A 57,671-nucleotide genomic window follows, 5' to 3' on the forward strand; every position below is an offset into this window, starting at 1 on the left:
CGTATCCAGCAATTTTTGTCGTGAGACCTTTTTGTTCCAGGCAACAGAGTTATCAGTTAACCAAACACAGACCTGGAAAACGTTTTTGGCAAGATCAATGCCCACTACTTTGATTGTGTTCATGGAAGAACCCTCCGAAATACAGTGCACTCAGTATCAAGTTAAAGATGACACTGTCTGCAACTGGAAAAGGGGACGTCCATCACATCACTATAGTTTTTAGGAGACACCATATGTTTTGGAATGATCTTGATGGCACGATATTGCTTAATAAAGTATTTTCTAAGCCTGTAGAAATATCAGACATAGATATCTTTGATATAAAAATAGATCGTGAAGGACCAACAGTAATAATAGGTTTTGACTTAATCGGAAAATTACCAGAAAACCCACCTAAAAAGTGGGTAAAAGGATATAACAAATGTAGATGTGGTATAAACTGTGGCGGTGTTACATCTATTAATATTGAAGGTATTGCCGTTAACATGTTAGCAAAAATCGAGATAAAAAAAGAAAATGGTCATAATAAAGTAATAATCAATGGCTCTAATTTTCGGTTAAATCTGGAATGTATGCATATACAGTTTATGGGACCTTCTGTATATATCAGTAAATAAACAAAAAGCCGGAAAGATCCAAGCGTTCTTCCGGCCTCCTTGTGATCTATCTTGGCACATACCCACGGTAAGCCAGCGCCGATTGGAGCTTATCGATGGTATATTTATAAGAGAATGAACCCAATGGTTTAATTCCGTCTCAAAAAAATCCAGTTTATTGTCAAGGTTATATTTCTTAGAAAATGAAATTTTCTTTATCCATGATCAGGACAATATTATTGACATGATGCTTAATGATGCTTAATGATGCTTAATGATGCTTAATGATGCTTTTCATCCACATGAAGAAAATATGATTTTAAAAACAATAATCAGATGGATACGAAAAATAAAATATGGTCTGGTCAAGTGTCTACAACCAAATGTGGGAGAGTAAATTAATGAATTATTATGTATTAATGAGCGTTTATAATTCTTCACTCATGCCAAGATATCTTCATGCTATAGTAGATACCGAGAAGCAAATTAATGAAAAATGGGATTATGAAGGCTCCAGGCATAATATACCTGATTATCTCTTAGATACGGAATGCCCTAATACTTTGTATTTATTATGTAATAAAAATATTGGGAAATTGGGGTTTAATTATTATCAACACAATATGGCTCATATCCTATCTGATAGATTTCTCGATATTATCAATGAATTTAAATTAAGCGTTCATGTTTTAAAAAAATTAATTTCGACATCTATTAAATATGGAAGTTTAATTCCTCATAAATTATCTTTTCATAATGAATCATTAAATTATGATATTTTTCAATACGAACTACTTTATTAGCAGGATTTATCTTTATTTCAGAAAAAGTAGCTAACAAATTAAGTAAAAAAAACATCAAAGGAATAAAGCTAATTAAATTAGATGAAGTCTTGAATCACTATTGTGTAGATTTTAGGTACGACATTAAAGCTAATGTCAAAAAAGGGAAAATAAAATTACCCTAAGTTAATAGTAAAAAACCAGAAAGATCCCCGTGATCTTTCAGCTTTGTTATTTTTATATTTAAAACAAATAGCTTACGGGGTTAGACTTATATATTAGATATATAATTTAAATCAAAAAAATATAAAACAAATAAGAGGATAAAAAAATGAATAATACAGAAAAATATAATACTCATAGTAAATATATACATAAGCTATATTTTAGATATTTTATTCTGTTTTCTCTCTGAAACAGCAAAAAGCCGGCATCGCTTCCGGCTGGCTTCTTTCTTACCGAGGTGAATACCTATACCACGCCAACGCCGACGGGCGCGTATTTTCGTCCTCGGAGATCACCCAATAACGGCGTTTTTCAAGGTAATCATCACGGATATACTGATGCAATAAGCAATGCTCTGGATACAATAAATTAATACCATATCGAAACAAGTAACTCACATACAAAATATAGCTAAAAAGATACGGAGAATAGCAATATTATTAAACCCAAAAATAGGTATAACCCTCATATTCAGGGGAAAGACGTAAATTAAAAAGTAAGACAAAGCATCTTTGATCCCTGGAGTCAAACTTTAGGATAATTTAATATGGATGAGATAATAAGTTTTTATAGGGAACCTGTTGAATTTTTTAGACGTTAGGTTTTTTCATCCGGTTCTATTGAAGAGTTTAATGAATATGAAATTATTCATAATAAAGATATGGCATTAAAGCTTCTTTTCGATCAAGACATACCAGGCAACTATATGGTTTGGAGTGACTTTTTCTCTGATCGGATATCCGAGTTTTATCTTCATGAGGATTATAAAAAAGCAGAAAAAGATATCCTTGATAGAGTAAAAATATCTACCCATGATCAAGTTTAAAAAATATGAGAAAAAGAAAATAATATCTTATAAGAAAGAAACAAGGAGTACAGCGACAAATCACCGAACAGTACCTGGGGGACTACACCGCCACCTGGCGCGCGGCCATGAACAATCTGGATATTCGTGATTTTACCGACATTCCGCAGGCCATCAGGGCCATTGAACAGGTCATCAGCGGCGAACAGCCCATCAGCCGCGCCCTGCAAATCCTCAGCGACAACACCCGTCTGCCGGTGATTAACGAGACCCTGCCGGCCAAAGCACAGCAGCAGTTACGTGATGCCCCGGATTACCGCCTGCGGGTGCGTATTAACCGGGAATTCGCGCCGGAAACCGCGGTGCTGGTGGAATACGGCGACAAAAACAGCACCTTACAGGCGGTTTATCAGAAACTGGTGGCGCTGCACCGTTACCTGCTGGCCATTCAGAACGCGCCGGTACCGGGTGTTGTGGTCATTACTGGTTATGATCCTAAAACAGCTCCATCAATAGCTCTTCCTAGAGGAGAACGCAAACTCATTCCTACAATGAAAGGACCGTATACGGGATCGGCTAGAGATTTATTGACAAAAGATATTAGGGACTTGCGCAACTATACTAATGCCCCTCCTTCTGCAATAAAAGATTTGCTCAAATTGAATAAAGAAATGTATTCAAAAGCCTTCACTAAAATAAGGTAAAAAGATGAATTCTCAACTATTTGTAGATATATTAAAACTTGTAGTAAGAGATGCTGCTATCGAAGATACTATCTCAATACTTGAATCTCCCCCAGGTAGAAAACCACAAAGTGAATTAGTTGAACTATCTGATTTTTATCATGAAAAATCAGAGAAAGAGAAAGAACTAATCAATAAAATAATCAGAATAGTGGCTGATAATACATTATTCGGTATTCTTTGTGTTATTGATGGTGTACGTGCCATAGAAAATGATGAAAATAAAGGCGAATTAATATTGACTTATAAAAAGGAAAGTATAATTAACTTGAATAAAAATAGTAATCTACACGATATATATAATGCTAGTTAATTAGAAAAACCGGAAGATCACCCAAGATCTTCCGGCCTTTCTATGATCTACCGGGGCGCATACCCACGGTAAGAAAGAGCGGATTGAAGCTTAGAGATCGCATCCTTAATCTGATACGCTTCCTCGTCATTCACGGCACAGGCGCGTATCTCCATCCAATTCAGCCGCTTAACCAGTTGGGCCAAGGCCAGCGCTTCAATGTGGGTTAACTGAATGTCCTGTAAATGTTCAATCACCATTTTCATTTTATCCCCTCCCTTAGCCCGCGTTGTACTCAGCCAGCATCTCACCCATCCGCAGCTTAATCTCATTGAGCTATCTAAGCCACTGGCCCTTAAGATGTATCGCCGGTGTGGCCTTATTGACCCGGTTCCCGTTCGGCACGTATCCCACCATGTAATATAGTGTTTAACGATAACAGGCATCTCTCGTCTGAATTAAACTACTTTAATAATCCGCAATCAGCTCTTTCACTCCCAGCTTAAAGATAACTTTTAGTTAGATTCAAACTAGAAAAATAGCTTAACCAGTCCACTAGATAGCAATTTTAATTTATCCTAAATAACCAAAAGATGTTATTCACCACACTATTCAGATTGAATGATGAAGTTACAAATAAGAATTTCAATACAATCTCTTAAACTTAAATAACCGGGCTATATTAATTATAGAACCCGGTTCTCATTAAACTATCAGCTAACTGGTCATATAATGGAAGTAGTTTATTTTCCAATATTAACTATTTTTAGCAAAGCTTTCTCAATGCTGAGATCAATTTTTGGATTCCTAATTCAACTTTGCTACGGGGACATCCTACATTAAAACGGAGAAAACCCTCACCAACTTCACCATAAATTTTCCCTGGCATAATAGCGACTTTCTCTTCATGGATAAGTATCTGTTGTAATTTATCATCATCAATATTTAGATTACGCAGGTCTATCCAAGCTAAATAAGTTGCCTGTGGTGGTTGCCAGTTTAATTGTGGAAATGCAGCATTTAGTTCCTGTGCCACATAATTCAAGTTATCATTCAGGTAACTGCGCAATTCATCAAGCCAGATATGTCCTTCCCGGTAAGCCGCAATATAAGCTGATATCGCTAAAATGGCAGGAGAAGATAATCCATCATACTGTGTTAGTTGATGAGAATATGCCGAACGGCTATGATCATCATTAATAAAACCATAGGCACCAGTAAGCGCAGGAACATTAAATGACTTGGATGCAGAAGTCATTAACGCCCAATGCGTCGTGGCAACTTCACTCCAGGGAATATGTTTCGTTTCTCCCCAAGTGATATCCATATGAATTTCATCGCTGATAACGTTAACATTATAACGCTCACACAATGCAGACATTGTTTTAAGTTCAGAATGACTCCAGACTTTGCCCGTTGGATTGTGTGGGTTGCACAGCAATAATATTTTAGTTTCTGGTTTGGATAGTAAAGTTTCAAGTTGATTCATATCACACACCCAGTTATTACCTTGTTTTTCAAGCGGGCAAGGCAGCAACCGACGCCTATTCCCCTGAATAACTCTATAAAAACCATCATAAGCAGGGGTATGAACAACGATATTTTCATCAGGTTTAGACCAAATACGGATTAATTGCGAAACCATGTAAATCACAGAAGGGCCATAAACCGCCCAATTTGTATTAATTTCACAATTAAAACGTTGCTGGTACCAATGACGAATAGCACCAAGAAATTCTTCATGCTGCCAACGACTGTAACCAAACACACCATGATTCAGGCGGTTCTGCAATGCCTGAATAACACAGGGAGCAGTAGCAAAATCCATATCAGAGATGGTAAAAGGGAGAAGATCATCAGCACCAAAACGATCTCCAACATAGTCCCATTGGGTACACCAAGTACCACGGCGGTTAACCGGGGTGTCAAAGTCAAACATTGTTTTCTTCCTTAAATTAATACATCAAGTTCATCTTTTACTGATCGTACTTGCGGCCCGATAACAATTTGTAAGTTATGTTGATTAAGGTAAATAATCCTCAAAACTCGTAAGTTCTTTAATTTTTCATCATCAACTAAAGATATGTCTTTAATTGACAAACGAAGACGAGTAACACAGTTATTCAGTGAGATGATATTATCTTTGCCTCCGAAAGCGATAAGCATTGCTGGAATATTATAACCCGATTTATTTGTCACTGTGGAAGGTATCTTCACTTGGTGATTATTATCAATTTCACGCCTTGGTGTTTCGGCTCAGTCGTACCTCCAATCATATCCCTGAAATTAATAATCCTTTAATTTTGTGGCGATTTTCTGGTTTCGCACAAAGAACCGATTTTACTCATCCAGGCAAATAACAACCGAAAAGCCGTGTAATCTAATATCGGTAGTAACGTGATAACCTCTCAGCTACTGAGAAAGCTGCCAATTCCGAGCATAATTCCACAAAATGACAGTAATACCACAGGTAACATCAATGTTTTACCGAGGCTCTGGAAAAACTGCCATGGGGTAATTCTCTGTTTCTTCTGAGTAAGCAAAATGACTCCAGTGGATATTATTAGATACTATTTAATAAATAGCACTACGGATTATCTGGTGAAATGGTTCACTATTGATAAATATTTTAGCGGAGGATGGCGGGTTTGGTAGGAATACTTAAAGATACTCAAATAGTCATTACTATCCTTTAAGTCATTCATATATTAAGCAAAGAACAGGCAGAACCGTAGTATTACTATTCTGCCAAACGAGAAGTATATTTGGTTGAGACTGTTTTTATATTTTGAATAGATATCATTGTCATCTTATCAGGAAAATTTCTCCAACTCCTATTTACAACGATACCAATAAAGGTACGAAGGTAAAAAGTCAGTCTTTATTCAAACGCTCCTAATAATCCATTTGAGTAATAGTATTAATAATTCAGGTTAATTTATAAGATAAAAAATATAATCATCTGATAATTGCAAATTGATATCAATTATATATAGCCAAGTAACGCAGCTTTAGCTATTGCCTGGAATTTATTCTTACAATCCAGTTTCTTAACGATATTCATTAGGTGAAAATCAACTGTACTTTTAGTGACACAAATGGTCGATGCAATTTCACTTGATATCATCCCATCTGCGGTGTACCTTAATACTTCTAATTCTCTATGTGAAAATGAGGTATTATCGATATAGAACGATTGCAAATACTTTGTGTGTGATGTTAAGTATCTTATTATCCTAATATATATTCCTAGAATTTCTCCACTACATTTATACATGGTCTCGTTATCAATAGGCCCATCTTTTCCCGCAACAGAAAATATTCCATAAGTTCCTGAAAATGCAGGGAGCCCAAATGTGATCCCAGAGCGAAACCCATATTTCTGATTCACATACCAAAGCTCTTGCCCATTAGATTTGGAAAAAAAATCTAAATCCCATATTTTTGAAAAAGAAGGGGGCACAGGTCGGAAATTTAGAACGGGATCAATCATCCAATACTTTTTTTCTATATAAATGGCTCTCCAAGATTCATGATAATTATTAAAGAAATACACTTCTCGGTTAGATATAGGAAAGCGCGCCTTTAATAAAAGGGAGAACAAACTAAACCCCGAAATTTTGTTAATAAGTTCACAAATTTCAGCTACAAAATGGGCGTCTACCTCTAATTTATGAAAATTATAGGGTAAGGTATATGGTCGATAAATATTCATCCAATGTCCTCTTGAAAATTAAGAATATTGATAGTGAATCCTAATATTTATTATAGTAGCAGAATTCACACTTAATAAAGAAAATAATTATTTACTGTTATACGGTAAACAAGGTCTGATAAACCACAATGTATTATTGGTAAACAGGAGAAATTATATCAATAGGATTGAAATCCAAATAATCAAGGGAAATAATATATATAAAAATACATTATTCCATATGAAGCATATTAAACTATTTTTAAGGCAATATAAATGATTATTTAGTGTTTTAATCTAAAATTTTATGTTTTATTTTTCACAACAATAAATTAACTGAAATATTGAACGATATGAAGCAATACCTGATAAATATATGAGTAATTTTCCCATATAAACTATGATTTATACCAGTAGCTGTTTCAACTTTAATAGTTAATTATATAAAAAGAAAGTTATTAGAATAATAATAAGTAAGCAAAATAACCTTTCGATTCCTAATAAATAATTTAAATATGTAAATGAGGTGTTATGATGAGTGAAGTCATTCAGGGTAAAGATAATATTACAGCCAGAAACTCTGTCACTGCTGATGTGACCTTTGTTATTGATGTTGACTCAATAATTGAATATCTTCGCGCTAATAATCTTACAAGTTCTCTGGACCCTAAAGATCCAACAATTATCCGTCAGCATGTATATATAGCTAGTTACACTCCAGAGCTTGGACTGAAAGTAGCGAGTTCATCTGGTGCCCGTGTAACTGTTCCCATTAATGCAAATATTAGATGGAGGGCTACAACTGTATCTAATAATTTCGACTATACGATTATATTGTATAAATTCAAAAAGCTTAGTACAGGAGACGATGTCATTTCTGTCCCATCACAAATATGGTCACAGAATCCTATGGGCAAAAAAGTTCCAAAGGTCCCCTCAGGAGTTAATGCAAATGAGGATGAACCTAAGGTAGTTTTTGCTGAATCTCAAGACAATTATTTCCAAGCAATAGCTCATAAACCAGGCGTAGAACAATATACATGGTTCTTTGCTGCTTATGATGGCAAAAAGCTCCTAGGCTATTATCGATATGATCCCTATGTTGAAGTAACTAATAGCTAATCATTTGTATATCTTCATTTTCTACTGGAAAATTATTAAAATAGTTTTCCAGTATTTTCATTTTCTACTTTATTAATTTTACCTAAATATTTCTAACTAACACCAACTTATATAATAATGGAGCTTGGTTTCGCATAGTAAGTGCAACATCATTATTCTAAGAGCACATAGGTTCGTATTTCTTTAAATAATTCGTTGGACATTTTATCATATTGAGTTTTTCGTGAACATAATTTCCTATTTTTTCTGTGCGGACATAATGACTCCAGACGAGTGTTGTTATAGATCATATGACGAAGTTGCTCGCTTCCGATAAGCATTTTAGAACAGCATTTGACGTTTGCCCTTTATTGGATTTTGAATCTATACCAAAAATTAAGCAAAGAACAAGCAGAACTGTAATATTACAATTATGCCCAAAGAGAAGAGTGTTTGATTGAATGTGTTTTCCAGTTTTAAACAAATATTATTTCAATTTTGTCAGATAAAATCATTCCTGATCCCTATTCACAATTGTGACAATAAAACCAACAATGGTGAAATCTTCAAATATTTGTTCAAACTCACTCTTTAATCCATTCAAGTCGTTATCTATAACCACTATCGATATGATTGTAGTAATAATAATATATAGATTATTTTATAAAGTATAAAAATATAATAACCTGAAAATTTCTAATTGATACTATTCTATATAACCAAGTAATGCTGCTTTAGCGATTGCCTGGAATTTATTCCTACAACCAAGCTTCTTAACGATATTCATTAGATGAAAATCAACGGTACTTTTAGTTACGCAAATAGTTGAAGCAATCTCACTTGAAATCATGCCATCTGCGGTATACCGTAACACTTCTAATTCTCTATTCGAAAATGAAGTTTCATCTATATAGAACGTCTGCAAATACGTTGTATGTGATGTTAAATATCTTATTATCCTAATATATATTTTTAGAATATCCCCACTACACTTATACATTGTATCGTTATCAATCGGCCCATCTTTCCCCGAAACAGAGAATATTCCGTACGTTCCCGATAATGCCAAAAGCCCAAATGTGATCCCAGATCGAAACCCATGCTTCTGTATCATATACCACAGCTCTTGCCCATTAGATTCTGAGAAAAAATTCAAGTTCCATACTCTTGAAAAAGAAGGGGGCACAGGTCGGAAATGTAGAACAGGATCAATCATCCAATATCTTTTTTCCATATAAAGAATTCTCCAAGATTCGTGATAATTATCAAAAAAATACACTTCACGGCTAGATATCGGGAAACGGGTCTTTAAGACCAGCGAAAACAAACTAAATCCTGAAATTTTGTCAATAAGTTCACAAATTTCAGTTACAAAGTGAGCATCTACATCTAATTCATGAAATTTATAAGGTAAAACATATGGCCGATAAATACCCATTTAAGTCCCTCTTAAAAATTCAGAATATTGATAATGAACCTCAATATTTATCATAGTAGAAAAAATTTTATTTGATAAGTAAATTTTTTATTTATTGTGATAAAAAAGCGGAGAATTGGATAACCCATCATGTTTTATTCATTAACCAGAAGAACTATATCAATATGGTTGAAATTTTTATCATCGATCCAAACAATATATGCACACATCTCATAGCCATCTGAAAAGCATATTGTACTGCTCTTAAAGCAATTTAATCTATTATTTTAATATATTAATCTAAAATAAATATTTTTTATTTTTTAAATAATTAATCACCGGTACATTCCCAAATTTATTTCATGCACTAAGTCAGACTCTAAACCATATCAGTAATTTTTTTACATAAACTATGATTTATACCAGTGGTTATTTCAGCGTTAATAGTCAATTATTAGGTGATAACTAACTCTTCAAGCATCTTAGTTCAGTGACGGAGTATAGAAATGAATAATACTGTAGATATTCTTATTTGTGTAGATACCAGATCTATTATTGAAAAATATCCTTCTTTAAGCCAAAATCCTGAGAATCCTACTCTAATAAACGATGAGTTATTTTACTATATAGTTAGCATAGACAATCTTTACATTCCCGGAAATAATGCTACAGGGAAAATGGAAATAAAAGCTTATGTTGGTGATAATATTAGATGGAGAAGCGTATCCTTAACACAACAATTTGAATATACAACGATTTTATATGAGATGACAGGAACAGTTATTAATGAAACTATAACAATTCCAAAATTATATCAAAGTGAAATTAATTCTGGTTATATTTCAAACAACAGTGATAGATTAGATATAGAACACGAACTAATAAAGAGATATTATTTTCAATCAATAGCTATAAGATCAGGCGGTGGAAAATGTTCTTGGATAATAGCCATATATCAACAAAAAGAATTAAAGGGATATGTTCAACATACTCCGTTAGAAATAGGTATAAGAATATTCCCTATGTAATTATTAGGATAACATTATGAAGAATATATATAATGCAGACAATTTTAAAGCTCTTAAAGATAATAGTAACCAATCTATTAACATCATTGATATTCTTATAGCTGTTGATGTAGAACTTATCATACAAGATATCCAAACATCGGGATTAAGTTTTAGCCAAGACTACAAAGAACCAACCATAAGTGATGGTAGATATCTTTATTATATTACCAGCCAACAACAAATATATAACAATAACGGCCAATATAACAAACTTAAAATTACAGGAAACATACATGACATAGTTAGATGGCAAGCTTTGAGTTTATCTGCCCAATCTGAATACCAAGTATTTTTATATGACATGAAAGAAATAACCGGTGATAATAATATTTATTTGTCTGAAAAAATTATTAAAAATTCCCCTAACATTCCAATTCTACAAGAAAATAGAGGAATCCCCTCTATTACCTATCAAAAGGAGCATATTTCCTATCAGAAATGGACTTTACTCAACTCCGGCTTTTCCTACTGTACATTATATCTAGCCATTTATAATAGATCGAAGCTTATCGGTTATTATTCTCATGGTCCATCAAACAAGGAATCCCGACAAAGCATAAAAAGTCTACCACTTGATGTCACAGTTAACAAATCCAATGCCTGAATACTGTGATTGAATATAGTTAAAAGCAAGACTCAATTATATTTCAAAAAGACATTGGTAAATATATAAGCAGTTTTCTTTTATAAACTATTAATTATACTAGTAGCTTCTTCAGCACTAATGATTAATTATATAATAGATATTTATTGAATAACCTGATACTAACAACCTGACACTTTATAGTGAAGGAGAATAAAAATGAGCAGAACTAAGACTGTCGATATTCTTGTTTGTGTAGATGCGGAATCTATCGTTGATCAAAAACTGTATTCTACAGACGATAAAAATCCTGGATTTGTGCCTGATCAATACTTTTACTATATAGCTAGCAATGGAAATATCTATGCTCCTGGAAATAATGCTACGGGCTGGCAAGAAATTATAGTTTCTAATGGAGACAATATTAGATGGAGACCATTATCTTTAACACTGCAATCTGAATATACAGTACTTTTATATGAAATGACAGGATCAGCTCTTACGCAGGAGAAAGACGGTATTAGAATTATAACAGATCCACAACTTTATTACGGCGATATCATTATCCCTTATTTATCTGAATATAATAATTCAGCCAAAGATGCTAAGTATGAAAGTGAAAATATAAAGGAATATTATCATCAAATAACAACTCAGGCAAGCACCAAAACAAGGACGCCTTATACTTGGAGGATGTCTATATATGAAAAAGGGAATTTAAAGGGATATATTTATCATGATCCTTACATGACGATTAATGATTAACAATCTAAAAAATAATATAAAATTAATGAGGATAATATTATGAATAGCATGAAAAACAATCATATAGACCAGTCGAATAATATTGACATTCTTATTGCTGTCGATGTAATGGCTATCTTGAAAGATGTCAATAATAAAAAAATCTTCAATAATGGAAAACCTATCAGTAAATTGAGTACAGATAGTCAAAAACCAACGATAATTGATGGCAAATATTTTTATTATATTACCACTCAACAACAAGTATACGCCCCTAAAAACAATGCAAAGGGTACATTAAAAATTACAGGTAGACCAGGTGATACTCTTAGATGGAGAGCTACTAGTCTAACTGCTCAATTTGTCGATCAAGTCTTTTTATATCATATGGAAGGACCGGGGGTTGAAAATTATATTTCTACACCAGGGTTAATTCAACACCAATCTAATATTGTTGCTCCAGAAGGAAATAAAAATCCAATACCTAATGGAATATATGATGTTAAAAAATATCAGACAAATATTCCCTATCTACAATCTGAGTTGGATCATATAGGTCAAGCTAGATATACATGGTATATATCTATTTACAATAGATGGCCTACCCCAGGAGACGATAAAAGTGGAATTATTGGTTATTGTAGTTATAACCCAGACACTGATAACATTGATATCATTAATTAATATAATAATTTAAATCCAGAATTTTCTCACTGGAAGATTATTCCATAATCTTCCAGTACTTTAATTTCCAATTTTTTCAGCTTTACCTAATATCTTTAACAAATAGAAATTTATTTAATAATGGAAATTAATAATATGACTGTCTTATAAAACATAACTTACAGCATACAAGTAAAATTTATTTTCATCTATCAATTCAACAATCTCTAAATAATTACCTTCCTCACAGTCTAAATGCTGATATTTCTATTATTCATTTATCTAACGAAAATCACTTATAAAAACTATTACATCAGAAATCATAATTTTCCAAGCAAAACGACACTGAACTAAAATTTATCTTATCATTACTCACTTGGCTTAACACTTCCTTTCTTTAAAAATCTTCCTAGTACAACCCACGCTATTATTTCAAAAAACCACATCTGTTACTTATTCCACTTAAGTTAATCCATTAATAAGCAATAAAATCATTACTCTTATTAACTCATTATTATCTGAATAACCAACTAATTGAAATTTCTAATAGAAAATCGAGATGTAAAAGAAACGCCACTCGTTAATCAGAGCATGATATAACCAAGAGTATGCTTTAATAACAAATAAGTTAGCCCATACGCATGCAATTACCTATCAGGCTAAAACCCTATATTTATGTTTTATGGAATAAAATATCATCCTTATCGGTGAATGTATGATAAAAAGAATATCTATTTTAATATTGTGTGCTATTTCCTTTCAAATAACCGCTTCACCAGCAGAGTTAAATGATAATCTGCCGATGACTGAGGCCAGGAGAACGTTGCAAGATAGTTCCCGGGAAATTAACCAACTGATAGAACAACGCCGATATCAGCAACTAAAGCAACAGGCTAATACAATCCCTGAGTCAACTTCTGCGCCGGTATTGCCGGAATCCAAGCAATGTCTGCCGCTAACCGGTGTTTACCTTAAAGGGATCTCCCTGCTCTCGGTTCGGGATTTAAGTACGCTCAGCGCTTTGTCCCCAGAGTGTATCAGTAGTCATGATATCAATCGGCTCAGTCACGAACTGACACATCTTTATATCAGTCAGGGCTATATCACCGCCCGTATTCAGTTTATTGCGCCTAATACCGATGGAGAGTTAGGACTAAATGTTATCGAAGGGTTTATTGAAAAAATCGAAGGCGGTGATCGCTGGATGAACAGCAATATGTTATTTCCTGGTCTGGAAAAACAACCTCTCAATATCAAGCAAATCGATCAAGGTTTAGATCAGGCTAACCGGCTACAGTCCAATAAAACGACCTTGGATATTTTACCGGGAACGGTGAATGGTGGTTCGGTGATTAAACTGCATAATCAGCGCAGTAAGCCTTGGTTATTGAATATCAAAACTGATAATTATGGGCAAAAGAGCACTGGGAAATGGCTGGTCCGCACCAATGCCAGTTTTGACAGCCCATTGGGTTTATCCGATTTCATCAGCCTGAATGCCAGTAGTACGTTAGATAGCCCATCCAACCGCTATAGCCGTGCTTATACTCTGCTTTATTCTGTGCCCTATGGCGCAGCAACATTCAGTGGGTTTGGTAGTTATTCCCAATATGCCAGCCGCCCCCATTTACAAATGAGAACCATAAAGATTTATGGTGATACTCAGCAAATCGGCATGCGTTCTGATTTTGCCTTCTATCGTAATCAATCTCAGATTAATAGTGTTAGCGGGCAACTGACTTACAAGAATTACAATAATTATATCAACGATGCCAAGATTGGTGTCAGTAGCCAAACATTGAGTGTTTTTGAACTCGGTGTTAATCATTTACATATCATTCCAACCGGATTAATCACACTCAATCTAAGTGTTGAACAGGGTTTGCCTTGGTTTGGAGCACAAACCGGAACTGCTTATCTCGATAAACAGTTCACCAAAGGCAAGTTGATGCTCAATCTACATCAGCGTTTTATGCTGTTCAATTCTCCTTATCAGCTCAATAACCTGTTTTATGGACAATACAACCAGCGCGGTCTGCCCGGCGTCGAATGGCTGAATATCACTGATCGGAATGCAGTCCGGGGGTTTAGCAAAAATACGCTCTCCGGGGATAACGGCTGGTATCTGCAAAATACGCTGTCTCGGACGTTTCCCCTCGCCAACAGCACATTATCACTGCGTATCGGCATTGATACCGGCCGGGTTCAGGGATATCGCAGCCCACAAGGCTGGCAAAGCAGCGCCGGAATCAGTTCTGGCGCCACGCTGAGATACCAGCGCATGGTATTCGATATAGAAACCAGCCGAGGAAAGTTACGTTCCAATCGCCAAGCATCTGATGAACCCATTCAGGTGCTAGTCCGTTTTTCTTACACCTTTTGATAGTTTTACGCAGTACCCAACGCTGTACACACAGTAATATAACTAAATATATAGAGACTAATGTATGAAAAACAAAAAATTCAGGTTATCCCCTACCGGCAAGCTTGCCGCTTCTATGGCAATCATTCTTGTCTCTTGTTCCACCAGTTTTGCCAGTGAAATCGTTGGTGGTGGTGATCCAGCACACCATCCCGATATTTTCGCTGCCGAAGGTAAAGCAACGGTTGTGAATATCGTGACACCCTCCTCTTCCGGGTTATCACATAACCAATATCTGGATTACAACGTCGGTCAGATGGGCGTCGTTCTAAATAATGCGATGAAGGAGGGGCAATCACAATTAGCAGGTCAGCTCGCCGCTAACCCTAATTTAAATGGTCAAGCCGCTAGCCTGATTCTGAATGAAGTTATCAGCAGGAACCCTTCCCTGTTATTAGGTCAGCAGGAGGTGTTTGGTATAGCAGCAGATTATGTACTGGCAAACCCGAATGGCATCACCTGTAATGGATGTGGTTTTATCAATACTAACCGCGCTTCTCTGGTTGTGGGTAATCCATTGGTAGAACAAGGTGATTTGCAAGGCTTCAGTACGTTTAACAATCAGAATAGCCTGAAAATTAAATCGGATGGTTTAATCGCCAACGCGATCCTTGATCTTATTGCGCCGAAAATTGACAGCCGGGGCCCAGTCACCGCTCAAAAAGAGATTAATGCGATCAGTGGTGAAAATAAAACCTCAGCCACAGGAGAACTCATTGATTTTCAGCAAACGTTAACCGGTGTGCTGGATAGCTATTATCTCGGTAGTATGCAAGCCGGGCGTATCCGTCTACTCAATACCGCAAAAGGCAGTGGAGTTAATTTGCAAGGTTCTCTTACTGCCAGTGATGAAATTATGGTTAATTCCCACGGAAATCTCAATTTAGAAGCGGCACACCTGCAAGGCGGAAATGTTGAGCTTACAGGCAATAATATTGAGGTAAAAGGTAAAGTCAGCGAATCAGCATATAGCCGTGATGGTAGCAATAATTACCAAAGCTATTTCGGCGGTTCTTATGTCAATGATAGTAAAAGCAGTCAGTCACTTTCCCGCACCAAGCTAGCAGGCAAAAATATCTCATTGGTCGCCAACAGTAATAACCGGATTACAGCCACGGATATCACAGGTGATGATGTGAATCTGAGTGGCGCTAATCTGACTTTAGATGGGCAACAATTAAAGCAATCCACTAAAAATATTGATAACCAACGGGGTTACTCATGGCGCCATGAGGTGACTCAGGAGAGTGAAAAACTGCATCAGGCAGGGAATACGATAACCGCCCGGCAGAATGTGAATTTAAATGCCGTTGAAGGTGACGTTAAGATCCGTGGCAGCCAAATAGATGCCAACGATAAGCTGGCTATTACAGCGAAAAAAGATGTGCGAATTGCCGGCTTGACTGAAATGGAAACATCATCAGAAAAAGGTTACAAAAAAAATCATACGGCTAAATTGCAGACAGGAAGTTGGGAAGAGAGTCAACAGACCGAGCGCCTGATTGCCAGTAAATTACAAGCAGGTCGTAATCTTGATATTAAGGCCGGAAATCGAGCCGAGATTTTTGGAGCTAAAGTCCACGCAGGTCAAAATTTGACACTGGAAGCCGGTAAACAACTGCAAATTGATGTTCAGAAAACGGCTAACAGCGGTGCTGTACGTGATGATAAAAGATACTGGGGCGGTATTGGGGGCGGTGGGAATAAAGACAATAGTGAGTTGAAAGAAACCAGCCATGCCTCTGAACTGACGGCTAATGGACGTTTATTGCTATCAGGTTATGAGGGTATAGCGATTACCGGCAGTAAAGTAAAAGCGGCCCAAGGTGCTTTTGTGCATGCTAATAGTGGTGAAGTCACCATCGATAATGCGGTCAGCCATATCAATCAGAAAATCGATGAGCGAACAGGCACAGTACTTAACATCACTAACAGCTCAAAAAGAACCAATAGCCATCAACAGAAATCTCACGGCAGCGAATTGGTTTCTGAAGCGGATCTCAAATTACTCGGTGATGAAGATATCAATATTATTGGCAGCCAGGTGCAAAGTAGCGGCGCGCTTAGCCTGAACACATCCGGTAATCTCAAGGTGAGCTCTTACGGTGAACAGAAACAGGTTGATAAACAAAATAGTTCTCTGGATCTGCAAAGCCACTTCCAACCAAAGGGGGATAAGCAGTATCGTGCTGGCATAGGCATTGAACATACCAGTAACAGCCAAAAAAATCAGACGATAACACAGCAAGCTTCCACGTTGAGTGGAGGTAGCATCACTATTGATGCGGATAAAGATGTCACCCTGCGTGGTTCCAATCTGGTGACAACTACAGGTGATGCTAAGATCACCGGTGCGAATGTTCATCTGTTAGCTGCGGATAATAAAAAATCCGAAGAGAAATCTCAGAGTAAAAAGTACGTTGGTACCTATCTTACTGGAGGAATCGATAAAGTCGGTTCCGGCATTCATGGTAGTTATGAAGGAAACAACAGCAATCATACCAGTACGACCGCTGTTGTTTCCGGTTCTCAAATCGCAGGTAATTTGAACATTAAAGCCAACGGTGAATTGGTTCAGGAAGGGACGAAGCATGAAGTCAATGGCACTTATACTGCTGAGGCAGGCAAAGTCAGCAATTTGTCTGTATCGAATACGGAATCAAATGCCAATCGCAAACTACGGGTTGGTACAGATATTGGTGTCAACGTAGATTATAGCGCTGTCACTCGCCCGATTGAGAAAGTGGTTAAAGAACCGGCTAAGTCTGCGCTGGATGGCACTTTAACCAAAAAAGGCACACCTAATTTCGGAGCGGATATTGCCGCCAACGGCAGTAGCAGCCAGACCGCAAACAGAAAGTCCGAAGCGGTTGTAACCTCTGTTCAGGCCAGCGATATCGCCATTAAAACCAATGGCGAGCTGTATGATCAGGGTACTCAATATCGTGCTGATAAGGGTAACGTTACATTAACCGCCGGTAACCATACCAGTGAAGCAGCACAAAACCACCACCAAAGCAGCCACAGTGAAACCAACGGCAATGCTGACCTACGTGTTTATACCACCACCGGTGAAGATATTTCTGCAAATGGTAAGGGCAAAGGTGGCACACAAAGCAGCCATACTGCGACTACCACAGCAGTAACCAGCCGGATTACCGCAGCGGATGATATTAATATCCGTGTCGAACGGGATGCTGAATATCAGGGTACCTCTCTGAATGCTGGCTCAGGCAAAGCCAACATAGATGCTAAAGGTGATATCCGTTTCGATAACGCCACTAACAGCACCACTAAAACAGCAACCAGTTATAACGGAGAAGCATCAGCTAAAGGGGGAAACTCGCCAGAGGGCAAGAATGTTCATATCGGTCTTGGCGGCGGTTACAACACAGATAGCAAAAACAGTACCACAGCTCAGGTAAGTGAAATTGGCGGTAAGCAAGGTGTTAATCTGAGTGCAGGCAATAATTTGACATTGCAAGGGGCTAAGGTGGACGGTAAACAAATTGACCTGAATGCTAAACAAGGTAATGTTGAACTGGTATCTGCTCAGGATCGCATTAATAACGATGGTTGGGAATTTAACCTGAAAGGTAATGGGGGGAATGCAAGCTCGATCAAGAAAGCGGAAGATGACAGTACAACCACCACTACCAAACATAACTTTGGCGGGGAAGTCAAAGTAGGTATTGATCGCCTGCAAGCAACAACCCAACGTAATAGCCATATTAAAGGTGAAAATGTCGTTATCAACAGCGGCGGTGATACGACAGTTGCTGGAGCACGGATAGAAGCGGATCAGGTAAAAGGTAATATTGGTGGTGATCTACGAGTTGAAAGCCGTAAGGATACTGAACATGGGTTAAATGTCGGCGTTGATGCTGGCATTAATTACACGAAAGAATCCAAAGTAAAAAGTGACGAGATCCCTAAAGATGAGATAACTCAAGATGATTCTTCTAAAGACGATGTGCCGAAAGATGAGGTATTGAAAGATGATCCATCTAAAAACCCAACCGAAGAGCTACAACCAAAAGGATGGCAGGAAAGATTAACCTCTGCATTTAATAGTCTTAATAATATTAAAGGTATTAATGGGGTTACAGGTAAACTTAAAGGCAATGTTGATATTAAAGAGCGGGAAAATGTCGGCGAACAATCGGTTATTTCCGGTAATCAAGGGGTTAATTTAGATGTAAAAGGAAATACCTATCTGATTGGTGGACAGATTGGTAACGAGAAAGGTAATGTCATTCTTAATACCCAAAATGTGGAGCAACAATCTGTTACCGGCTATGACAATAGTAAAGGCGGTAATGTTGCATTACCTGATTCTGTGAGCGGAATTGTTAAGGCAGTTCAGGAAGGTGTATTATCCGGCAAAATACCTTTGGTGAAAACTTATAGTAATGAAACCGAAAGTAGTACAACTAATGGTGAAATAATTAATCGTAAATCTGATTAATTTGTACTTTTATAAAAGATCCTTCAAATGAGGGATCTTTTTATTGCTACGCATATCGAACATTTCAATAATTACCATTGATAATATTAATATTCTTTTCATAATGCTAAAGAATTAACAAATGTGGATTACGCTATAGCAATAATGCTAGTTACTACGTTAGCAAGCATGTCTGTTAATATTAGCAGAGCATTTAATATATTGATAAGCGAATATAAACCAGAGGATCTTAATTACTCTCACGAAAAGATAAAAACCTCACAAAAAGTATTAATTTCAATTATCTTAATAATTGTTTCAATATTAACATGGATATCAACCTCATATTTATCCAGCATTATTATATAATTTCTCATATCATCCGGAAAATCTCGCCTCGTTAGGCTAGTAGCATATCACTTTGACAAGTGACCTAGATTTGACAACGGAATTATCTCGTAGAAATATGTCATGATGAGATTACTCATATTCATGCAAGGTAACTATTTGAGGCTATACATGCCAAAGTGTGCAGAAAAACAGGAAACAACTCAACATCAGCCGAAACGGTTATCCAGAACTCCTTTGGAGAAAGGCATTCACCACGGCAAAAAAGCGATTTCTCTGACGGTCAGAGTAGGAAATTATATCCGCAATATTCCTATTATTGCTCACTTTATCCGTGCCACGCTGCGCTTTAATGATCGGATGGGTAATCAGTTTGGCGCCGCAATAACGTATTTTTCCTTCTTATCGCTTATCCCAATTTTGATGCTCTCTTTCGCTATTGCCGGTTTTATTCTGGCCTCTAATCCCGATTTGCTGGCAAAACTGATTAACGGCATCGCTAACAGTATTAGTGATCCGACTCTTGCCAATACACTGAAAAATAGTGTCGATACAGCAATTAAACAACGTACTACCGTGGGATTAACCGGTTTAGCAATTGCGCTGTATTCCGGGGTGAATTGGGTCAGTAATTTACGTCAGGCCATTCTTGCCCAATTCCATCCTGTCTGGGTGCGAAATCAGGAAGACAACGAGAAAATCTATTTTAAATATCTTCGTGATGCTATTTCTCTGATTGGGCTATTATTAGCGCTGGTGATCACGCTGTCACTGACTTCTATTGCAGGCTCCGCCCAAGCAACCATTGTCAAGATGCTAGGGTTAGATGGCATTGAGTGGCTACGTCCATCTTGGTTCCTGATTGGATTAGCTATTTCTATTTCAGCCAACTATCTGCTTTTCCTATGGCTATTCTGGGTGCTGCCTCGCCACCAGCCAGAACGTAAGGCACTATTAAGAGGGACATTAATGGCAGCGATAGGCTTTGAAGTGATCAAATATATTATGACCATGACGTTACCACGTCTCGCCAATTCCCCTTCCGGCGCCGCATTTGGATCTGTTATTGGTCTGATGACATTTTTCTACCTATTCGCCCGCTTAACACTATTCTGCGCTGCCTGGATAGCCACTGCGGATAATAATTATAAAAATACCGAATAAATGTGCCTTGGCAGAGCAAGTCTGCCACAATAATAACCAATGAAAAGGAGCTGTTTATGCCATTTGTCAATATCAGAATTACCCGTGAAGGTGCTACAGCAGAACAAAAGAAGCAATTAATTGAAGGAGCTACTCAGTTACTGGTCGATGTATTAGGAAAAAATCCGGCGACAACTTTTGTCATTATTGATGAAGTCGATACTGATAACTGGGGAATCGGCGGTAAGAATGTGACTGAGCTTAGAGCTGAGGCTAAAAAGTAACCGCCGATGATGAAGGGCGGGATTATCCGCCCTTTTGTTGCCTTAAGAGGCTTTTGCCTCGGACTTAGATATCGGTGGTTGTGCCGGAATATCAACCTTATCCTTATGTGACTCCAGCGACATAATCTGATTAAAACCATTTCTTAGCTGGTTTACATCCACTTCTGCTTCCCCTTTCGGTTGAATCAGAATAAATGCCACCTCTTGTGAAAGGATCTGCTTCAATTCACGATTAAGCATTTCAGGTGTCAAGGAAGCCAAAAATGCTTGCCTCAAGCGCTGATACTGTTCTGGGGCAATATCCACCACATTGCTCTGTTGGGACAAAAGACGCTGATTAATCAGAATATCCGTGCTGGTATGAGCATACATGGCAAATAACTGGCTAAGCTGTGCTTGTTTTTGCGCATATAACTCATCAAACTGCCCCTTCGGCAATCCTTTATCCCGTAGTGTGACCAATTCAGCCGCCAGATACTCCATTGCAGGTTTCAGATTACCTGCCGTCGTGTTGAGATTCAGGGCACAGCTCGCACGATGATACTGGACTTTACAATCCAGCCCCAATTTCAATGCTTTATCATTTCTTCTTTCCAGCCCAAGTTGCAGATAGCGATAAAGTGCCTCGCGGGTAATATCACTGATCCAATAGTGATTAATCACATGTGAATCATTAATCGGCTGCCAATTGAGATCCCAAATCAAGGATAAAGTATCTTCCTTCTTTTTATCGCTGATAATCCCTATGGTCTCCGGTTTCATGGGTGACAACGCTGCAACAGTGGCCGGGGTATGGCGTTTACCTTTCAATGATGAAAACGCTTGGTTGATATTTTCCGGCAGAGTACGGCTATCTACATGGCCCGCAACGTATAACGTCATCATATCAGGGGTATACCACTGCCGGTAAAATTGCTTAAGCTTCTCTAAATCAATAGGTTGAGGCGCGTTTTGTGCCGGATCGTGCCCTAACAGCGTTGAACCTTCCAAACGTCTACGCCACACGGGATCTTGTATGTCTGGAGGATAGGTTGCGACGGATGTATCAGCCATTTTCATGGCATGTTGTAGTGTTTCGGGTGTAAATACTGCTTTGCCCGCGGCATCAGCCAACCAGTTCAGCGCGTCTTTTAATAATTCAGGCCGATTATGTGGCAAGCTCAAGCTATAAAGTGTGAAATCATATGAAACAATAGCCGGAGGCAGTGGGTATTTTGGATCAATAGCACTGTTCCACAGCTGCTCCAATTTGGTAGAAGATAAACTTTTACTACTAAAGAGCACGACTTTCGGAATCAACCAGGTATAACCCGCTTGTTGGGTTTTCTCCGCCAGCGACCCTGTTTTCACTACCAGGCGCAACTGTATTCTGTCGTTAGGACGTTGTGGCGTCTGCAAAATTTGCCAGTTAAAGCCATTTTCCAGTTTACCTTGTTTCCAGGCAGGGTCAGGCTGCAAGGCTTCTGCCTGCGTCTGGCCCGCAACTGCCAGCATTATCCCACCAATCAAATAACGAATTTTCGTACCCTGCATGTGAACCCCTATAGATGTCTATCCTTGGTTTTAGCCTTCGAAGTTTTAACCATTGATGACAGAATATGTTCCCTTCGACCAATAATAACGGTAGAAAAAGCAAAAACCTGAATTTTAGCAGGTGAAATCCTGTCAGGATTATAACAGAGGATTAGACCTCAAACCGCCACGGATGGTTTCATGATGACGGAGGTTTATGCTTATCAAATTGACGATTATATCCCCTGATCAGCATACCCAATTCATCATCCTGATGGTATTTAGGGCAAGCCATTGGCTCTGATGATTGATCGTTATTAAGATCCCGTGCAATGTCACGTAATGGGTGCACAATAATCCGGTTAATACACCAGCTTATCGACACCGTAAGGATAAGGGCCAGTAATAAATAAGTTGTCAGCATCAGTGCCAACGTATTAATGACAAAACGATATACTCGGTTGGAATCCACTTGCAAAATCAGATGCCCTAGCGGTTTAGCATCTGTCGATACTGAACCATAAACATGAAGAGGAATACTCACTTCCACAGGGATCCCAAAAACACGTTTAGCCAGTTCGGGGATTGGACGATGGGTAGCAAAGCTCAATCGTATCACCCGGATATCCTCCGGTAACACCACATCTGCACGTCCTAAAATACCTACAGTGCGCAGCCCTATCAGCAACTCTTTTGCTTTACTGAGATCGGAATTAAGTAGCGCTTCCGTTAAAGGTGCCTGTACCTGAACTGCCGCATTATTAAGCTGGCTGATATAATCATCTTTACGTTGCTGTATAAAATGACACAATTGAATCGTAATAAAAATAGCAATGGTCACCAGCGTGACGCCGGTCACTGCGGCCATCTGTTTAATGGTTAACGAACGTTTGACGCGCAATTTCATTTTCACTTAAACCAATGCCTGTGGATATCGCAGTTATAACACGTGATCAATGGAATTGAGTATACTTGATTTTATCGCTAACGATCCTGTTTCACTTATCCAAGTCGTTATTTTCCTAAAATAATTGCCTTTAATAGCTATCTGTAACTATTAGAAAAACATATAAATATTCAATTTTCCTATTTAAAAGCGCCTAATTTGACCACAATGTGTAACACTGATGAAATCAAGCCACCAATCAGAAACTTAAATTAGTCACTCTTTTCGCATTACACGAAGAAAAGTATCAAGCCAAGCTACTTGTTTTTTCCTGGCAATCCACCCTTAATGACTCTGTCCAAGACACATTCCTAATAGTGATGTCGTCGTGATTTAACTAACTGCATACACAACATCATTAAGCAAAACGTAATGAAAGTTTGAATTTATACTATATTCTATTGTATGCACCTAATTTCAGAGAAGCATATATTAACCACAGTCATTCACTGTATGTCCTGACTCCTCAGCATGACACTATTAACCTTGTGTGAAAGGATGATGTGTATGAGTGATCTTGAAGATTTATACCCCTATCGTTTTTCAGCACTTTCCTATTCTAAAGCTGAACGGTTTGATGCTTGGCGAGAAGAGCATCAGCATCATAGTATTTCGCTAAAAATGCGTGAAATTATTATCTTAGATGCTAATTTCTGCGGGATGCATATAGGCGAGCTGATGCTTGGACGTTGGCGTTTCCTTAGCAAGCGCGAGAGTACAATCAATAACTTTGCTTATCGCTCATTAGACAAGATTCGCAAGGATAATCTTGACCATTATTATTTTCGCCTTAGCCTTTCTGATTCGTGGATTTATAATGATACTAGCCACCAAACTAAGGTAAGACCTTCACAATTGGCTGTTATCGATTTAGGTCAACCCTATAATTTGAGCATCGCCGAAGGTGAGGTCATCATGTTGATGGTTCCTCGCGATCTTCTTCCGACAACAACGGCTAATTTCCATGGAGCAGTCTTAAATCACAGCCTGGGACAGCTTTTTGCAGAACATATTAGAGCACTATTTCTGCATGCTCCCCACTTGCCTAAGAACGATATGCCACAGGTTATGCAAGCGACTTTGGGCTTCCTGAATGCAATGCTTTCTGCGACCCCAGATAATATTATTCAGGCACAAACCGCAATTGACACGACTTTATTCAACAGGATCAGACACTATATTGATCAAAATCTTAATTCAAATAAACTAAACGTTAACCAGATTTGTGAACAAATCGGTATCTCCAGGAGTCATTTATATCGGCTCTTCGAAACGGTAGGCGGTGTAGCAAGTTACATTTGTTCACGACGTTTATCTAAAGTTCATTCAATTCTGAGTTCCCAAATCACCCCACGTCAACGTATTGCTGACTTGGCTTATCAGTATGGGTTCAGTAGCCCTGTTCAATTTGCGCGTGCCTATAAGAGGAAGTTTAGCTATTCTCCAAGCGAAACGAAAAGAATAGTTCTTCCTACTGATGAAGATTCATCTGTCTTGAAGCCTAGTGACGATTTTTGGCTACGGTCTCGTTGATTGTTGATTAATGTTTGTCTGTGCTCTGCCCCACTGTGGGTGAATGGGTGCTTAACATGATGCTACAAAGAGCATCTCCTGCAATCATCCCGCCCGCGAAAGACTCCAGTCCGTGGGAAGGGTGGTTGCGATACTTTCGTTTTACCCATAAACGACAAATCAACCCAAGGAGAACCATCCAGCCAACAGTAGGTTTAGCTATCAATAGTCCTGTTGCAAGCATGATACCTAATTGGCCTCGAGTGCCACCAATAACTTGTAGTAGTGCGCCCAGTATCACCCAACCGGCGAAATTCATGAAGTTGCTTTGATCTATACTTGTTTTAATAGCCGCAGCATAAGCCAAATTGACTGGGGCAAACAGGTTACGAGCGAACAAATCATGCCAGGTCAGTAGAACAGCTATAATCGCTATGCCAAAACCTAGCATGCCTGCGATCATTTGTTCTCGCCGTCCTCTTTGCTCAAATATGGGATCACGATTATCACCTCTCAATATGTATCCTGCTTTAAGGTCGTAGCCCATATCAGCAAATGCAGGCCCAGTTGCCGATGTAAATGCTGTTAATACGACCAAAGCCTTTACTGGAAAGCCGATCCAGATACCAATCACCAATGATAGTAGAGCTACACCAAACGCAGGCATCCACCCGGTGTTCATGGCTGCGATTCCCACGATGAGCTCATGAAGTAACGCTGAGATCGTGCCAAATACAACAAATCCAATCAACATAGGTAAACTAAGTTGTTCAAACAGCCCCGTCCCTAGAGCAAGTATCATAGCCAAAAGTAGATAGCCCAAACTACCGATACCGAGTAAAGCCCGAAAAGATGAGGTACCAGACTGATCAATCTGATGTTGATGACAACCGGTGGGGATAGTGATATGTGTCTTCTTCCGCTTGTACATGGAAAGGCCAATTTGCAAAACTGCTACCATACCAGCACCAACCAAAATCCCTTCAGGCATTCTCAGGAGACTGATATCCAATGCAAACACAATATAGAGACAGGGAGCCAATAGCAGTCCAGCCGCGAATGACAGCATAGCCGCAAAGCCCCCGATAAAAGCAATACCAGCAGCCGACATTGGCAAACCTAAAAAACTGCCGATAAACCCACTTATCACCCCACAAATTAATGTGATCGTCCGATAACCACCGCGATCAGTGGTTTTGATCACTTCAGCGGTAGCCATCCCAAGGGGCCAAGCGCCTGATGCTGGAAATACCGGAGAGTCAAACATACGATATAGTAGGAAAGCATCCCACAACATAGCCAAACTTATCCCTACCAGTATCGGCATAATGAGTTCAGGCATCTCCATGACGTGCGCGATACCAAGCGGGGCAAGAAGGCTGATGGCAGCCCCAAAAGTGGCAGAGGACATACTGGTTTGCACTAAATTTTGTGCATGAACAGAACGGAAAAGTGTGAATTGATAGATTGGGAGCCGTGCAATAGCCATAGCAACCAGAGCACCAATGATAGACGTGCTTGGTGTGACACCCAGAGTGACAAGTGTTTGGATACCAATTATCGATCCGAGAAAACTTACCAGAATCAATACAACTAACATTAATGGAGAAAACACCCGAGGATGAGATGATGAAACATTCGTCATACGTTGATGGCTTTGTTCTTTCCTCACGGTGCTATTCTCCTAATTTTCAAAGTTGGTAATAATTTCTGTCTCTCTGTAACGCCTATTTTTTCGACTGTTGCCGTTTCAATGTCATCCAAAGGATACACAAAACTGAGAGGGAGATGACTAACAACAACCACATTGCCGCATGGTATCCTTCAATAAAGAACGTATGAAAAACATTCAATGCATCCGCCAAGTCAAGACCCGCATGCTGATGCAAAGCTGAAAGAGCCCCGTCTGGTTCAGCGATAACTTTCTCCACCCATTGGCCAGGAGCCACGCCAAACGTGCCTAACTTGAGTAATAAACTGCTGGTAGCAACTTCCTGATAAAGTAGCAAACCAAAAGCAAGCCCTACGGCCCCGCCAATATTATGCACCGTCCACGACGACCCCATAGCAACCGCTCCCATACGTTCCGGCACAGATGAAAGTGCTGCCACTGTGGATGGCCCCAATACACAAGCCCAACCAATACCCATAAACGTAAACGCAATAGCAATACTGAATAGACTGCTGTATTCGGAAAAGAGTGTCTGAAGGAACGCTGAAATAGCAAAAAATAAAAAGCCGCTGACGAGTATTATTTTGACTCCCATTCGGTCAGTAAGCCGGCCAACAATCGGTGAAAGAAGAGCGACCATTGCTGTAGTAGGCAGCAACATCATGCCTATCTGATATCCCTGGAGAGATTTTATCGTGTATAGGTACAGAGGCATCAGGAAAAAAGCCAAACAGTAAAAAAAGGCCAAGGCAGCATTGGCTATAGCCGCACCAATGAAAGTCCGGTTTTTAAACAGATGGAGCTGAATGATCGGCGAAGAGACCCGTTGCTCAATATGATAAAATATGACCAACGCTATGACCGATATTATTAAAAGACCTAGCGTGGGGAATGACAGCCAACCCCATTCACTACCTAAGCTTAATACAGCAATGCAAGCCGACAGGCCCGTAATCAAAAAAATCAATCCCCCCCAGTCTAACGTGGTCCCTTGTTCCTTATTTCTGGATTCTTTGACGCTCACCGCACAGATTAATAGGCTTAAAACAATCAATGGAACGTTTATCAGGAAAATCCAACGCCAACCCAGAGTGCTGACAATGATTCCTCCTATTACTGGACCAATTGCCAGTCCAAGTCCATTAACCCCAAAGAGCAAACCGATACCTTTTCCACGCTCCTCCTCAGGGAAAGCATTAGAAACTATGGCACCAGAGGCTGTGTATAAGACCGCGCAAGATACCCCCTGAGCAAATCGAAAAGCGATAAGCCAGTTTATATTTGTAACGAGCCCAGCACCGAGTGATGCGAGTCCGAAACATATGACGCCAAGGTAAAGTATGCGTCGACGACCATAGATATCAGCCATACGCCCCATCACAACCATGAAAGCCGATAGTGCCAAGAGAAAAATATTGATAATCCACTGGAGCTCAGCCACTGTAGCATGAAGATCAGCTCTTATTGCGGGCATAGCCGTGTTGACGATAGTAAAGTCAATACAACCAAGAAAGCTCGCAATACTCACACCAGTCAAAACCCACCACTTTCTGTGATTCTCTGAGAAAAAAATCATCAAATAGCCTCCACTCTATTCAGTAGTTCATCTAAAAAATTCCCGGAACCTCATTGAAACAAGCTTGAATATTAGCTTAGCATTAGCATGTGCCGGGAATTTCCTGGAATGACAGACTATGACCTTATCTTCCTTAGTTATTTCATATCTATCAGGTTACTGATGTTTCATGTCTTTTTGATTTATTCCACCATACAATGAATCGCGTCTTCCTGAAGGAATGCATTATTAAGAAAATTTGGTATAGACCGCTTCTTAAAGCGTAGAGATAACCAGCGTTCTTTTCCAGGATATTTTTCAACAACGAAACGCTCGCATGTCGCATTCATAGCCACAGTCATTGGTTGTGGGTAAATGACGAAATCGTAGCCTTTAGCTGCCCAAATCGGCATGATTATGGGACATTCTTCCATAAGATAATTGAAACAACGTATGAACGCCTGGGCGGTATCAATACTTGGGTCCCGCTTTACCATTCGATCAATGAATATGCCTATGGTTTCGTTAATTGCCTCTTTATAGGCCGGATCATTGGCATATAATCCTTCTATATCTTCTCGAAATGCCAAATATGACATATCGTTTAAAGCCTCATCCCAGCGGAGAATATTGTTGGGAATCGAGAGGGCGGCGAGCACTTCAGAATTTCGAGCGATCCAGGAAGTACCCAATTCATATGTAAAACGATAGGCTGCTTCATAACTCATTCCCAGGTAATTATGCCGCTGTAAGGTATCAGCTACCGCGATTGTGCATGAAGAAAACCCACTCTTATTAATCAGATCAATGGTTGCTGCGAGTTTATCGCCTTCGTGATATTTTTGGCCGACACTGATAAGTAAGATGACCTTGCTACCCAACAAGGCCGTTTTTTCTTTATCAAAATTGAATGCAGCTTTTGAAAAGAATGTGTAACTAGCCATATTCTTGCCTCCAAATTGAAGCTTTATTATTCCCTAAGCACCAATAGTGTAATTTGACTTTATTCTCGTCATAAGATGATCTGCATACTCAATATGAGGATATTTTGCCGGATTATCCGCATCCCTAAATATATCTAATGGCGCGATTTGAGCGTGCATACTTGGCTCAAAAAAGAAAGGGATAGCATATCGTTTCTTTCCAGAGCGATTTATTACCCGATGGGGAGTAGAAATAAAGTTATCGTTAGTCATCCATTTGATCATATCTCCGCTATTTAGGATAAAAGAACCCGGTTCAGGTGGAACATCAATCCATTCTCCCTCTTGATTTTTGACTTGCAGTCCCCCAATTGTATCTTGTGCTAATAAGGTCAAAAATCCATAATCCGTATGCGGGGCAATGCCATACTGGTCTTCAGGAATGATGTTTGGCTGTTCCGGGTAATATTGAAGCCTCAAGAAAATAGTCGGTTCCCTGAAATAATTATCTAATGCATTGAGGCTCAGGCCGAACGCCATTGCAAAAACTTGTACCATCCGTTTAGCCAAAGCCTGCATAGATTGATAGTATGTCGTGATCGTCTCCTTGAATTCCGGCATATCTTCAGGCCATTGATTTGGGCCAGCTAAATTTTGTTCTAGTTTAAAGTCTTCACTTTCCTCCGATACTTCATTAGCAATAATAAATGCCTCACTTTGATTTGGCTTACTTGCTTTTTCCAAAGTAGATAATTCAAATCGAGATGTGCTCCTAGGCATATAACCCCGAAAGAACTTATTTTGACGAATTTTTAATTTTTTATTCAGTGGTAGATTGTGGAAATCTCTTGCTGCCTGAAAAGTAGCTTGTACTAAATCTTCTGATATGCCGTGATTAACAAGGTAAGCAAACCCCACATTTGTATATATTTGGCGAACTTGATCAGCAACTGACAATAATCCCGTATCTGTATGGGTAAATATTGGCGCAAGGTCAATATGAGGTATTTTCTCAAAACTTTTCATATCATGACTCTCCCTGATAACTTAATGTCAAATAATGATGAATTCTCTTCTTTAGAATATAAATCATAAGAATATTTACAGGGTAAGCATTCCATCCCATAAAATGGACATTTCATCCCATAAGGGATTTTTATACGTGTAATGAATGAGTTGCCGCAGTTCGCATTTGAAAGGAGAAATCAGCAAGAAAATAGCGTTTATACAAACGCTATTATAGGAAATTAAGGATGGTTCAACCTACCCGCCATCCTTAAAAGTTATTAGCTTAACCAATTATTCCACCGCAACACTTTCATCCTGATCAACCGCAAAACAGGCAATCAGTTGATCATCATATTGATTCAGTTTTGGCTGAAACTGAGTACAAACGCTAAGTGCCCGGCAACAACGCGCCGCAAATGCACAACCGGGTGGTGGATTCATTGGGCTTGGTAATTCGCCGGTCAATTTTATCCGTTCACGGCGTAATTCAGGATTCAGCCTTGGTGTTGCTGATAATAACGCCTGTGTGTAGGGATGACGTGGGTTACGAAAAATCATCTCCTTACTGCCTTTTTCCACGCAACGACCGAGGTACATCACCATCACTTCATCAGCAATATGTTCAACCACAGACAAGTCATGGGAAATAAAGACATAAGAGAGCCCCAACTCTTGTTGTAAGTCCATCATCAGGTTCAACACCTGTGCCCGCACCGAGACATCCAACGCGGAAACCGGTTCATCCGCAATGACCACATCCGGGTCCAACATTAGGCCACGGGCAATCGCAATCCGCTGACGTTGACCACCAGAGAACATGTGCGGATAACGGCTGTAGTGTTCAGTTTTTAGCCCCACTTTTTCCATCATCTGCAACACTTTTTCTTTACGTTCCTGTGCGCTCAACTTGGTATTGATCCGCAGAGGCTCTTCCAGGATCTGCCCAACTTTCTTACGCGGATTAAGTGAACCATAAGGATTTTGAAACACAATCTGGATTTTCTGACGACGTAGCTTTTCAGCGTCTTTATTTGGCACCAGCAAATCTTGTCCCTGATAATAAAGCTCCCCGTCGGTTGGCTTTTCAATCATCGTCAGCAATCGCCCCAGCGTGGATTTACCACACCCCGATTCACCAACAACCGCCAGCGTTTTCCCCTTTTCCAATTCGAAAGAGACGCCATCCAACGCTTTTACCGTTCTAGCAGGTGAAAAGAGCCCCCCTTTAATCGGATAATATTTTTTCAGATCTGTCGCTTTTAATAACGGCACAGTGGATATTTGCCGCGCCGGATAAAGATACTCACTCATATTGTCGGCCTCCCCGCATCATCCAACGGTATATGGCATTTCACCTGACGTTCCCCTACCGTTCTTAATTCCGGTTCCACCTGACGACAATGGTCATTTGCATATGGACAACGTGGATTCAGTAAACACCCGATCGGCCGGTCATATTTCCCCGGCACAACACCCGGTAAAGAAGCAAGACGGGATTTATCCGTAGCAAATTCAGGTAATGCCCGGAGCAACGCCTGAGTATACGGATGACGTGGCGCCCGGAAGATTTCCGATGCCTTGGCGGATTCCACCACCTGCCCAGCATACATCACGATAATATGATGAGCGGCTTCTGCCACTAATGCCAGGTCATGGGTGATTAATATTAGCGCCATATTTTCCCGTTGTTGCAACTCCAACAACAGTTCAATAACCTGCGCCTGAATGGTGACATCCAAAGCGGTTGTCGGCTCATCAGCAATCAGTAATTTTGGTCGGCAGGCAATCGCCATTGCGATCATTACCCGTTGACTCATACCACCCGATAATTGGTGCGGATACACATCCAAACGTGATGCAGGATCAGGGATACCAACCAAGGTCAATAGATCAATCGACCGCTGGCGGCGAGTACGACGATTGCCACCTTGGTGCACTTTCAGTGCTTCCATAATCTGAAACCCAACGGTATAACAGGGATTCAAGCTAGTCATAGGATCTTGGAAGATCATTGCCACTTCCGCACCAACCAGTTGGCGACGCTCTTGTTCGGAAATTTTGGTCAGATCACGCTGGTTAAATTCCAGTTTGTCAGCCATCACTCTACCCGGATAATCAATCAATCCCATTATAGCCAATGAACTGACCGATTTACCTGAACCAGATTCTCCAACAATACCAACGACCTGTCCCTGCTCCACCCGGTAACTGATGCGATCAACAGCGCGGAATGGTGCCTCTTCGTCTCCGAAGTGAACCGATAATTTTTCTACATTCAACAGTGCCATTTCGCCACCTCACTACTGCTTGAGCTTAGGATCAAGCGCATCACGCAAACCATCACCCATCAGGTTAAACGCCAACACTGTCAGCAGAATTGCCACCCCCGGGAATGTCACCACCCACCAGGCACTTTGTGCAAACTGCAATACATCAGACAGCATTGTTCCCCATTCTGGCGTGGGTGGCTGCGCCCCCATCCCCAGAAACCCCAAAGCAGCCATATCAAGAATAGCATTAGAAAAACCCAGAGAAGCCTGCACAATCAGCGGCGCCAGACAGTTAGGCAGGATATTGATAAACATCTGGCGCACAGAACCCGCTCCCGCCACCTGTGAAGCCGTCACATAGTCACGGTTAACTTCTACCAACACCGCAGCGCGAGTTAAACGGATGTAATGTGGCAGGGATACAAAAGTCAACGCCAGTGAAGCATTGACAATGGATGGCCCAAATATCGCCACCAGCACCAAAGCCAGCAGCAGGCTTGGCAATGCCAGCATAATATCAACGATACGCATGATGATAATATCCACCACACCACCGAAATAACCCGCCATCACGCCCAGAACAACCCCCATCAACAGGGATAATACCACTACCAGACAACCTACCAGCAGTGATAGCCGGGCGCCGTACATCAGACGTGAAAGTAAATCACGTCCAACATCATCAGTACCCAGAATAAACTGCCAACTTCCCCCTTCCTGCCATACTGGTGGTGTCAGTAAAGAATCACGGAACTGTTCAGCCGCGCTGTGTGGGGCGAGTACTCCCGCCAACAGAGCAACTAATAACATCAGCACAATATAAACCAGACCAACCACAGCTCCTTTATTGCGCTTAAAGTAATACCAGAACTCCTGCATCGGCGTCATAATCTTAGGCGCACTGTTTGCAGGCTCAGTCACTTGAGACATAATGTGCTCCCTATTTCTTATGCCGGATACGCGGGTTAACGATGCCGTATAGCAAGTCAACTATCAGGTTAACCAAGATGATCATAATCGCCACCAGTAATACGCCGCCCTGAACCACCGGATAATCTCGGCGTTGAAGGGCATCGATCAGCCAGCGTCCAAGCCCCGGCCAAGAGAAGATAGTTTCAGTCAGGATCGCCCCCGCCAGCATAATGCCCACCTGCAAGCCGATAACGGTCACAACCGGCAGCAGCGCATTGCGCAACGCATGAACCACTATCACACGGATGCGGCTCAAACCTTTTGCGCGGGCAGTACGGATATAATCTTCACCTAATACTTCCAACATAGAAGAGCGGGTCATACGGACAATCACCGCCAGAGGAATCGTTCCCAGGACAATGGCAGGTAAGATCATATGCATCACGGCATCTTTGAAATTACCTTCTTCACCCCAGAACAGGGTGTCGAGCAGCATAAAACCCGTCAGCGGATGACTGTCATCAAGGAAAACACTATCACTTATCCGCCCGGACACCGGCGTCAGATCCAACTGGACAGAAACCAGCATGATCAACATGATCCCCCACCAGAAGATCGGCATAGAGTATCCGGTCAGAGAAAGCCCTATCGAAGTATGATCAAAAACAGAACCACGTTTTACCGCCGCTAATACACCAACCGGAATACCGACAGCAATAGCAAACAGCATGGCGCATATCCCCAGTTCAAGAGTTGCCTTGAAACGGGGAACAAACTCTTCCCACACAGAGATACGACTTTTCATGGAGACACCAAGATCACCATGCAACACATTACTTACATAATGAAAGTATTGCTGCCAGAGTGGCTTATCCAGCCCCATTTCAGCCATTAATTGAGCATACCGCTCAGCAGATATTCCACGTTCCCCGGCCATAATGGTCACCGGGTCTCCGGGGATCATATGGACAAAAGCAAAAGTCAGTAAAGTAATGCCAATAAACGTTGGGATTACCAACCCCAGACGTCGGAGTATGAACTGCAACATATCCCGAACTCTCTTTTTTTAAATGCCGGTTACAGCTCTCAGGCCGTTTGGCTTGATAAGGGGGAGGACTTTCCCCCTTTGGCTCACAATTCAATAAACGCCTTTCCTCAACTTTTCTTGTTCGTTTTCCACCGGTTATAACTGTTTGGAGAAAACCACCATCTTCGATTAAAAATCAGGAAGATGGCGTATCACAACAAAGTAAGAACAGAATTATTCGAGATACACGTTATTGAAAAGATGTCTACCCAGAGGATCAACGACATAACCTTTAACTTCTTTACGAATAGGTTCATACACTGTGGAATGAGCCACAATCAGTGCCGGGACCTGTTCGTGCATCACAACCTGCGCCTGTTTGTAAAGCTCGATACGTTTGGCGTGATCAGCAACTATTCGTGCTGGTTGGATAACGTTTTCAAACGGTTTGTAACACCATTTAGAGTAGTTAGAACCTCGCTCTTTGGCCGCGCAGCTAAACAAGGTTGCGAAGAAGTTATCCGGATCACCATTGTCCCCCGTCCAACCCATCATGACAATTTGATGCTCACCATCTTTAGCTCGCTTCAAATATTCGCCCCATTCATAGCTGACAATTTTGGCCTTAACACCAATTTTTGCCCAATCAGCCTGGACCATTTCAGCCATACGACGGGCATTTGGGTTATACGGACGCTGTACCGGCATTGCCCATAGATCAATGGTAAAGCCACTTTCCATCCCTGCTTCTTTTAGTAGCTGTTTCGCCTTTTCCGGATCATATGAATAATCTTTAATATCATTGTTATAACCCCACATAGTTGGCGGAATCAGATTCTTAGCCATCTGGCCCGCTCCTTGATAAACCGCATCAATGATAGCTTTTTTATTAACCGCTATAGCCAACGCCTGGCGAACCTTGACATTATCCAGTGGTTTTTTGGTGACATTGAATGAAACATAGCCAACATTCATACCAGGCTGTTCCAGCAGAACGATATTTTTGTCCTGCTTCATGCGAGCAATATCCGCCGGATTTGGATATGGCATGATCTGACATTCATTTTTCTGTAGTTTTGCATAACGCACAGAAGCATCAGGGGTAATAGAGAAGACCAGCCGGTCAACTTTGGCTTTATCCCCCCAATATTCTTTAAACGCTTTATACAAGATGCGGGAATCTTTCTGATATTGAAGCAACTGGAATGGACCGGTACCAATTGGATTCAGATCGACATTCTCCGGTGTACCGGCTTTCATCATCTTATCTGCATATTCCGCGGACATAATAGAGGCGAAATCCATCCCCAAATCAGCCAAGAATGGAGCTTCCGGGCGACTCAGTTCAATCCGGACCGTATAATCATCTATTTTTTCAACCTTATTGATCATCTCACTCATACCCATACCGATGAAATATTCATAGCTGCCGCCTGAAACCTTATAGTATGGGTGGTTTGTATCTTTTTGGCGCATGAAAGAGTAGATCACATCATCTGCATTGAAGTCACGGGTAGGTTTAAATTCTTTATTGCTGTGCCACTTAACCCCTTTACGCAAATGAAAAATGTAAACTTTAGCGTCATCACTAATATCCCATTTTTCCGCCAGACTCGGGGTAATTTCTGTCGCACCTGTTTTGAACTCAACCAAACGGTTATACAACGGTCTGGAGCTAGCATCATAAGTTGTGCCAGCAGTGAACAGTTGCGGATTAAAGCCTTCCGGTGAGCCTTCGGAACAGTAAACCAATGTTTTTGCCTGAACGCTGGCGGTTACTACCAATGCAACTAAGCTGACCCCTAGCTTCAATAACTTCGCTCTTTTAGAGAAAGTTGTCATTTTCTTGCACTCCATTTGTGATGTTGTTGTATACAGCCAGAACCTGCACTTCCTGTCAGAAACTGCGCTGTTTAGGCTTTGTTTATTATTTTCAGCTTATCAATTAAACAACTGTTGTCTCTTGCGTCAATAAGATCTCAACAGATGTCATAAACAACAGGAAAACACAAAGGAAACTAATAATTAACATAGTTAGCACAAAAATATGACAACGAGCACATTTTATAGACAAAAAGACCATAAAAAGCCCATAGCAACAGTATTAATCACTATTAATCTGTGGGGCAAAATTTGTGGTTGTTTGATTAATTAGTAAACGATTATTTCACTAGAAAAGATGATAACTGGTATAAAATGCTGTGTGCCGAATAAAATCGGCACCTGAAAGGTTAATCAAATAAGTATAACATTAATAATATAAATACATACAAAAACCTGTTACTAGTTTATCTACGTTTTCATCACTTCTGGTTTCACTAATGATTAACTAGTAAATTAACGACCATTGCCATTATCCAGTCTCTATAATGCTATATAGATTTCAAATAACCACCCAATTTTTCAATTCCCCTAATTTTTCCGTCATCTTGCTGGATAACATCCTTATCATAATGTGCTAAATAAACCGCTCCAGATTGGCCAAAGACATCTTTAATTATTCTAATTTCATCATATAAAAAACAACTTCATAGAAAGAAGGTAATTTTCTTAATTCCGCCATAAAATTATTATCGGTGAATAAACCAAGACAGTGATTAATTAGACATACATTATAGACGTGCTTAATGAGTTTATAAGCCTCTCTCTTTATAGCCTTGTAAAAATTCCCCAGTTCAATAATAGACATAACGGTATCACTAATTTACCCTAAATCTGTTGTTAATTTAGCTATTATCGGTCGTAATATTCCATCTATTTATACCTCATTATGCCCTTTTGTCTTTTCTTATCTTACTTAAACCAAGAATAGTTAACAAAGAAACTATAACCGAAGCTGCAATCAAACTTTCAATAGAAAACGCTATACGTGAATCAAGATATTGAAAAAGAATCGTAAATACAGGTATTAGCAGAAATAACAAAGAAACATGAAGGGGGGTAATGGCATTAATTGCCTTCAGTACAAGATAGATTGGAAGCAAGTGTCCGACAGTAACAAGAATAAACATCGGAAGAATCATATCGATATTCAGTGTAAGAGAAACACCGGATAGTGAAATATAACAAAATGAAAGTATCACCATTAAAATACTTCTAACAGACAATATCTCATATGTTTGCCACTTCTCCTTGAATAACTTCTTAGAAAAAATCGTGTATAATACCGTTCCTATAGCACCGATTATCACACTCACAATGCCAATAATCCTATCCTGAATTGAGGTTGATGATAATCCACTATTTCCTAAAAATGCATTTACCAGCATCACACCTACCCCAATGAGAACTAACCAGGATATGACAACTTCCAATTTTTCTGTTTTTGCCTCGTCTTTATCGATAAAAGATGAGAGGAGGATTGTTATCGCAGGACCGCAAGCCACTGAAGCGACACCCACTATTGCAGGCTCAAGAAAACGCAGAGAAATGATTAATCCCCCCCAATTTAATAGAATTGAGACATTAACAATTAACACCAATAAGGTGTTCTTACGGACCTTCACAATTAATTGATCAATCCCTTTGAAAATACTTATCATCATAAATAATAAAGTAGATGATATAAAGCAATAAAAGATAACAATCGCTGAATTTATCGATTGCGTTAAATACGCAACAAACACATCAAATGCTGCACTGATGAGGCAAAAAATAACCCCATATATTACGCCATTATATGAAGACATATATCACCTATTATTTTCTTATTCCAAAAATTAAATTTCCGATATTGAACTGCTTTTATTATTGCAAATTTATCTTTAATCTCCTCACTTCCTATACTTAACGTATCATCAATAATAGAGACGCAATCACCCAACTTAATACCATTGAGATCCATTTTTCCTGCAAAATGTTCAGAACTGATCTGTACAACAGTATTATTCATCTCATTCAAACAATAGGGATACCATCCAGCCATTGCTAATGGTATTCCTGTAAAGAGAGAGATAGCTGTTGCCAGTGACATTCACACTTCGAAAATACTCGACTACCGTTTATTCTAAATTTATTAATTTCGAGTAAAAGCATGTTACCTATATCACTTAATTTCACAGTTATATTCCATTCAATGTTTATAGAAGATAATATTCATACACCATTCTTATATTTTTTCAAACAAGTCATTCAATGAATGAGATATATTTCTCAGATGAATGAATTAAATATCATTGATAGTAATTAAATGTTATTTTTTACTATGATATTATTACTCTAATCCACCTTTTTTTAATTATTTGTTTTTTAAGTATTTAATTTATCTACCAAAGCCTATAAGTTTACGGACGAAAAATAGTTACAGGCTCTTGCCATTAATTTAGCCATATGAACAGAATATCTGTCGGTATACTCAAATAAAATCGCCGCCTGACTAATATGGCGAAGCATGTTGATGTAAAGTTAAAAATACAGCATTAAGCGTTGTTATCCGAACAACCTTCTTATTAGAGAATGCTATCTATTCCCAAGGGTGACAATGCATTTTTATACCCGATTTTCGTCTCACTTTTTTAACAGTAGCCAAAACGGGTAAAGACTCATTTAACATCAATTCATCTATCGGTTCGAAATGCGGTTTATCTAACTCTGACTTTCGATAGTTTTTGACATTTTTACGAGATTAAGTTAGATCAAATTTATGTATAAATATTTTAATGGATATATAATAAATCTATATAAAAATTAAAAAATTTATATCAGGCTTATGCAGGATTACATTAAAAAATGGAAAGTCAATCGAAATGTTATCTACTGAAAAAAAATGCTTAAAAGAAACGAATAATCAAATATTATCAGTCCATTCAGCATGGCTACACGAGAATTCAGCATCATTTACTGTCCAAGGTGAAACCTCTCGTTGTGACCAAATTATTCAGAGAGGTGATCATGCACTAGTAGGGATAAGCCCCTTCAACTCGCGTTTTTCAAAGGACTATGTTGTGGATCTTATTCAGTGGTCAAATCATTATTTCCGACAAGTCGACATATTGTTACCTTGTGAACGTGAAGCTTCACGCCTTTTAGTCGCTAGTGGAATTGATGATGCTAAAGCTATCAAGAAAACACATCGCGAAATTAGACGTCATTTACGTAACCTTGATTATGTTATTTCCATAGCAACGTCAAAAAGTAAGCCCATCAGAGTTATTCAATTTAGCGACTTTGCACTAAACCATGATTATCAATCTCTTAAAACGCAAATTGAAAATGCTTTCAATGAATCAGAATCTTTTAAAAAAATCTGCCTTGATATGTCTTTTCAAGCCATAAAAGGGCGACTAAAAGGTACTGGGCAATATTTTGGTCAAATTGACCTACAATTAGTATATAAAGCGTTACCATATATTTTTGCTGAAATTCCCTTTTACCTCGATACCCCTCGATTACTTGGGGTAAAGTATTCTACGTTGCTCTATCACCGCCCTTGGCCAATCGGAAAAGGGTTGTTTAATGGTAGTTATCCTATACAAGTAGGAGATAAACAAAGTTACGGAATCGTCACTCAATTATAAAAAACAAAGAACCTGATGAGATAGTAACTGTGTTTAAAATTAATAGGCTCTTAGTACTAAATATCCTTAGAAAGGAAGCAAAATAATGGCTCAATTAAGTTCTTTCAGCATTCAAGATCCAAAATTTATAAAAAACCCTTACGATTTTTACAACATCTTGCATAAGCAAGATTTAGTTTATTTTGATCAATCTCGAAACGGCTATTTTATTGGCAAATATGAGGACGTTGACGCTATTTTAAAATCCTCAATTTTCAAGACGAAGCCATTAACTGAACCGGAATCGGTTATGGGGGATCGCGTTCTTATTCAAATGGAAGATAAAGAACATACGTGTAAACGAAAACTCATGATGCAAGGGCTTTCAAGAGATCATTTTAATAGTCACTACGAACCCATGATTCGAAAGATTACTGAAGATCTCTTACAACCTCATCTAGAAAAAGGGAATATAGATATTGTTAATGATTTTGGCCGAGATTACGCCGTATTAGTGACATTAGATATTCTTGGATTGCCAAGTGATAACTATCGTGACATAGCTGAATGGCACAAGGGTATCACCAATTTTGTTACCCAGTTTGACCAAACAGAGCCAGAAAAAATACACAGCCTTGAATGTGGTCAGAAATTGATTCGCTTACTAAATCCTATAGTAGAACAGAGGAGACGGTGTAATCCCAATGGGGATATTATATCTATATTCTGTCAAGATACAGAGATGTCCATAAGTGAAATTACAGCACTGTGTTTAAACATCCTATTAGCAGCTATAGAACCTGCTGACAAGATATTAGCAATGATGCTTAATCATTTAATATCTAATCCGAATATGCTTGAGGCAGTGGTTAAAAATCGCAGTCTAGTTCGAGATGCATTTGAAGAAACCTTACGTCTGACGCCACCAGTACAGTTAATTCCAAGAGAAGCGGATGAAGATATCACCATTTCCGGTATCGATATTCCCAAAGGCGCTTTAGTATTTTGTATGATTGGTGCAGCTAATCGTGATCCATCGGTTTTTCACAAACCAAATGAATTTGATCTATATCGAAGAAAGAATACAACTTCGCAACAGAAAACAAATCGAAAGAGACATTTAGCTTTTGGTGCAGGCACTCATGCTTGTATGGCGGCTGCATTTGCACTCAGTCAGTTGGAAGTTTCATCCAATATTATTTTGGATCACCTACACAATTTACGTTTTGCTGATAACTATCATTATCAAGAAATAGGCGTATATACACGAGGACCTTCCAAACTCCTTTTGAGTTTTGATCCAATAATATCGTCTACTTCAGGGAATAGTTGCTCTGATCTGAAAATCACTATGGCGACAATGGAATAGAAACATAAATTTCATGCTGCGGTATAACAAAGAACACTGTCAGCTATACAGTGCAGTGACATAATGGTGAATATGTGGTAGTTCTGGAAAAACATCAGGCTTGTATGAAATAGTTCAGAATATCCATCTGAGATACTGTTCAAAGGGATGCCGGAAGTAGGCATCCCTTAAAATAGTCAGGAGATACCTACATTTTATTATAGAAAAAGGTGACTCATGATGATGAATAAAGTCAATAATAAAATAAATTAAACTGACTACCTTATACATTGACGCCTTGATGTTCAATGTATATGATGCCGTTATGAACAAGTCTAAAAAAACACTTAACACTGTTGGGCGAACAACCGTGGACTACACTGATCGAATGTATTGGAATGGCATCATTAAGATGAGCTTATCCAAGTTTTTCATTCTCAGTGCCCTACAACAACGGCCTATGCACGGTTACGAAATTGCCCGTGAGGTTGAACGTTCTACCCAAGGGTGTTGTTCACCTACTGAAGGTACAATTTATCCGGTGCTGCGTGAATTTGAGCAGGGAGAATATGTAACGGTACACAATGAAACCGTTGCAGGCCGTGGACGCAAAGTATACACATTAACAGACAAAGGGCGCACAGCTTTTGCTGTCGCTGTAGAAGCTTGGATGGAAGTTGCTACACATATCAATCGTCAGCAATGACGGTTTTTTTTGACTTAATACATTGCACATCTATGCATTGATCAGGAATATGAGAATCTATTGTAAATCTAGCGCCAAAATTACCGAAACGTAATATCAGCCTGATGATGATTTAATTCAAAGGAGATAAATATGAATGAACAATCATTTAAACAGAGGATTGAAGAAGTACAACATTATTATGGCAAAACCCTGTCGAGTAGAGAGGATCTTGCTATAAATGTATGCACTGTGGACAACACCACTTCAGACAGAATCAAAGAAGTTCTTAAGCTTATCCATCCTGATGTACAGAGCCGTTTTTATGGTTGTGGTACGCCTTTTCCTCCCTTGCTAGAAGGAACGACAGTATTAGACTTGGGATGTGGGAGTGGACGGGACTGTTTTATTCTATCTCACCTCGTAGGTACTGAAGGTAAAGTTATTGGTATTGATGCAACGACAGAACAAATCGAGTTTGCCCAGAGTTTTGTGGATTATCATCGTCAAACCTTTAACTATCCATCCACCAATGTGCATTTTCAACAAGGCTATATCGAGTCACTAGAGGAACTTGATTTACCACCTGAAAGTATAGACGTTATCGTCTCAAACTGTGTCATCAACCTATCTATATCCAAAGCAAGCGTGTTGGCAGGTATGGCCCGTTTACTCAAATCTGGCGGTGAAATCTATTTTTCTGACATTTTTTTAGATAGAAGGCTGGAGCAATCACTGAAAAATGACGCACAAATTGTTTGTGAGTGTATCGGTGACGCGATGTACTTTGAAGATTTCATACGGCTGGCAAGAACAGCCGGTTTTCATGATGTTCGTGTCATTAATAGCAGTTTGAAATCTATGAATAATAAGGAGATCGAAGCGAAGCTAGGCGGTGCAAAACTGTATTCAATGACGTTAAGGCTGTTCAAATTAGACTTGGAAGATCGCGGCGAGGACTATGGCCAAGTTGCAATTTATAAAGGCAATTTACCAGATGCACCTGATCAATTTATGCTTGATCAAGAACATATTTTTGAGACCGGCAGAGCTGTCCCCGTATGCCGCAATACTGCTGATATGATCAGCAAAAGTCGTTACCATACACTCTTTGATTTAATTGGTGATGGGAAAAAACACTATGGCCTTTTCAATTGTGGAAAGCCGAACAATTTTGATGCGGATATTAATGTCATTCAAACCTATGCACCAAGTGGCTGTGGCTGTTAGAGTAAACGCCAGATGACAAAAAGCCTTACAGCAACACTGTAAGGCTTTTCTATTTTCTTTAAGTCTACGGCTTATTCAATAAACCCTAAACTCTAAATTGGTCGGCGAGAGAGGATTCGAACCTCCGACCCACTGGTCCCAAACCAGTTGCGCTACCAAGCTGCGCTACTCGCCGAAAACGAGGCGAATCTTACTGCGCTCGCTACAAGCCGTCAATACCTTTTTGATAATCATAGGTTAGTTGCTGATAAAAACAACGGGAACTCAGCTATATTGGATTCTCACACGTTTTGAACAATTTATTCATCGAATAGATCGGAATGTCTTCCTATTCGCTCAAATCTGACAACATCACCAACCACCGTGTAAATCAATAACCAATCAGGCTCAATGTGAGCATCACGGAACTCCTTCCATTCGCCACGAAGAGGATGATCCAGATAGCTAACAGGCAGTGACCTGCCATCAATCAACAAACTCATTAGGCGTTTAAGTTTGTTCATATCTTTACCACGTTTTTGTGCGGATTTCACATCACGCCTGAATTGGCTTGAATTGGCTTGAATATTTTGGCTGGCGCATCAGATACCAAGTTGATCGAATAAATCATTAGCATCCTTTGCTTGATGGATATCTTCACCGCGATCACTCTTAGCCAAAGTTTCGGCTGTTAATTTATTAGGCACTCGCATTTCAAACGGCAATGCTTTTTCCTTTAAAAGTAAAGCGTGGCTCAACTGAGCCACAAAGTCAATGTAAGGGATATTAGATTCCAACCATTGCATTCCACAACAGCCGGAACTGGCTATTTCAGATCATTATTGCAGTAACGAAATATCAGCAACTCTCAGGAACAGATCACGCAACTCACTTAACAGAGTTAAGCGGTTCACGCGCACCTGCTGGTCTTCATCCATCACCATCACATTGTCAAAGAAAGCATCAACAACTTCACGCAGAGATGCCAATTCAACTAACGCCTCCTGATAGCGTCCTTCAGCAAATAAAGGCGCCAGCTTATCCTGTAAAACCACCAGATACGTTGCCAGTTTCACCTCTTCCGGCGCTTTCAGCACAGAAGCACTCACTTTCTCATTCAGTGTCTCTTCAGACTTCGCCAGAATGTTAGAAACGCGCTTATTCGCGGCTGCCAGCGCTGTCGCTTCATCCAATGTACGGAAGTAAGTCACCGCTTTAACACGGGCATCGAAATCAGCCGGTTGCGTTGGACGACGCGCCAATACCGCCTGAATGGTATCAATGCTGTAGCCCTGCTCCTGATACCAGGCGCGGAAACGGCCAAGCATAAATTCAACCACGTCATCCGTAACCTTGGCATTGGTCAGCTTGTCGCCATACAGGAGAACCGCTTCTTCTGTCAGTGTCTGCAAATCCAGTGGCAATTTTTTCTCAACGATAATACGCAGAGCACCCAACGCAGCACGACGCAACGCAAATGGATCTTTATCGCCTTTCGGATGCTGACCAATACCAAAAATACCCGCCTGAGTATCCATTTTGTCAGCAATCGCTAATGCACAAGATATACCGGTAGACGGCAACTCATCACCGGCAAAACGCGGTTGATACTGCTCATTCAATGCCAGAGCAACATCCTCTGCTTCACCGTCATGACGGGCGTAATGCATTCCCATCACACCTTGCGTATCAGTGAACTCAAATACCATGTTGGTCATCAAATCACATTTAGACAACAAACCAGCACGGGTAGCATGATTCACATCAGAGCCGATCTTCTCTGCAATCCAACCAGCCAACGCCTGAATACGATCGGTTTTATCACGCAAAGTACCAAGTTGTTTCTGGAACAAAACCGTCTCCAGACGAGGTAGATTATCTTCCAGACGCTGTTTACGATCCGTCTTAAAGAAGAACTCCGCATCAGCCAGACGCGGGCGAACCACTTTTTCGTTACCAGAAATGATTTGCTGTGGATCAGAAGATTCAATGTTGGCAACAAAGATAAAGTTCGCCATCAACTTGCCGGCATTGTCATAAACCGGGAAGTATTTCTGGTCACCTTTCATGGTGTAAACCAATGCTTCGGCTGGCACTTCAAGGAATTTCTCTTCAAATTTCGCCGTCAGCACAACCGGCCATTCAACCAATGAAGTCACTTCTTCCAGCAGACTGTCACTGATATCAGCAATGCCGCCCAACTTAATCGCGGCCTGTTCTACATCTTGCTTAATGAGTGCCTTACGGGTTGTATAATCTGCAAGCACTTTACTGCGTTGCTGCAAAATCGCTGGATATTGTTCCGCGTTATCAATCGTAAACTCAGATTCACCCATAAAACGGTGACCACGGATGATACGTGCAGATTTAATGCCCAGAATTTCGCCTTCAATCAGTTCATCACCAAACAACATGGTAACGGTATGAACTGGGCGAACAAACTGAGTCTCTTTATCGCTCCAACGCATCAGTTTAGGAATCGGCAACTTATTTAGTGCATTGTTGACCATAGCTGCCAGCAACTCTTTGACACTACGGCCTTTAACCAGAGCGCGATACAATAGCCATTCGCCTTTATCCGTCACTAAACGTTCAGCCTGAGCAGCCGTAATACCACAACCGCGAGCCCAACCCTCAGCCGCTTTTGTCGGTTTACCCTCAGCATCAAATGCCTGAGCAATCGCTGGACCGCGTTTTTCTACTTCACGATCAGCTTGCGCCTCATCCAAATTAGCAACTTTCAGTGCCAGACGGCGCGGCGTTGCAAACCAACTCACTTCACCATACGCTAAATTCGCGTTATCCAACTCCGTCGCAAAATTAGCAGCAAATGCTTCAGCCAGTGAACGAAGAGCCTTCGGCGGCAACTCTTCGGTGCCGATTTCCACCAGGAAAGTCTGTTGAGTCATGACAGCCTCTTAGTTCTGATTCTTTTTACACATAGGGAAGCCTAACGCCTCGCGGGAGGCATAGTAAGCTTCGGCAACAGCTTTGGTCAGGGTGCGAATACGCAGGATATAACGCTGGCGTTCAGTCACCGAGATAGCTTTACGGGCATCTAGCAAGTTGAATGTATGACCCGCTTTGAGAATACGTTCATAAGCTGGCAGCGGCAGCGGTGTTTCCAGCGCCAGCAGGTCCTGAGCCTCTTTTTCATATTGTTCGAAACAGGTAAACAGGAAATTGACATCTGCATGTTCAAAATTATAAGTGGATTGTTCCACTTCATTTTGATGATAAATATCGCCATAAGTGGTTTTGCCCAGTGGGCCATCGCACCAAACCAGATCATAAACACTGTCCACGCCTTGGATATACATTGCCAGACGCTCAAGACCATAAGTAATTTCACCAGTGACTGGTTTACACTCAATACCACCTACCTGCTGGAAGTAAGTGAACTGAGTCACTTCCATGCCGTTAAGCCACACTTCCCAACCCAATCCCCAAGCGCCTAACGTTGGGTTTTCCCAGTTATCTTCAACAAAACGGATGTCATGAACCGTTGGGTCTAACCCTAGCTCCTTCAGAGAATCCAGATATAATTCCTGAATATTGTCTGGGGATGGTTTAATAATGACCTGAAACTGATAGTAATGTTGTAAACGGTTAGGGTTTTCACCATAACGACCATCGGTCGGACGACGGGAAGGTTGCACATAAGCGGCAGCAATGGGCTCTGGGCCAAGTGCTCGCAGACAAGTTATTGGATGAGAAGTACCAGCACCGACTTCCATGTCCAGTGGTTGGACAATGGTACAGCCCTGGCGTGCCCAATAATCCTGTAATGTCAGGATCAGCCCCTGAAAGGTCTTGGTATCAAACTTTTGCATGTTGGATCCGCACGCGATACATATGAATTTGAAAGGAAGTGGGTCAGTATACCCTTTGACCTTAAGATATACAGCACTGAATTCGCTCTTAATTTCGCCTTGAAATAAAAAAATCTCAATTTGGTTATTTTACTTGTATATCTATACAGTTAAGGTACTGTCAATTATTAACCATCAACATCGGGAATAATCATCATGGAATTAACACGCTGTCATTGGGTGACCTCTGATCCTGAATATTTGGCTTACCATGACAATGAATGGGGGAAACCTCTAAAAGATAGCCAAAAGCTGTTTGAAATGATTTGTCTGGAAGGACAACAATCTGGGCTGTCATGGCTGACTATTCTGAAAAAACGTGAAGGCTATCGCCAATGTTTTCATCAGTTTGACCCGGCAAAAATTGCCGTCATGGATGAAAATGATGTAGAACGGCTGATGCTTGATCCCGCTATTGTCCGCAATCGCGCCAAAATTAACGCCATTATCAACAATGCGCGGGCATATCTTAAAATGCAACAACAGGGTGAGGAATTTAGCGCCTTTATCTGGCGTTTTGTTGATAACAAACCCATTATTAATCATTGGGAAACCTCTACAGAGATGCCGGTAAAAACAGATCTTTCAGATGAGTTATCACAAGCACTCAAAAAAAGAGGGTTCAAATTTATCGGCAGCACCACTTGCTATGCATTTATGCAAGCTACCGGTTTGGTCAATGACCATATAATAAACTGTTTATGTAGAAAATAAATTCAGTGAATTACTATCGCACTTAAGATTAATATGAATAATAAAGCTGGATGTTAACCAAACATTTAGTTCTTTATTTTAAATGCTAAATTAAACGCAATATTAAATAACCAATAGTCATAATTTTCCAGATTGCACCCTAATAGTGCGCGGAGTATGGTGTTATGTCTCTTAAATCCAAACAACACTCCAACAACGAACGTGGCTATGATTTTTTCTCAATTTGGTAACAAATTCACACAAGATGCAGGCATAACTCGCCTGATGAATGACCTTAATCAAGGGTTGAGGACGCCTGGTGCAATTATGCTAGGCGGTGGCAACCCGGCACATATCCCGGAAATGGATGACTATTTTCAGCAACTACTGACAGAAATGGCCGCAAACGGTCAACTCACGGATACGCTATGCAACTATGATGGACCTCAAGGAAAGGACACATTGATTCAAGCATTGGCAGAGATGTTGCGCGAAAAATTGGGTTGGGAGATTGGTACACAAAATATTGCCCTGACCAATGGCAGCCAAAGTGCATTCTTTTATCTATTTAACCTGCTAGCTGGACGCGGAGAAGATGGTTCTGTCCGCAAAGTGCTGTTTCCACTAGCACCGGAATATATTGGTTATTCTGACTCAGGGCTGGATGAAGGCTTATTTATTGCCAATAAACCCAATATTGAATTATTGCCAGAAGGCCAATTCAAATATCATGTTGATTTTGACCATCTCAATATTACCGAAGATATTGGCCTGATCTGTGTTTCTCGCCCAACCAACCCAACGGGTAACGTTATCACTGATGAAGAGTTACAACGGCTAGATTGTCTGGCTCAACAACACCAAATTCCATTACTCATTGATAATGCTTATGGCGTGCCATTCCCAAGTATTATTTTCAGCGAAGCTACACCATTGTGGAATCCCAATACTATTCTGTGCATGAGTCTATCCAAATTAGGGCTGCCCGGTTCACGCTGCGGAATCATTATCGCTAACGATAAAATCATCGATGCCGTCAGTAATATGAATGGCATCATCAGCCTTGCGCCGGGCGGTGTGGGCCCCGCAATGGCATTAGAAATGATCCGCCGCAATGACCTACTTCGTTTGTCACAGGACGTTATCCGCCCGTTCTATCAACAACGGGTTCAGGACGTGATTCAGATTATCCGTCGTTATCTGCCAGCAGAACTTTGCCTTATCCATAAACCAGAAGGCGCCATTTTTCTGTGGCTGTGGTTTAAAAACCTGCCAATAACTACAGAAACGCTTTATCAAAGACTGAAAAAACGTGGTGTGTTAATGGTTCCAGGTCACTATTTCTTCCCCGGACTGGAGCAAGACTGGCCGCATGCTCATGAATGCATGCGTATGAATTATGTTCCTGATCCAGAAAGTATTGCAAAAGGGATTGCGATTCTGGCAGAAGAAATTGAGCAGGCACATCAGCAAGCAGCCTGAAATCAATAGTAAATAAAATAATAAATAGTAAATAAAATAAATAGTAAAAAAGCTCCTGCTCGGAAATGCAGGAGCTAAATGACAACGAGGACTTTACATGATTATTTTCAGAATTTGTAGAATGCTTTATGCATAAAGAAGAGAAAGAAACACTCCTTGTTTGCCTACTCTCCTTAAGCAGCCTCTATTCAATCAGAAATTTTTAAATCCAATGCCTCGAATAGGCGGGTTTTTATGCGTTTACTGGTCCCTGAATAAAAATGTTCTCCCCTTTATGACGATAATAAAAGCAGCTAACATATGAGATACACATATTTCTATAAAGCCCAAAAAAGCACCGCCAATAATTGTGGCGATATAATTCTCAAAAACATTGCCAGCGGATAAACTGTCGCATAGGAAAGCGCAACCGCTCCATTAGTACTGTGAATAGCATTAGCAAAAGCTAACGCGGGGGGATCAGTCATTGACCCGGCAAGTACCCCACATAAGCTAAGATAATTCATTTTAGCGACTATACGGGCCAAAATACCGACTGTGAGTAACGGAATAATCGTAATTAAAACACCATAACCTACCCAAACCAGACCATCCCCATATATAAGAGTGCTAACAAAGTCACCACCAGATTTCAGCCCAACAACAGCAAGAAACATCACAATACCCAATTCACGTAATGCAAGATTAGCACTGGGAGGCATGAACCAATATAACTTACCAATGGTCCCTATTCGCCCCAAAATCAAAGCGATCACCAATGGCCCACCTGCTAGTCCAAGGCGCAAAGCAACGGGGAAACCCGGAATAAACAACGGAATTGATCCCAGTAATACCCCAAGACCAATCCCAATAAATACAGGCAACATCTGTACTTGCTGGAGTTTATGTTTTGCATTGCCTAACAGAGAAGCCACCGCTTCAATAGATTCAGGGCGACCAACAATATTTAAAATATCACCAAACTGTAAGCTAGCATTATTACTGGCAACCAGTTCAACCCCCGCACGGTTTAATCGGGTAACAACCACATCATATTTTTGCTTAAGATTCAGTTCACGTATCCGTTTACTCAACACCGCGTCATTAGTCACAACCACTTTGGCAGATTGCAACGTATTACTTGATGTGGACAGAGAAATATCCACTTCCTCACCCAACACCAACCTAACTTTATCCAAATCTTCTCGATGACCCACCAAATACAGGAGATCGCCACTCTGAATCACTGTGGTGGGTGAAGGCACCATAAGCAAATCGTCACGTTTCAAGCGAGAACAAACCACATTATCACGGTTAAGCAGGGGAATATCCTGCATACATAACCCATTCAAGTTTGGGTTACGAACTGCAATATTCATGGTTTGCAAAATTTCGCGACTATGACCATTTTGGCTATCAAATTCTTTAGCTTCACGTTCAATATTCACTTTGAAAAATAGCCGTACCAACCACATCACCAGTAAAATACCGCAAATCCCCATTGGGTATGCCATTGCATATCCCATGCCCATTTGGCTGACAAGCACAGAATCTGAACCAAGATCCGTCAGAATTTGTTGACCGGCGCCGAGAGAGGGAGTATTCGTCACCGCACCAGAGAAAATACCCAGAATAATCGGCAAAGGAACATTAAACAGTTTATGAATAATCGCAGTTACCAACCCACCGATAATCACGATTAATATCGCCAAGCCATTCAGTTTCAATCCCGATCGTCGTAATGAAGAGAAAAAACCCGGCCCTACTTGGATACCAATGGTGTAAACAAACAGCATCAAACCGAATTCCTGAATAAAATGCAGCATATCACTGCTCAATATCAGTTTATAAGTTTGAGCAAAATGACCAACGATAATGCCACCAAACAGCACACCACCAATACCTAATCCAACTCCATATATTTTCCAGTTTCCAATCCACAATCCAAATGCAGCAGCTAATGCCAACATACTCACTGTAAGAGCAATATCACTCATAACCCGCTTCCTTTACCAACAGTTAAAAAACCGGGAGATTAGTTCTGTTTACTCATTGATTCTGCCAGAAATTAAATAGCCGTTATGTGGTTCATCCCACAAATTATAAGGATTTATCCTCCCCAAAGGAGCACAACACTCTTCAGAACGTTATCATTGACAGACAAAAGCCAAATCGTTTTAGCCTTAAAAATTACTTAATTTATAAACTATTCGAATTATCATGATAACTCACATTATTTTTTATTAATTAGAAAACAGAAAAAAATCCTGTTACATAAAAAATTTACGACTTTTTGGTATCAGTACTATGGTCAATGTTGCGGGACGTGATTATAGTGATTGATGTCAAAGCTCTTCGTTAAGGGATTTTGGGAAATAAAGATCACTCAACAAGCTCACACAAGGGCGAACTATTTCAGCGAATTAGCCATACGAGATCGATAAAACCGATGAAGAGTAGTAAATTAATTCTATTTTGCGTCACATCAGGATGGTTGTTAATCAGCGGGTGTACCAGCATCATGACACATTCAGGGCCTAGCTGCGGTTATTACCCCGGCGCTAAAGCTAACATTGAAATGTTAAAAGACAAAGATACGGGTTGGGTAATGAAACCATTACTCGCGGTTGATCTGCCTTTTTCTGCGCTATTAGATACTATCTTATTACCTTATGACTATATAAAATCTGACGAAGATCAATCAGCAAGTTCACCAAAAAAGCGAATTGAAAAAATAGAAAAAGCACAACGTCAAACCAAAACCAATTAATTGATAATCCGTTCCGGTTTATTTATTGCCACCAGTGGATAACCAACTGGTAGCAAATGTATTTATTTTATCCCGGTTTCTACCAAGAAAATTTGCATATCACCATCGATTTCACGCATAAATACAACATGATGGCTATCCGGTGAAATCACCACCGCTTCCGCCGCAGGCGCTTTTTCTGTACGTCTTGTTAAACGCTGCATTTGACCATTTTGTACATTGCATAGCATCACGCTGTTATCACAAATAAAAGCAACAAACTGACCGCTACTTTCCCAACTAAAAGCAGATTGAATGCCACAATAACTCTGGGTTATCTGACGCGGTTCTCCACCATTTGGCGATATTGTCCACAGTTGCACAATACCATCATCATCCCTCATCAGAAAACCAATCTGCTCACCATCCGGTGAAACACGTAGCCAATGACGTGGATTATTGACTACCCCCGGCCAACGCTTATAGTTGGTAAATGTCAGACGACGCTGCATGATATTAGCAGGCGGTGCAGGTAATGTCGTTTCCGTACCTGCCAGTGGTTTTTCCCCTGCTATTGAATACTCAGCATCCTGTTCGGGTAAATCAACAATATAGACTTCCGGTACTTTTTCCCCTGTTGCAGAAATAGTATCGCCAATAAATGCCAATGCCCAACGCTGCCAATGACCATCCGCTTTACGATATCCTGCTTGACCTACCCAACACTCTTCATAGGCGCGGTTAATATCATCACTGCCCGGCTCCGGTTGAAGCGTTGTACTACTGACGACAACGGAGAAATAGCTACCATCATGTTCACGAGGATGGTGTTTAGGTGGTTCAACTGGTTTGAGGGGCACAGCAACAGCGATATTGCGCAAATCAAGCGCTGGATCAAGCTCATGCATAACATGGTCGTTATAAGTAAAACTCAGACGGCTACCATCCGGACTAAATACATGAACATGACTACCTCCGCGCAACGCTCCCGGGGTATAAGGGACGGTAATATCCATGGCATCCAGCGTAACTGCTTTTCCCAGAGAATCCTCACTGACAATTACCCCCCGACGGTGATGAAAGTCATAATGCCATTGCTCATCTGGGAATTCTGGCCCATGAATAAACGCATATCGGACAGGTTCTGTTGGGCTGACTGTCACCACGCCAACATGAGCCCCCTCTTTAGCCTGATAGATAATTTCTGTTTTTCCACTCTGTACATGAATTTTTTCTATCGTTAAACCGGTAAAAGAAGCACCATAAGGACGAACATCATAAGCTAGCCACTGGCTGTCTGGTGTCCAGACATTAATATTGGTAAGCTGGTGGCTGCGATTATCAAACGTGATTTGTCGTTCCTGAAAGGCCATTTTATTATCCTTATATCAGGTTTTTTCGGATAAATAATATTAATCCGAAATGGATGGAACTAAAAAATTTCAGTCGAGACTTTACCACTTCGACATTACTCTTACTTTTTTATGCTGCGCACATTTCATTATCTATGTTACTAAGTGTTCTTTATATCATTGGAATTACCGCTGAAGCGATGACCGGCGCTTTAGCCGCGGGCCGCCGTAAAATGGACATGTTCGGCGTGATTATTATTGCTTCCGTAACGGCGATTGGCGGCGGCTCCGTTCGGGATATACTACTAGGGCATTATCCCCTCGGTTGGGTTAAACACCCTGAATATATCGTCACCGTTGCCGGTGCCGCCGTAATCACCACTTGGGTTGCTCCCATGATGAAGCATTTACGTCGTCTGTTTCTTATCCTCGATGCCATTGGCTTGATTGTTTTCTCCATTATCGGTGCGCAGATTGCACTAGATATGAACTACGGCCCAATCATTGCTTCCATTGCTGCGGTTATCACCGGTGTTTTCGGGGGCGTGTTACGCGATATGTTGTGTAACACCATTCCGTTGGTTTTCCAGAAAGAGATTTATGCCGGTGTCTCTTTTACCTCCGCTTGGTTATATATTGGCTTACAGCACACGCCGTTACCGCAAAACGGCATTGTACTGATTACCCTGATCGTAGGTCTGACAGCAAGATTGGTCGCTATTCGCTACCGCCTTGGATTACCTGTCTTTAATTATGAGCACTCCGATCACTGAACCATACCAACGGGGTTAACCACGACCCCGTTTTCCCGGTCAAAACCCGTTATCCCTGCCACTAACAGTTTCTCTGCAATCGCTTTAATCTGTGTGTCACTGACAAAATCAGTCAACTTTTTCAATTGCCCGACAGTGAGCTGTTGCTTTAACTGTGCGGCGGTTAATTTCTGTTCCAGTTGCTGCCAGTGATAAACATTGTCAGACAGCTTATCCATATAAGGTACCCCAATGCCTTTCATCCAATAGGAAAAAGGCTGATTTTTTGCCTTGCTGAATTGTGAATAAATAGCCTGTGCCCGTTTATCTCCGATTCCCGGTAAGGCCGCAATTTGTTGAGCTGAAAGCGTTAACCAACCGGTTAAATCAGTGACTAACTTCTGTTCGGTCAACATTGCCCAACTACCGCTACTGACACCTGTCATTTGCAAATTTTCACCAAGCCATTTAAGTCGAGCATTAAACTGTTGTTCACAACCTGCCGTTAACGTCAGGCAACTTAGTGAATGATAACGCTGCTTATCTGGCGGCTGAATATCCTGCCGCTCTTTAATCCGCCACACCAACTGATCCAATTTCGGGATGCCATGACCTGCCAGTGTAAGCGTCACCTGATCCCCCGGTAACACATCCAACTGTCGCCAACGACGGACTGAACCAATATTGACTCGGCTGACTTGTCGGTCATCCAGTTTCACCTTATCCAGCCCAAGCACTACTGAGATTTTGCCGGTTCTGCCAATGGTAAAATTAACTTCCCTGACTTGTGTAACCTGATGGCGTAAAGGGTGCTTCCATGCCACAGCCCAACTGTTAGATCCAGACCGCCACTGATTTCCTTTAGGTTCAATTTCTTGTTTCAGCACGATGCCATCTGTGGCAAAAGGCATAGGTTGTTCAAAATAGTGCATCCGCAGTTTCTGCACCTGTTCTAGTGTCTCTATTTTATGACTGTAGCGAAGCGCTAATGGAAAGCCCATATTCGCCAGTTTCTGCAATTTACCTTCCATATCTACAGGGCCATCCGGCCAGCTCCAGATAAACACTCCGACTTGCTTTAATTCTGGCGAATGATCTTTTCGCATCATCAAACCCGCAACACGATTACGAGCGCCATCACTACCGGATAATTGCTGTCTATGCCCCTCTTTATGCAGAAAAAGCTCGCCTTGCAACACCAGATCAGGCGAAGCATTTTCTATATTCTGCGGAATATCGGGAATATGTCGGCTTTTCGCTGTCCAGTCTACGCCTGCGGAACCATTACCCCGGCTAATTAATGAAACTAATTTCCCGTTCTGATAAACCAGTGTTACCGCCACACCATCAATCTTTGGCTGTAACCAAACAGGCAGCCTACCGTACAACCATCGGTTAATTTTCCGTTCGTCTTTCAATTTGCTTAATCCGGTATGAGCAACCGGATGAACAAGCTTATTATCGGGAAAAACTTCCACAGGAAAATCTGAATTAGGTGTTTGTTTCAGGCAGAGCTGCCAATGAATTAGCTCCGCCATTAATTGATCATAAACTTCATCATCGATCTCGCTGATCCCTTTCTGACGATAGAGTTGATCCCATTGAGCCATCTGTTGCATCAGACTCTTTGTTTCACGTTGTAATTTGCTCTGCGGCCATTCGGGACAATTTTTCTCTGTATTCAGCGTCTCAGCCGCGAATATCGGTAAACTGAAAACAATGAACAGAATCAATATCAATAAATTAAGCATCCGTGCTCCCTGGCTATCCATGCAATAACGGCAAGATAGAGGATAAAGAGATTCAGTCCAAGGCAGAGATAATAACTTTGCGAAGCGGTTCGAAGAATAACTATCTGCAATCCCAAAGTAACAGACTTTTTTATACACTGCCCAGAGCGGATATTATGGTGAAAATCTGATGTATTAATATTTGGTTCAGGGCGGCCATCAACGATCATCTCCCGTCGGTTTTCATCGAAAACAGAGGTTTGACCCTTAAACTTATCATATACGATAAGTTTAAGGGTCAATATTGAATATGCACTAGAGCATTGAACTCTATGATGGTGTCGAGGATACGATCCTCAATATGCCACCTAAGATTCAGGCTCGCATGCTAAAACTGCTTGAACTCATTGAAGAACATGGCGCTAATCTTGGAGAACCACAGACTACATCACTGGGAAAAGGTCTATTCGAGATTCGAGCCAAAGCGCAAGAAGGTATTGGACGCAGATTGTTTTGCTATTTGCGAGATTCAAATATCATTGTCCTTCATGTGTTTATTAAGAAAAGCCTAGAAGACACCTAAACAGGATCTTGATCTCGCTTATGAACGAAAGAAGCGAATATTTCCAGACTTGAAAAAGGAAATGGAAACCCAACACTTAAAACACTATTGAACTACGCCAAAGCTTGCAATTGTGAACTGCATTTTGGCTTCAAAACAACTTAATCCAAGCAGTTAATCAATCTATTAAGTATTATTTCGTTATTGTGAACCATTAACCAATGGTTGAACCAAATATAATAACTCAGCCTATCGAATATTCACTCCAAATATTAGCGTACCTGACATCAATTATTACCAACATCAACTTTCTGCGGAATATAAAAAGACAATAACTTTACGAAATAGTTTGGAACATAAATCCTATAAAAAACCAAAAATAACTGAATTTTTATAAACCACATAGAATTGGCATTACGATAAAAACTTAACAATTCCTTATTTCCTACTTTACAATTAATTACTAGTAAATTAGGTTACTCATTCACGTAATAATAGTCATAAAGATGTATATTCGCTCTAAATTCTTCCGTTCAAACCTAATTATTATCACTCTTTTAATTTATTTGTGGAAAATAATCTAAGAACCACTACCAACAATCAGATTCAGTGTTAACCTGAAGTTATCAACTGATAACTTTTTTCTATTATCCTTTTAAAAAAAAGATTGCTATTCTTATTTATGTCTTCATAGCAATAAAAAGTCATCTTACACCGCAAGGGATAAGTTTTATGGCATAGACTCCCTGTGGGTAAAGGTAAATCCGATATAACCTTATTAGGAGAGTAATATGAATCAAAATGACAATTTCTCCCCAGATATGAGTCACAATAATAGTTTTATAAATCAATATCGGGCATCTGAAAGAAGAAATAATACTTCTAGTAGCAATACCTCCATTGTATCTAATGGTGGAGCGACCGCTCTGCTATTACAAAATGGCAGTGTGATCGCTTGGGGGGATGAGCTTTATGGCGGCTTGGTTCCACCAGAAATCGCCACACTAAAGGATATCGTCAGCCTGCATGCAACAGGTATGGCTTTCGTGGCACTACGGGCGAATCGT

The 57,671-nt window shown here is 40.2% G+C and carries 50 protein-coding genes, 1 tRNA gene and 3 pseudogenes (1 of these 54 running past the window's edge); 26 read left to right on the forward strand and 28 right to left on the reverse strand.

Annotated features, from left to right (window positions below):
- Positions 1 to 123, reverse strand: a pseudogene (locus KZ793_RS19325) (IS110 family transposase); the annotation flags it as partial.
- Between the two features lie 110 nt (positions 124 to 233).
- On the opposite strand from KZ793_RS19325, the gene KZ793_RS19330 reads away from it, so the two are divergent.
- The 5 genes and pseudogenes from KZ793_RS19330 to KZ793_RS19345 all read left to right on the forward strand — a co-directional run bounded on the left by KZ793_RS19330 (position 234) and on the right by KZ793_RS19345 (position 3,464).
- Complete coding sequence (locus KZ793_RS19330) at positions 234 to 617, forward strand: Imm50 family immunity protein (RefSeq protein ID WP_225816812.1); 384 nt, start codon at positions 234 to 236, stop codon at positions 615 to 617.
- A gap of 380 nt (positions 618 to 997) precedes the next feature.
- On the forward strand, positions 998 to 1,399 hold the full coding sequence (locus tag KZ793_RS19335; protein ID WP_225816813.1) for an Imm43 family immunity protein: 402 nt from the start codon (positions 998 to 1,000) through the stop codon (positions 1,397 to 1,399).
- 14 nt (positions 1,400 to 1,413) lie between these two features.
- Positions 1,414 to 1,563, forward strand: coding sequence for an Imm43 family immunity protein (locus tag KZ793_RS22985; RefSeq protein ID WP_397443644.1), 150 nt, complete (start codon positions 1,414 to 1,416; stop codon positions 1,561 to 1,563).
- Positions 1,564 to 2,476: 913 nt separating this feature from the next.
- A pseudogene (locus KZ793_RS22990) lies at positions 2,477 to 3,112 on the forward strand (ImcF-related family protein); the annotation flags it as partial.
- A 4-nt stretch (positions 3,113 to 3,116) separates the two neighbouring features.
- Positions 3,117 to 3,464, forward strand: a complete 348-nt coding sequence (locus KZ793_RS19345) for a hypothetical protein (RefSeq protein WP_225816814.1) — start codon at positions 3,117 to 3,119, stop codon at positions 3,462 to 3,464.
- Between the two features lie 47 nt (positions 3,465 to 3,511).
- On the opposite strand, the gene KZ793_RS19350 is transcribed toward KZ793_RS19345, so the two are convergent.
- From KZ793_RS19350 to KZ793_RS19370, 5 genes are all read right to left on the reverse strand, one after another.
- Positions 3,512 to 3,709 (reverse strand): DUF7706 family protein, encoded by a 198-nt coding sequence (locus KZ793_RS19350; RefSeq protein ID WP_225816891.1) that lies wholly within the window; start codon positions 3,707 to 3,709, stop codon positions 3,512 to 3,514.
- A gap of 70 nt (positions 3,710 to 3,779) precedes the next feature.
- On the reverse strand, positions 3,780 to 3,860 hold the full coding sequence (locus tag KZ793_RS19355; protein ID WP_225816892.1) for a type I toxin-antitoxin system SymE family toxin: 81 nt from the start codon (positions 3,858 to 3,860) through the stop codon (positions 3,780 to 3,782).
- A 349-nt stretch (positions 3,861 to 4,209) separates the two neighbouring features.
- A complete protein-coding gene (locus KZ793_RS19360; RefSeq protein ID WP_225816815.1) occupies positions 4,210 to 5,382 on the reverse strand; it encodes a MalY/PatB family protein in 1,173 nt (390 codons plus the stop codon).
- 11 nt (positions 5,383 to 5,393) lie between these two features.
- Positions 5,394 to 5,642, reverse strand: a complete 249-nt coding sequence (locus KZ793_RS22995; RefSeq protein ID WP_397443642.1) for a PTS transporter subunit EIIB — start codon at positions 5,640 to 5,642, stop codon at positions 5,394 to 5,396.
- A 787-nt stretch (positions 5,643 to 6,429) separates the two neighbouring features.
- Positions 6,430 to 7,158: a LuxR family transcriptional regulator gene (locus KZ793_RS19370; RefSeq protein ID WP_225816816.1), complete on the reverse strand. Its 729-nt coding sequence runs from the start codon at positions 7,156 to 7,158 to the stop codon at positions 6,430 to 6,432.
- A 510-nt stretch (positions 7,159 to 7,668) separates the two neighbouring features.
- On the opposite strand from KZ793_RS19370, the gene KZ793_RS19375 reads away from it, so the two are divergent.
- Positions 7,669 to 8,259: an inclusion body family protein gene (locus tag KZ793_RS19375; RefSeq protein ID WP_225816817.1), complete on the forward strand. Its 591-nt coding sequence runs from the start codon at positions 7,669 to 7,671 to the stop codon at positions 8,257 to 8,259.
- A gap of 685 nt (positions 8,260 to 8,944) precedes the next feature.
- Here KZ793_RS19375 and KZ793_RS19380 read toward each other — a convergent pair.
- A complete protein-coding gene (locus tag KZ793_RS19380) occupies positions 8,945 to 9,676 on the reverse strand; it encodes an autoinducer binding domain-containing protein (protein ID WP_225816818.1) in 732 nt (243 codons plus the stop codon).
- A 485-nt stretch (positions 9,677 to 10,161) separates the two neighbouring features.
- Between KZ793_RS19380 and KZ793_RS19385 the strand changes: the two genes are divergently transcribed.
- The 8 genes from KZ793_RS19385 (at position 10,162) to KZ793_RS19420 (ending at position 21,359) form a co-directional block, all read left to right on the forward strand.
- The gene (locus KZ793_RS19385) at positions 10,162 to 10,683 is read left to right on the forward strand and encodes an AidA/PixA family protein (protein WP_225816819.1); all 522 of its coding nucleotides are present in this window, start codon (positions 10,162 to 10,164) and stop codon (positions 10,681 to 10,683) included.
- Between the two features lie 16 nt (positions 10,684 to 10,699).
- Positions 10,700 to 11,329: an AidA/PixA family protein gene (locus tag KZ793_RS19390; RefSeq protein WP_225816820.1), complete on the forward strand. Its 630-nt coding sequence runs from the start codon at positions 10,700 to 10,702 to the stop codon at positions 11,327 to 11,329.
- 198 nt (positions 11,330 to 11,527) lie between these two features.
- Positions 11,528 to 12,073: an AidA/PixA family protein gene (locus KZ793_RS19395; protein ID WP_225816821.1), complete on the forward strand. Its 546-nt coding sequence runs from the start codon at positions 11,528 to 11,530 to the stop codon at positions 12,071 to 12,073.
- A gap of 39 nt (positions 12,074 to 12,112) precedes the next feature.
- The gene (locus tag KZ793_RS19400) at positions 12,113 to 12,736 is read left to right on the forward strand and encodes an AidA/PixA family protein (RefSeq protein WP_225816822.1); all 624 of its coding nucleotides are present in this window, start codon (positions 12,113 to 12,115) and stop codon (positions 12,734 to 12,736) included.
- A gap of 694 nt (positions 12,737 to 13,430) precedes the next feature.
- Positions 13,431 to 15,098 (forward strand): ShlB/FhaC/HecB family hemolysin secretion/activation protein, encoded by a 1,668-nt coding sequence (locus tag KZ793_RS19405; RefSeq protein WP_225816823.1) that lies wholly within the window; start codon positions 13,431 to 13,433, stop codon positions 15,096 to 15,098.
- Between the two features lie 64 nt (positions 15,099 to 15,162).
- Positions 15,163 to 19,605 (forward strand): hemagglutinin repeat-containing protein, encoded by a 4,443-nt coding sequence (locus KZ793_RS19410; protein WP_225816824.1) that lies wholly within the window; start codon positions 15,163 to 15,165, stop codon positions 19,603 to 19,605.
- Between the two features lie 498 nt (positions 19,606 to 20,103).
- Positions 20,104 to 21,096, forward strand: coding sequence for an inner membrane protein YhjD (gene yhjD, locus KZ793_RS19415; RefSeq protein WP_225816825.1), 993 nt, complete (start codon positions 20,104 to 20,106; stop codon positions 21,094 to 21,096).
- Positions 21,097 to 21,152: 56 nt separating this feature from the next.
- A complete protein-coding gene (locus tag KZ793_RS19420; RefSeq protein WP_046395265.1) occupies positions 21,153 to 21,359 on the forward strand; it encodes a 2-hydroxymuconate tautomerase family protein in 207 nt (68 codons plus the stop codon).
- Positions 21,360 to 21,401: 42 nt separating this feature from the next.
- Here the strand turns inward: KZ793_RS19420 and KZ793_RS19425 are convergent, their stop codons facing one another.
- Entirely contained in the window at positions 21,402 to 22,892 is a 1,491-nt protein-coding gene (locus KZ793_RS19425; protein ID WP_225816826.1) for an insulinase family protein, read from the reverse strand.
- 178 nt (positions 22,893 to 23,070) lie between these two features.
- Positions 23,071 to 23,778, reverse strand: a complete 708-nt coding sequence (locus KZ793_RS19430) for a HAMP domain-containing protein (RefSeq protein WP_118985298.1) — start codon at positions 23,776 to 23,778, stop codon at positions 23,071 to 23,073.
- 546 nt (positions 23,779 to 24,324) lie between these two features.
- On the opposite strand from KZ793_RS19430, the gene KZ793_RS19435 reads away from it, so the two are divergent.
- Positions 24,325 to 25,350 (forward strand): AraC family transcriptional regulator, encoded by a 1,026-nt coding sequence (locus tag KZ793_RS19435; RefSeq protein ID WP_225816827.1) that lies wholly within the window; start codon positions 24,325 to 24,327, stop codon positions 25,348 to 25,350.
- A 7-nt stretch (positions 25,351 to 25,357) separates the two neighbouring features.
- Here KZ793_RS19435 and KZ793_RS19440 read toward each other — a convergent pair whose 3' ends face one another.
- The 11 genes and pseudogenes from KZ793_RS19440 to KZ793_RS19490 form a co-directional block, all read right to left on the reverse strand.
- Positions 25,358 to 27,001, reverse strand: coding sequence for an OPT/YSL family transporter (locus tag KZ793_RS19440; protein WP_225816828.1), 1,644 nt, complete (start codon positions 26,999 to 27,001; stop codon positions 25,358 to 25,360).
- A 55-nt stretch (positions 27,002 to 27,056) separates the two neighbouring features.
- The gene (locus KZ793_RS19445; RefSeq protein WP_225816829.1) at positions 27,057 to 28,577 is read right to left on the reverse strand and encodes an MFS transporter; all 1,521 of its coding nucleotides are present in this window, start codon (positions 28,575 to 28,577) and stop codon (positions 27,057 to 27,059) included.
- A gap of 182 nt (positions 28,578 to 28,759) precedes the next feature.
- The gene (locus KZ793_RS19450; protein ID WP_225816830.1) at positions 28,760 to 29,500 is read right to left on the reverse strand and encodes a tRNA-dependent cyclodipeptide synthase; all 741 of its coding nucleotides are present in this window, start codon (positions 29,498 to 29,500) and stop codon (positions 28,760 to 28,762) included.
- A 33-nt stretch (positions 29,501 to 29,533) separates the two neighbouring features.
- Entirely contained in the window at positions 29,534 to 30,505 is a 972-nt protein-coding gene (locus tag KZ793_RS19455) for an isopenicillin N synthase family dioxygenase (RefSeq protein ID WP_225816831.1), read from the reverse strand.
- Between the two features lie 273 nt (positions 30,506 to 30,778).
- Complete coding sequence (gene dppF, locus KZ793_RS19460) at positions 30,779 to 31,798, reverse strand: dipeptide ABC transporter ATP-binding subunit DppF (protein WP_225816832.1); 1,020 nt, start codon at positions 31,796 to 31,798, stop codon at positions 30,779 to 30,781.
- Entirely contained in the window at positions 31,795 to 32,775 is a 981-nt protein-coding gene (gene dppD, locus KZ793_RS19465; RefSeq protein WP_225816833.1) for a dipeptide ABC transporter ATP-binding protein, read from the reverse strand. The genes dppF and dppD overlap by 4 nt, the downstream gene beginning before the upstream one ends.
- Positions 32,776 to 32,787: 12 nt before the next feature.
- On the reverse strand, positions 32,788 to 33,687 hold the full coding sequence (gene dppC, locus KZ793_RS19470; RefSeq protein WP_225816834.1) for a dipeptide ABC transporter permease DppC: 900 nt from the start codon (positions 33,685 to 33,687) through the stop codon (positions 32,788 to 32,790).
- A gap of 10 nt (positions 33,688 to 33,697) precedes the next feature.
- Entirely contained in the window at positions 33,698 to 34,717 is a 1,020-nt protein-coding gene (gene dppB / locus KZ793_RS19475) for a dipeptide ABC transporter permease DppB (protein ID WP_118985249.1), read from the reverse strand.
- Positions 34,718 to 34,930: 213 nt separating this feature from the next.
- Positions 34,931 to 36,538 (reverse strand): dipeptide ABC transporter periplasmic-binding protein DppA, encoded by a 1,608-nt coding sequence (gene dppA / locus KZ793_RS19480; RefSeq protein WP_225816835.1) that lies wholly within the window; start codon positions 36,536 to 36,538, stop codon positions 34,931 to 34,933.
- Between the two features lie 926 nt (positions 36,539 to 37,464).
- Positions 37,465 to 38,385: an EamA family transporter gene (locus tag KZ793_RS19485; RefSeq protein WP_225816836.1), complete on the reverse strand. Its 921-nt coding sequence runs from the start codon at positions 38,383 to 38,385 to the stop codon at positions 37,465 to 37,467.
- A 44-nt stretch (positions 38,386 to 38,429) separates the two neighbouring features.
- Positions 38,430 to 38,663: pseudogene (locus KZ793_RS19490) on the reverse strand (adenine phosphoribosyltransferase); the annotation flags it as partial.
- 778 nt (positions 38,664 to 39,441) lie between these two features.
- Here KZ793_RS19490 and KZ793_RS19495 point away from each other — a divergent pair.
- From KZ793_RS19495 to KZ793_RS19510, 4 genes are all read left to right on the forward strand, one after another.
- Positions 39,442 to 40,212 carry a tRNA-dependent cyclodipeptide synthase gene (locus KZ793_RS19495; RefSeq protein WP_225816838.1) on the forward strand — a complete coding sequence of 257 codons (771 nt, stop codon included), beginning with the start codon at positions 39,442 to 39,444 and terminating at the stop codon, positions 40,210 to 40,212.
- 85 nt (positions 40,213 to 40,297) lie between these two features.
- Positions 40,298 to 41,560 carry a cytochrome P450, cyclodipeptide synthase-associated gene (locus KZ793_RS19500; RefSeq protein WP_225816839.1) on the forward strand — a complete coding sequence of 421 codons (1,263 nt, stop codon included), beginning with the start codon at positions 40,298 to 40,300 and terminating at the stop codon, positions 41,558 to 41,560.
- A gap of 304 nt (positions 41,561 to 41,864) precedes the next feature.
- Entirely contained in the window at positions 41,865 to 42,245 is a 381-nt protein-coding gene (locus KZ793_RS19505) for a PadR family transcriptional regulator (RefSeq protein WP_225816840.1), read from the forward strand.
- A 132-nt stretch (positions 42,246 to 42,377) separates the two neighbouring features.
- Positions 42,378 to 43,454 carry a methyltransferase domain-containing protein gene (locus KZ793_RS19510; RefSeq protein WP_225816841.1) on the forward strand — a complete coding sequence of 359 codons (1,077 nt, stop codon included), beginning with the start codon at positions 42,378 to 42,380 and terminating at the stop codon, positions 43,452 to 43,454.
- A gap of 98 nt (positions 43,455 to 43,552) precedes the next feature.
- On the opposite strand, the gene KZ793_RS19515 is transcribed toward KZ793_RS19510, so the two are convergent.
- From KZ793_RS19515 to glyQ, 5 genes are all read right to left on the reverse strand, one after another.
- Positions 43,553 to 43,629, reverse strand: a tRNA-Pro gene (locus tag KZ793_RS19515).
- Positions 43,630 to 43,753: 124 nt separating this feature from the next.
- Positions 43,754 to 44,020 (reverse strand): type II toxin-antitoxin system YafQ family toxin, encoded by a 267-nt coding sequence (locus KZ793_RS19520; protein WP_225816893.1) that lies wholly within the window; start codon positions 44,018 to 44,020, stop codon positions 43,754 to 43,756.
- Positions 44,021 to 44,035: 15 nt separating this feature from the next.
- On the reverse strand, positions 44,036 to 44,239 hold the full coding sequence (locus KZ793_RS19525) for a type II toxin-antitoxin system RelB/DinJ family antitoxin (RefSeq protein ID WP_225816842.1): 204 nt from the start codon (positions 44,237 to 44,239) through the stop codon (positions 44,036 to 44,038).
- 33 nt (positions 44,240 to 44,272) lie between these two features.
- On the reverse strand, positions 44,273 to 46,342 hold the full coding sequence (glyS, locus tag KZ793_RS19530) for a glycine--tRNA ligase subunit beta (RefSeq protein WP_225816843.1): 2,070 nt from the start codon (positions 46,340 to 46,342) through the stop codon (positions 44,273 to 44,275).
- Positions 46,343 to 46,351: 9 nt separating this feature from the next.
- Positions 46,352 to 47,266, reverse strand: coding sequence for a glycine--tRNA ligase subunit alpha (gene glyQ, locus KZ793_RS19535; protein ID WP_225816844.1), 915 nt, complete (start codon positions 47,264 to 47,266; stop codon positions 46,352 to 46,354).
- A 195-nt stretch (positions 47,267 to 47,461) separates the two neighbouring features.
- Here glyQ and KZ793_RS19540 point away from each other — a divergent pair, with 195 nt between their 5' ends.
- Both KZ793_RS19540 and KZ793_RS19545 read left to right on the forward strand, forming a co-directional pair.
- Positions 47,462 to 48,019: a DNA-3-methyladenine glycosylase I gene (locus KZ793_RS19540; protein ID WP_225816845.1), complete on the forward strand. Its 558-nt coding sequence runs from the start codon at positions 47,462 to 47,464 to the stop codon at positions 48,017 to 48,019.
- 207 nt (positions 48,020 to 48,226) lie between these two features.
- A complete protein-coding gene (locus KZ793_RS19545) occupies positions 48,227 to 49,480 on the forward strand; it encodes a valine--pyruvate transaminase (RefSeq protein WP_225816846.1) in 1,254 nt (417 codons plus the stop codon).
- Positions 49,481 to 49,797: 317 nt separating this feature from the next.
- Here the strand turns inward: KZ793_RS19545 and KZ793_RS19550 are convergent, their stop codons facing one another.
- A complete protein-coding gene (locus KZ793_RS19550; RefSeq protein ID WP_225816847.1) occupies positions 49,798 to 51,456 on the reverse strand; it encodes a putative transporter in 1,659 nt (552 codons plus the stop codon).
- 452 nt (positions 51,457 to 51,908) lie between these two features.
- Here KZ793_RS19550 and KZ793_RS19555 point away from each other — a divergent pair, with 452 nt between their 5' ends.
- A complete protein-coding gene (locus KZ793_RS19555; protein ID WP_225816848.1) occupies positions 51,909 to 52,229 on the forward strand; it encodes a YceK/YidQ family lipoprotein in 321 nt (106 codons plus the stop codon).
- A 62-nt stretch (positions 52,230 to 52,291) separates the two neighbouring features.
- Here KZ793_RS19555 and KZ793_RS19560 read toward each other — a convergent pair whose 3' ends face one another.
- A complete protein-coding gene (locus KZ793_RS19560; protein WP_225816849.1) occupies positions 52,292 to 53,581 on the reverse strand; it encodes a DUF3748 domain-containing protein in 1,290 nt (429 codons plus the stop codon).
- A gap of 134 nt (positions 53,582 to 53,715) precedes the next feature.
- On the opposite strand from KZ793_RS19560, the gene KZ793_RS19565 reads away from it, so the two are divergent.
- Positions 53,716 to 54,333 (forward strand): trimeric intracellular cation channel family protein, encoded by a 618-nt coding sequence (locus tag KZ793_RS19565; RefSeq protein ID WP_225816894.1) that lies wholly within the window; start codon positions 53,716 to 53,718, stop codon positions 54,331 to 54,333.
- On the opposite strand, the gene ligB is transcribed toward KZ793_RS19565, so the two are convergent.
- Positions 54,327 to 56,063 carry an NAD-dependent DNA ligase LigB gene (ligB, locus tag KZ793_RS19570; protein WP_225816850.1) on the reverse strand — a complete coding sequence of 579 codons (1,737 nt, stop codon included), beginning with the start codon at positions 56,061 to 56,063 and terminating at the stop codon, positions 54,327 to 54,329. The genes KZ793_RS19565 and ligB overlap by 7 nt on opposite strands.
- A 340-nt stretch (positions 56,064 to 56,403) precedes the next feature.
- Between ligB and KZ793_RS19575 the strand changes: the two genes are divergently transcribed.
- From KZ793_RS19575 to KZ793_RS19585, 3 genes are all read left to right on the forward strand, one after another.
- On the forward strand, positions 56,404 to 56,625 hold the full coding sequence (locus tag KZ793_RS19575; protein ID WP_225816851.1) for a type II toxin-antitoxin system RelE/ParE family toxin: 222 nt from the start codon (positions 56,404 to 56,406) through the stop codon (positions 56,623 to 56,625).
- A gap of 39 nt (positions 56,626 to 56,664) precedes the next feature.
- Entirely contained in the window at positions 56,665 to 56,769 is a 105-nt protein-coding gene (locus KZ793_RS22740; RefSeq protein ID WP_225816895.1) for a helix-turn-helix transcriptional regulator, read from the forward strand.
- Between the two features lie 626 nt (positions 56,770 to 57,395).
- A protein-coding gene (locus tag KZ793_RS19585; RefSeq protein ID WP_225816852.1) for an RCC1 domain-containing protein crosses the window boundary here: on the forward strand, positions 57,396 to 57,671 show its beginning. Its footprint extends 1,026 nt past the window's final position; only the first 276 of its 1,302 coding nucleotides appear in the window; it begins with the start codon at positions 57,396 to 57,398; the stop codon falls past the right edge of the window.

The organism is Photorhabdus antumapuensis, from assembly GCF_020387775.1.
GTDB lineage: Bacteria > Pseudomonadota > Gammaproteobacteria > Enterobacterales > Enterobacteriaceae > Photorhabdus > Photorhabdus antumapuensis.

Bases quoted from the DNA above. Each gene is read 5' to 3' on its own strand.
- KZ793_RS19330 (WP_225816812.1), top strand. From the start codon at position 234: ATGTTTTGGAATGATCTTGATGGCACGATATTGCTTAATAAAGTATTT.
- KZ793_RS19335 (WP_225816813.1), top strand. From the start codon at position 998: ATGAATTATTATGTATTAATGAGCGTTTATAATTCTTCACTCATGCCA.
- KZ793_RS19345 (WP_225816814.1), top strand. From the start codon at position 3,117: ATGAATTCTCAACTATTTGTAGATATATTAAAACTTGTAGTAAGAGAT.
- KZ793_RS19350 (WP_225816891.1), bottom strand. From the start codon at position 3,709: ATGAAAATGGTGATTGAACATTTACAGGACATTCAGTTAACCCACATT.
- KZ793_RS19355 (WP_225816892.1), bottom strand. From the start codon at position 3,860: ATGGTGGGATACGTGCCGAACGGGAACCGGGTCAATAAGGCCACACCG.
- KZ793_RS19360 (WP_225816815.1), bottom strand. From the start codon at position 5,382: ATGTTTGACTTTGACACCCCGGTTAACCGCCGTGGTACTTGGTGTACC.
- KZ793_RS19370 (WP_225816816.1), bottom strand. From the start codon at position 7,158: ATGAATATTTATCGACCATATACCTTACCCTATAATTTTCATAAATTA.
- KZ793_RS19375 (WP_225816817.1), top strand. From the start codon at position 7,669: ATGATGAGTGAAGTCATTCAGGGTAAAGATAATATTACAGCCAGAAAC.
- KZ793_RS19380 (WP_225816818.1), bottom strand. From the start codon at position 9,676: ATGGGTATTTATCGGCCATATGTTTTACCTTATAAATTTCATGAATTA.
- KZ793_RS19385 (WP_225816819.1), top strand. From the start codon at position 10,162: ATGAATAATACTGTAGATATTCTTATTTGTGTAGATACCAGATCTATT.
- KZ793_RS19390 (WP_225816820.1), top strand. From the start codon at position 10,700: ATGAAGAATATATATAATGCAGACAATTTTAAAGCTCTTAAAGATAAT.
- KZ793_RS19395 (WP_225816821.1), top strand. From the start codon at position 11,528: ATGAGCAGAACTAAGACTGTCGATATTCTTGTTTGTGTAGATGCGGAA.
- KZ793_RS19400 (WP_225816822.1), top strand. From the start codon at position 12,113: ATGAATAGCATGAAAAACAATCATATAGACCAGTCGAATAATATTGAC.
- KZ793_RS19405 (WP_225816823.1), top strand. From the start codon at position 13,431: ATGATAAAAAGAATATCTATTTTAATATTGTGTGCTATTTCCTTTCAA.
- KZ793_RS19410 (WP_225816824.1), top strand. From the start codon at position 15,163: ATGAAAAACAAAAAATTCAGGTTATCCCCTACCGGCAAGCTTGCCGCT.
- yhjD (WP_225816825.1), top strand. From the start codon at position 20,104: ATGCCAAAGTGTGCAGAAAAACAGGAAACAACTCAACATCAGCCGAAA.
- KZ793_RS19420 (WP_046395265.1), top strand. From the start codon at position 21,153: ATGCCATTTGTCAATATCAGAATTACCCGTGAAGGTGCTACAGCAGAA.
- KZ793_RS19425 (WP_225816826.1), bottom strand. From the start codon at position 22,892: ATGCAGGGTACGAAAATTCGTTATTTGATTGGTGGGATAATGCTGGCA.
- KZ793_RS19430 (WP_118985298.1), bottom strand. From the start codon at position 23,778: ATGAAATTGCGCGTCAAACGTTCGTTAACCATTAAACAGATGGCCGCA.
- KZ793_RS19435 (WP_225816827.1), top strand. From the start codon at position 24,325: ATGAGTGATCTTGAAGATTTATACCCCTATCGTTTTTCAGCACTTTCC.
- KZ793_RS19445 (WP_225816829.1), bottom strand. From the start codon at position 28,577: ATGATTTTTTTCTCAGAGAATCACAGAAAGTGGTGGGTTTTGACTGGT.
- KZ793_RS19450 (WP_225816830.1), bottom strand. From the start codon at position 29,500: ATGGCTAGTTACACATTCTTTTCAAAAGCTGCATTCAATTTTGATAAA.
- KZ793_RS19455 (WP_225816831.1), bottom strand. From the start codon at position 30,505: ATGAAAAGTTTTGAGAAAATACCTCATATTGACCTTGCGCCAATATTT.
- dppF (WP_225816832.1), bottom strand. From the start codon at position 31,798: ATGAGTGAGTATCTTTATCCGGCGCGGCAAATATCCACTGTGCCGTTA.
- dppD (WP_225816833.1), bottom strand. From the start codon at position 32,775: ATGGCACTGTTGAATGTAGAAAAATTATCGGTTCACTTCGGAGACGAA.
- dppC (WP_225816834.1), bottom strand. From the start codon at position 33,687: ATGTCTCAAGTGACTGAGCCTGCAAACAGTGCGCCTAAGATTATGACG.
- dppB (WP_118985249.1), bottom strand. From the start codon at position 34,717: ATGTTGCAGTTCATACTCCGACGTCTGGGGTTGGTAATCCCAACGTTT.
- dppA (WP_225816835.1), bottom strand. From the start codon at position 36,538: ATGACAACTTTCTCTAAAAGAGCGAAGTTATTGAAGCTAGGGGTCAGC.
- KZ793_RS19485 (WP_225816836.1), bottom strand. From the start codon at position 38,385: ATGTCTTCATATAATGGCGTAATATATGGGGTTATTTTTTGCCTCATC.
- KZ793_RS19495 (WP_225816838.1), top strand. From the start codon at position 39,442: ATGTTATCTACTGAAAAAAAATGCTTAAAAGAAACGAATAATCAAATA.
- KZ793_RS19500 (WP_225816839.1), top strand. From the start codon at position 40,298: ATGGCTCAATTAAGTTCTTTCAGCATTCAAGATCCAAAATTTATAAAA.
- KZ793_RS19505 (WP_225816840.1), top strand. From the start codon at position 41,865: ATGAACAAGTCTAAAAAAACACTTAACACTGTTGGGCGAACAACCGTG.
- KZ793_RS19510 (WP_225816841.1), top strand. From the start codon at position 42,378: ATGAATGAACAATCATTTAAACAGAGGATTGAAGAAGTACAACATTAT.
- KZ793_RS19525 (WP_225816842.1), bottom strand. From the start codon at position 44,239: ATGCAATGGTTGGAATCTAATATCCCTTACATTGACTTTGTGGCTCAG.
- glyS (WP_225816843.1), bottom strand. From the start codon at position 46,342: ATGACTCAACAGACTTTCCTGGTGGAAATCGGCACCGAAGAGTTGCCG.
- glyQ (WP_225816844.1), bottom strand. From the start codon at position 47,266: ATGCAAAAGTTTGATACCAAGACCTTTCAGGGGCTGATCCTGACATTA.
- KZ793_RS19540 (WP_225816845.1), top strand. From the start codon at position 47,462: ATGGAATTAACACGCTGTCATTGGGTGACCTCTGATCCTGAATATTTG.
- KZ793_RS19545 (WP_225816846.1), top strand. From the start codon at position 48,227: ATGATTTTTTCTCAATTTGGTAACAAATTCACACAAGATGCAGGCATA.
- KZ793_RS19550 (WP_225816847.1), bottom strand. From the start codon at position 51,456: ATGAGTGATATTGCTCTTACAGTGAGTATGTTGGCATTAGCTGCTGCA.
- KZ793_RS19555 (WP_225816848.1), top strand. From the start codon at position 51,909: ATGAAGAGTAGTAAATTAATTCTATTTTGCGTCACATCAGGATGGTTG.
- KZ793_RS19560 (WP_225816849.1), bottom strand. From the start codon at position 53,581: ATGGCCTTTCAGGAACGACAAATCACGTTTGATAATCGCAGCCACCAG.
- KZ793_RS19565 (WP_225816894.1), top strand. From the start codon at position 53,716: ATGTTACTAAGTGTTCTTTATATCATTGGAATTACCGCTGAAGCGATG.
- ligB (WP_225816850.1), bottom strand. From the start codon at position 56,063: ATGCTTAATTTATTGATATTGATTCTGTTCATTGTTTTCAGTTTACCG.
- KZ793_RS19575 (WP_225816851.1), top strand. From the start codon at position 56,404: ATGCCACCTAAGATTCAGGCTCGCATGCTAAAACTGCTTGAACTCATT.